Genomic DNA, 54,467 nt, shown 5'->3' with positions numbered 1-54,467 from the left:
TGGATCATCACGCACACCGACCCCTGCCGCAGGCCGCCCATCCGCGCCGCCGTGCCCGCGTCGTACACCTGGTCGACGACCTGGACCTCGAGGAAGTGGTTGCCCGAGCCGAGGCTGCCGACCTGGCCCAGCCCGCGCTCGAGGGCCCGATCGCCGACCGCGGCCCCGTCCGCCCCGGCCAGCACCCCGCGGTCCTCGCACCGGTCCAGGTCGCGGGGGACGCCGTGCCCCTGCTCCACCGCGTACCGGGCCCCGCCCTCGAGCACCCGCCGCAACGACGCCCGGTCCAGCAGCCGCCACACCCCTTTCTGGCCCATGCCGCGGGGGATGGCGTGGTCGAGCCGGTCCATCACCGCCTGGAGCCGGGGCATCAGTCCCACACGGTCGAGGTCCGGGGCCACGAGAAGCCGCACCCCGCACGAGATGTCGAAGCCGACCCCGCCGGGCGAGACCACCCCTCCCGCCTCCACGTCCGTGGCCGCCACCCCGCCGATCGGGAAGCCGTAGCCCCAGTGCACGTCGGGCATGGCGAAGGAGGCCCGGACGATCCCGGGCAGCGTGGCCACGTTCGCCACCTGCACCAGCGCCTTGTCGCCGTGCACGTCGGGCAGCAGGCCGTGCGACGCGAACACGATGCCCGGCACCCGCATCGCGCCCTCCCGCTCGATCCGGAACCGGTACGGCGTCTCCTCGACGACCTTCATGAGGCCGCGGATCCGGGTCTCAAGCCTCTGGTCCCGGCCAGGCCGGCCGTGCTCCGCTGTCCGCACCAGGAGGGAGCAGGCCGATGGACGAGACCGAGCCCGGACACCGGACCGTGCCGCACACGGCGGACCTCCGGGTGGAGGCGTGGGCACCGACGCGCGAGGGCTGTATCGCCCAGGCGGTGCTCGGCACCGTCGACAGCTTCCTCGACACCTCGTCGGTGCATCCCGAGCGCAGCCGCCGGTGCCGGCTGACCGGGCACAGCGACGAAGACCTGCTGGTGGCGGTGCTCGACGAGGTGGTCTACCTCCTGGACACGACCGGGGAGGCGCCCCTGGACGTCGAGCTGGAGCCCGATGACGGGGGCGTCGACGTCCGGTTCGCGATGTGCGACGCGACGGCCCTTCCCCAGACCGGTGCCGTTCCCAAGGCGGTGTCGCTGCATGAGCTCTACTTCGCTCCTGGACCGGGCGGTTGGCGTTGCTCCGTCACGCTCGACGTGTGAACCCGCACGGGCACGTGCATGGACCTGCGAGGCGATTTCCCTTCGCCGGTATTGTCCGGATCAGGTGATGGGGGTCGCTGTCCGATCTCTCGATCGTCCAGCCTCTCAGCCGTCTTGCTTCTCAGCCTTCCGGCTCCCTCGCCCGTCTCGCAGGCCACGTCCCACGATGCCGGGCGCGGGCACCTCCCGCCAGGGTCCAAAGACAGGGTTCCAGACCGCCGGACGGGCTATCGGCGCCCCCGCCCGTCGGTGCTACGGCCGGCCGTCGAGGAACATCCGCAGCCGGGTGAACGTGTGGTCGTGGTCGCTCGGCACGTGTCCGTTCACCGCGCGGCAGGCCCAGCCGAGCCGCATGGCCACCTCGGTCGCGGCCACGAGGTCGCCGTCGAAGCGCTCGGCGTACGGCGCGAGGTAGGCGTCGCGGAACGGCGCCACGTCGACCGAGTCCTGGACGTCCTCGAGCCCCCACGCCAGGACACCCTGGAGGGTGACCGAGAGCGTGAAGAACGGGTGCGAGATACAGACGTCGCCCCAGTCCATCAGCAGGGGACGGTCGTCGCGGACGAACACCTGGCCGTCGTGCAGGTCGTCGTGCTGGAGCAGCTCGGGCAGCCCGAACGCCGCGAGCTCGTCGCACAGGTCGGCCACCAGCGGCGCCGCGTCGCGGAAGCGCCGGTCGGCACCGATCTCGTCCATCAGCCGCTCGTAGCCCTTCGGCAGCGTGGCCAGCCGCATGTCCGGTACGCCGAGGGCCAGCAGCTCGTCCACGTCGTCGGCGAGGTCGAGCTGGACGCCGGCGTAGAGCGGCAGGACGTCGTACCAGCGGTCGAGGCTCTGCTCGCGCGGCACCACCGTGCGCAGCGACTCGCCGGCGTCGGTCATCAGCATCCAGCCGGCCGTGGTGTCGGCGGCCAGCAGGGGCGGGACGGCGTCGGGACGGCGGGCCGCGATCCGTGCGGTGACGGCGGCCTCGTGCCGCAGTCCGTCACCGCTGGCCTTGAACCAGACGTCGCCCTGCCGGGTCGGGACGCGCAGCACGGTCGACCACGGGTAGACGTGCGGCTGCTCGAGCTCACCGGTCCGCACCACACCCAGCTCGTCGAGCCGGTCGTCGACCCAGGCGTGCACCCCGGCCAGCCAGTCGGGATCACGCCAGCGCATGTCGTCCATGGCCGGAACGGTAGTGAGCGGCGGCGCCCGGCGACACCTGTTTATCCAGCGCGGGGGAGCACCCCGACGCGCGCGGCGTCGTACTCGAGCCCGCGCAGGTCTCCCGCTCCGGCCGCAGCCGGGTCCGGACTAGCCGGGGACGGTCAGCGCCTGCGGGCTGAACGGGCGGATCTCGTCCTGGCCCGGGCGCACGATGCCGCAGGACGACTCGGGCAGCTCGTTCCAGGCCCCGCTGAGGTCACGCAGCGGCTCGGACACGACGAAGCGTGTCTCGTCGCTGAGGCGGCCCAGCACCTCGACCTCGGGGTGGAGCTCACGCACCCGGTCCAGCTTCGTGGAGTAGAACAGTGACCGCGACCGGCCCACGCTGGAGTAGCGGAAGGCCCAGATCGACTCGCCGTCCGTGGTCGCCACGGTCATCTGCACCGGGTGCTCCACACCGTGCTTGCGTGCGGTTGCCTCGACGAGGCCGACCGCCCGCGCGACCGCGTCGACCGGGTCGTCGGTTAGCCCGCAGGTCAGCGCCAGGAAGAACAGGGTCTCGGAGTCCGTCGAGCCCTCGATGTCCGGGAACAGCGACGGGTCCACCGCCATCAGCAGGTCCCGCTTCAGGTCGTGGAACCCCGCGATGGAGCCGTTGTGCATCCACAGCCAGCGTCCGTGCCGGAACGGGTGGCAGTTGCTGCGCTGCACCGGGGTCCCGGTCGACGCGCGGACGTGCGCGAACAGCAGCGGCGTCTCGACCTGGGCCGCGATCTCGCGCAGGTTCCGGTCGTTCCACGCGGGGTCGACGCTCTTGAACACCGCGGGTGTCTCGCCCGTGCCGTACCAGCCGATCCCGAAGCCGTCGCCGTTCGTGGTGGTCGCGCCCATCCGGGAGTGCAGGCTCTGGTCGATCAGCGAGTGGACCGGCCGGAACAGGAGCTCCTCGGCCAGGACCGGGTCCCCCGAGTACGCCATCCATCTGCACATGGGACCACCGAAGCAGGGGCCGCCCGGCCCGGACATCCCCCGTCCGGGATGAGCCCTCCACCGGGCGCGGGTGGCTAGCGTGGGGTGCCGGACGGAGGAGAGCCATGACCGCCACCACGCACCCGACGCCTGCGCCGTTCACGACCGAGGACTACACGGCCCGGATGGCGCGGGTGGTCGACGAGGCCCTGGAGGTGGGCCTGGACGGGGTGATCGTCACGCCCGGCCCGGACCTGGTCTGGCTCACCGGGTACCGGCCCACGGCGGTCACCGAACGCCTCACCATGCTGGTGCTCTCCCCCGGCATCCGGCCCACGCTCCTCGTGCCGACGCTCGAGCGGCCCGACGCGGAGGCCGCCGAGGGAGCCCCCGGCGTCGGCATCGTCGACTGGGCCGACGGGAACGACCCGTACCAGGTCGCCAGCGGCCTGCTGCAGACGGACGGGCGCTTCGGCATCTCCGACTCGGCGTGGTCCCTGCACCTGCTCGGCCTGCAGCGAGCCCTGCCCGAGACGCACTACCGCGCGCTCAGCACGAGCCTGCCCATGCTTCGGGCGGTCAAGGACGCGAACGAGCTGTCCCGGCTGGCGGCGGCGGGCGCGGCCGCCGACGCGGCGTACGCCGAGATCGTCCGGCTGCGCTTCTCGGGCCGGCGCGAGACCGAGGTGGCGGCCGACCTGGCCCGCCTGCTCCGGGAGTTCGGGCACGAGCAGGTGGACTTCACCCTGGTCGGGTCGGGCCCCAACGGCGCGAACCCGCACCACCAGCCCGGGGAGCGGCTGATCCAGCCAGGCGACGCGGTCGTGCTGGACTTCGGCGGGCTGATGCTCGGCTACGGGTCGGACACCACGCGCACCGTGTGCGTCGGCGAGCCGAGCCCGGAGGTGCAGCAGGTGCACGACGTCGTACGGGCGGCCCAGCAGGCGGCGTTCGAGGCGGTGCGGCCGGGCACGACCTGCCAGGAGATCGACCGGGCGGCCCGGTCGGTGATCACCGAGGCCGGGTACGGCGAGCGGTTCATCCACCGCACCGGGCATGGGATCGGCGTCACCACGCACGAGCCGCCGTACCTGGTCGAGGGCGAGGAGCAGCCGCTGCAGCCGGGCATGTGCTTCTCCATCGAGCCCGGGATCTACCTGTCCGGCCGGTTCGGGGTCCGGATCGAGGACATCGTGACCGTCACCGGGGACGGGGGCCGCCGGCTCAACAACACCGACCGCCACCTCCGCGTGGTCGAGTAGGTCGAGACTAGGAGTGGTGCCGTGCTCATCCTCGCCGTCATCGTCGTCGGCCTCGCGGCCGGCTGGGTGGCCGGCCTGCTCGTCGGCAGGGGCCGGTTCAGCTGGGGCCAGCTCTTCGTGGTCGGGCTCGCCGGCTCGTTCGTGGGCGGGATGCTGGGAAGCCTGCTCTTCGGCGACGGGCTCGAGCTCCGCCCCAGCGGACTCGTCGGCTCCGTCGTCGGCGCCACCCTGGTGCTGCTCGTCGTCCGCACGGTGCTGGAGAGGCAGGCGGGCAAGTCACCGAAGTGACCGCGCCTGGGTTTCCGGTGGAAGCCGGAAAGGCTTCCTGATCAGGCGACGGAGGCCACGGTGCGGACCACCAGGAACGCCCCGGCGGCGATGCAGGCGAGCGCGACGATCCGGCGGAGCAGCTCGACCGGGATCCGGGTCGCGACGACGGCGCCCAGGGCGGTCCCCACGGCGGCGACGATCCCGAGCACGGTGCCGAGCCGGACGTCGGTGAGCCCCGCCTCCAGGTAACCGAGCGACCCCGAGACGACCACGGGCAGCTGCACGACCTGGCTCACCGCGACCGCCCGGAGCGGCGCCACGCCGAGCATCAACAGGATCGGGACGAGCAGCACCGGCCCGCCGGTGCCGGTCAGCGCGGAGCCGAACCCGACGACCGCGCCGATGACCACGAGCGCCGCCGTCCCCAGCTCACGGTCGCCACCCCGACCGCCGCGCGACCACAGCTGGTGCACACCGACCGACAGGGTCAGCGCGGCCACCGCCAGCACGATCACGGGCGCGGGCAGCAGGGCGTTGGCGCGGGCGCCGAGGAAGGCGGCGGGTACGACGCCCAGGCACAGCCGCGCAAGCATCGACCACGGGACGACACCCCGCCAGCCATAGGCCAGGGTCCCGACCACCCCGGTGAACAGGAACGCCCAGGTGCTGGTCGCCGTCGCCTCGTGCGGGCTCAGGCCGCCGGCCACGACGAGACCGGGCGGCAGCAGCACGCCACCGACGCCGGCCATGCCGATGAGCAGGCCGACCACCGCGGCCAGGGCGAGAAGCACCAACCCCATGGCACACACCCTTCCCGGTCAGCGGTGACGACTGCCGAAGGCTAGCCGAGCGGCACCCACCCGCATGCGATCCCACAGGGGACCTTCAGCCCTGCCTGTTCCGCCGCACGCTCCGGAGCATGGTCTCGGGCCTTTCGCCCGCACCGACGCCCACGAGGAGGGTTCATGAAGGTCAACGAGGTCCTCAGCAACGCCAGGGACGCGATCACGGTCAAGCGGGTGTACGGCGAGCCCTACGAGAAGGACGGGCTCACCGTCATCCCCGCCGCGATCGTGGGCGGAGGCGCCGGCGGCGGCACGGGCCACGACGACAAGGGCCAGGAGGGTGAGGGCGGCGGGTTCGGCGTCAGCGGCCGCCCGGCCGGCGCCTACGTCATCCAGGACGGCCAGGTCAGCTGGCGGCCGGCGGTCGACCCGAACCGGATCGTCGTGATGGCGGGGCTGGCGGTCATCGCCTTCCTGCTCAGCCGGCCGCGGCTGGCTCGTGCCCGCGCCCTGTCCAAGGACTAGCAGCGACCCGGGGCCGCCGGCCGGACCCACTCCCCGGAGGTGGGCCCGGCCGACGGCGGGGTGGTCAGGCGCTGCGCACCGCCGGATCCGCGTTCTCGGCGCGACCGTAGATGCCCTTGGCCCGCAGGAGAGGCATGACGCCCTCCGCGAACCAGTACGCCTCCTCCACGTGGGGGTAGCCGGACAGGATGAACTCGTCGATCCCGAGGCGGTGGTACTCCTCCAGACGGGTGGCCACCTCCTCGTGGCTCCCCACGAGCGCCGTACCGGCTCCACCGCGGACCAGGCCGACGCCCGACCAGAGGTTGGGCGCGATCTCGAGGTCGTGGGCGGAGGCGAACGTGCTCCGGCCGCCGTGCAGCGAGCGCATCCGCTGCTGACCCACCGACTCGCTGCGGGCCAGGACCTCCTGGGCCTTCTCGATCTCGGCCGGGTCGAGCCCGTCGAGCAGCCACTGCGCCTGCCGCCAGGCCTGCTCGCTGGTGTCCCGGGACAGCGTGTGGATCCGGAGTCCGAAGCGCATCTCCCGCCCCTGGGCGCGGGCCAGCCCGCGGATCCAGGCGATCTTCTCCGCGACCTGCTCCGGCGGCTCACCCCAGGTCAGGTAGACGTCGGCGTGCCGTGCGGCCACCGGCCCGGCCGGCGCCGAGGAGCCGCCGAAGTAGATGTCCGGCAGCGGGTCGATCTCGCCGCGGATCTGGGCGCCCTCCACCTGGTAGTGCTCGCCGTCGAAGTCGTACGGCGCCTGGGTCCACGCGCCGCGCACGACGGAGAGGAACTCGTCGGTGCGGGCATACCGCTCGGCGTGGCTCAGGTGGTCGCCGAAGCGGCGCTGCTCGCTCTGCTCACCGCCGGTGACCACGTTCAGCAGAAGCCGGCCGCCGGAGATGCGCTGGAAGGCCGCGGCCATCTGCGCGGACAGGGTGGGGCTGGTGACCCCGGGCCGGAACGCGACCAGGAACTTGAGCCGGCGCGTCTCCCGGATCAGCGCGGAGGTGACCAGCCAGGCGTCCTCGCACCAGGTCCCGGTGGGGGTGAGCACCCCCTCGAACCCGAGCTGGTCGGCGGTGCGGGCGACGCTGGCGAGGTAGTCGATGTTCGCCTCGCGGAACACCGCGGCGGTCCCCGGCTCGCCGACCGGGAGGCCCACCCCCTGGGGGACGCTGTGCCCGCCCCCGACCAGGCCCCGGGAGTCCCCGGTCGTCGGCAGGAACCAGTGCAGCTTGATGCTCATCGTGCTACTCCTTCTCGCTCGTCTCGGCACTGCCGAGGACCGCCTCGTTGAAGCGGTCGGTGAAGAACGGCTCGACGTCGAACTTCTCCGGCAGCAGCCCGGCGTCGACGAAGGCGTCGGCCATCTCCTGCTCGGAGGCGAGGACCTCGTCGTCGAGGGCGACGGGCGTGGCGACCCGCCGGTCCACGGCGCGGCCGGTCACCTCGACCGGCAGCCCGGTCTCCTCGGCCCACACCTCCGCCCAGATCTCGCGGTGCGTGTTGCTCCACACCTTGGCCTCGGCCAGCCGGGCCACGTAGTCCTCGATCGCGGCCGCGGTCGCCTTGTCGTCGAGGGCGTCCGGGGCCGCGGCCTGGAAGGTCATCCCGTTCACCAGGCCACTGCCGTCGACCAGGACGCGGGCGCCCTCCTCGAGCTCGGCCTGGGCGGTGTACGGGTCCCAGATCGCCCAGGCGTCGACGTGCCCCGCGCTGAACGCGGCCAGCGCGTCGGCCGGCTGGAGGTACTGCACCTCGACCTCGTCGAACCCGACGCCGGCCTCGGCGAGCTGGGCGAGCAGGTTGTAGTTGGCCGAGCTGCCCTTGGCGACCGCGACGTCCTTGCCCTCGAGGTCGGCGACGTCCTGGACGTCGGAGCCCTCGGGTACGACGATCGCGTCGCCCTTGGCGCCCATCGTGTCGCCGGCGACCACGACCAGGTCGCTGCTCGCCGCGGCGGCGAACAGCGGGGGTGTGTTGCCCACGCCGCCGATGTCGATCGCGCCGGCGTTGAGCGCCTCGAGCAGCGGCGGGCCGGAGGTGAACTCCTTCCACTCCACGTCGTACGGCAGCTCGTCGAGCGCGCCTGAGGCCCGGAGGAGGGCCTTGGAGCCGCCCTTCTGGTCGCCGACGGTGAGCGTCACCTTGGACAGGTCGACGGTGCCGTCGTCGCGGACCGCGTCGGCGTTCTGCCCCGAGGCGCTCGCGCACGCGCTCAGCGCGGTGAGGGCGAGGGCTCCGCTGGCGAGGCCGGTCGCTCGGCGGATGCGGTGTGCGGTTCTCATGCTGCTCCACTTTCGGTAGGTCGTTCGGTGCGGGGGTTCCGGGTGCCGGCGTCGACACCCAGGGCCTCCAGGACGTGGGTCCTGATGGCAGAGATCTGCGGGTCGCCGTTCCTCCGGCCACGGGGCACGGCGAGCGACCACTGGGCGGCGACCTGGCCCTGGTCGAGGACGAGGACGCGGTCGGCGAGGGCGAGGGCCTCGTCGACGTCGTGCGTGACGAGCAGGACGCCGGGCCGGTGCCGCTTCCAGAGCGCGACGACGAGCCGGTGCATCTCGATGCGGGTCAGCGCGTCGAGGGCGCTGAACGGCTCGTCGAGCAGGAGCAGGTTGGGCTTGCTCACGAGGGCGCGGGCCAGCGACACGCGCTGAGCCTGGCCTCCCGACAGCGAGAGCGGCCAGGCGTCGCGCTTCTCGGTGAGGCCGACCTCGTCGAGGGACCGGCGGGCGTGCTCGCGGCGGATCCGCCGCAGGGGCCCGTTGGCCAGGGCGAGGGCCACGTTGTCCTCCACCGTCCGCCAGGGCAGGAGCCGTGGCTCCTGGAAGGCGACGGAGACCGCGCCGTGGACGGTCAGCTCGCGCGGGGACGCCGGGTCGAGGCCGGCCAGGCTCCGCAGCAGGGTGGACTTGCCGGAGCCGCTGCGGCCCAGCAGGGCGACGAACTCGCCTCCGCGGATCTCGAGGTCGAGGCCGCGCAGGACGTGCGTCGTGCCGAACGAGCGGTGCAGCTCGGTGACGGTGGCGACGGAACGGCCGGTCCCGTCCTCGGTGGCGTCCGTGCGGTTCGGGCGAGGGGTCTGGTGACGGGGGTTCCTGGTCATGAGCGCCATGCCAGAGCCTTCCTTTCGATGAGTCGGACGAGGGTGTCGGTGAGCAGGCCGAGCAGGCTGTAGACGGCCAGCCCGACCACGATCACGTCGGTCTTGAGGAACTCGCGGGCGTCGTTGATGAGGTAGCCCAGCCCGGCGTCGGCACTGACCGTCTCGGCGACGATCAGCGACAGCCAGGCGACGCCGAGGCTCTGCCGGAGCCCGACGAGGGCCTGCGGGAGGGCACCGGGGGCGATCACGTGCCGCAGGCGCTGCCGGCGGGTCAGGTTCAGCGTGTGCGCAGCCTCGAGGAACTTGCGGTCCACGCTGCGGATCCCGGCGAACGTGTTGAGGTACAGCGGGAAGGCAACGCCCATCGCGATCAGCGCGATCTTGGGGGTCTCCCCGATGCCCATCCACACGATGAACAGCGGGATCAGCCCGAAATGCGGCAGCGTGCGCAGCATCTGCATGGGCGGGTCCACCGCGTCCTCGCCGATGCGGGAGAGGCCGGCCACCACGGCCAGCACCAGGCCGGCCGTGGCCCCGATCAGGAAGCCGGAGAGCACCCGGCCGATCGACGTCGCGGTGGCGGACTGGAGGGTGCCGTCGGCGAGCAGCTCGGTCGCGGTGGCGAGGATCTGCAGCGGTGAGGCGAGCACGTCCTCGGTGAGGATCCCGGCGCTGCTCAGCACCTGCCACGCCGCCAGGATGAGCAGCGGACTCACCCAGCGGCGGAGCCAGCCGAGGCCCGCACGGCGGCGGCGCCGGGGCCGGCGCTCGCGTCGGCGGACGGCCGGCTCCGCGGTCACCTCCGCCAGCTCCTGCGGGGGTACGAGTGTGGTCATCGTCTGCGGCTCCTGCTCGTGATCGGGGTCGGGGACTCGTCGGCTGCGGCGCCGACGGAGGCGTAGGCGCCGTCGTGGTAGACCAGCGGCGAGCCGGACCTGCTGATCCGCGCCTCGGTGACGCGGGCGAGCACGATCACGTGGTCGCCCGCCGTCACGTGCTGGACCACCCGGCAGCACAGGTAGGCGGCGCACCCGTCGATCAGGGGCTCTCCCCCGGGTGCGGGACGCCAGCTCACCTCGGCGAAGCGGTCGATGCCGGAGGTGGCGAAGGTCGTGGCCAGCCCCTCCTGGTCGCGGGCCAGCAGGTGCACCCCGATCCGGCTCGACCGCGACACGGTCCTCCAGGCCGAGGCGGAGCGGGCGACGGCCAGGGACACCATCGGCGGGTCGAGGGAGACCGAGGCCAGCGACGTGGCGGTGAAACCGACCGGAGCAGGCCGGCCGGCGGCCGTGACGACGACCACCCGGGCGGCGTGGTCCCGGAACACCGACCTGAAGAGGTCGGCGGTGACCGGCTCGGGCGCCTCCTCGACCTCGCTGAGACGCAGGGTGCTCATCGGACCCCCACCTCCTCGAGGCGAACCGCCGAGGCCACCGCGGACACCACGCGCCCGTGGCTCTGCTGCCACGCGTCGACGGAGTCCGGCAGCCGGTCGAGGCGGTGCTCCTCGAGCACGAACGACGGCACGGGCAGGTGGGCGCCGACCGCCTGGAGCACGAGCCGCAGCTGGAGGTCGGCCGTGACCCCGTGAGCGCTCGACGCGGTCAGGACGACGGGGACCGCGACGGTCGACGCCAGTGCGGTCGGCTCGAGGCCGTCGAGGAAGAGCTTGAGGACGCCGGTGTAGCCGGCCTTGTAGACGGGGGTCGCCACGACCAGCACCCGGGCGTGCCGTACGACGTCGCGGGCCCGTGCGACACGGCCGTCCTCGGGCGAGCACAGCGCGGAGCCGAGGTCGGCGAGCTCGATGACGACGGGGGCGGCGGGCCGGTCCGCGACGAGACCGGTCGCCACGGCGCGGGCGACCGCGCCGGTGCGCGAGCCGGCCGCCGGGTTCCCGACCAGCACCACCACGTCTCCCGCCGGATTCTCAGGTGACACAGACATGTAGCCACTCCTCTGAACTAGTCAATGTCTAGTAAGTTAGTGGTGATACTAGACAGAACGACGGCGTTCCATGCAAGGCGCGCCGACATGTGGACCGACAGATGGAGGATCGATGCGGAATCTCGTTGCCGACGGAGAGGTCGAGGTCCGGCCGACCAGGGTGGTGGTCGTGGGCGGAGGCGCCGCGGGGGTGATCACCGCGGCGCACCTCCTCCGCGCGGCCGACCCGGCGCACCCGGTGGACGTCCGTGTCGTCGAGAAGGACGCCGCGATGGGTCCGGGGCTGGCCTACCGGACGCGCCACCCGCTGCACACGCTCAACAACTTCGCCGGCCGGCTCAGCGCCGTCGAGGGCGACCCGGACCACCTGCTCCGCTGGTGCGCCGAGCGCGGCCTGCCGGTCGAGCCCACGACGTTCCTGCAGCGCGAGGTCTACGGCCGCTACCTCGCCGGGGTGCTCGACGACGCGCCGACACCCGCGGGCAGCATGCTGCGGCGCGACCGCGGCGAGGTGGTCGACGTACGCCAGGACGAGGACGGGCTCACCGTGCTCCTCGCCGACGGCCGGGAGCTGCCGGGGGACACGGTCGTCCTCGCGCTCGGGAACCCGCCCCCGCGCCGGCAGGCCGAGTACGAGCGCTGGGGCGACCGCTACCAGCCCGACCCGTGGGCCGAGAGCCCGACCGGGAGCGGCGAACCCGCCCGCGAGGTGCTGCTGGTGGGCACCGGGCTGACGATGGTCGACGTCGTCGCGCGGATGCACGAGGCGTCACCCGGCACCCGGTTCACCGCGGTCTCCCGGCACGGCCTGCTGCCCACGGCCCACAAGCGGGGCAGCGCCCGGCTGCACGACACCTTCCACCCGGGGGTGGGCTCGCTCGACACGCTGATCGAGCGCGTGCGCACCCGGGTCCGCGAGGTGGAGGACGTCGGCGGCGACTGGCGCGACGTGGTCGACTCCGTACGCGCCTGCGCCAACGACCTGTGGGCCGGCCTGTCCCGCGCGGACCAGGACTGGTTCGTGCGCAACGTCGCCCGGCACTGGGAGGTGGCCCGGCACCGCATGTCGCCGGAGATGGCGGCGTACGTCGACCGGCTGCGGGAGTCCGGCACGCTGCGCGTCGCCCAGGTCGGCGAGGTCGACCCCGCGGCGTTCGACCGGATCGTCAACTGCACCGGCCCGGCCCCGGTCCCGACCCGGGGCTGGAGCCGGCTCGTGGACACCCTGCTCGACCGCGGCGCGCTGCGCGGTCACCGGCTCGGTCTCGGGCTGGCCCTCGACCCGCTCGGGAGGGTGGTCGACGCGGAGGGCCGCACGAACCCGCGCCTCTACGCGGTGGGCGCGGCACGTCGCGGCACCGAGTGGGAGGTCGCCGCCGTCCCCGACCTGCGGCAGCAGGCCGCCCGGCTGGCGACGCATCTGCGCGCGACGCAGGGACTGACCGGTCGCGGCACCCGGTCCGACCAGGTCCGCCCCGCCTGACTCCACGCAGGACGCCGGTCCCGCCAGTTGTGGCAGGGGCCGGCGCCTCGCAGGTCCGGGACGCGCGCCCGTGCGCGCCGGGGGTCAGCGGTCCCGGCGGCGCCGTACGCCGTGCCGGATCGCGAGCCAGGCCAGGAGGACCGCGACCAGGACCTCGGCCACCCACAGCCCGACGTTCCAGGGCGACCGCGAGTAGAACGGCGGGTGCAGGTCGAGGACCAGCACCCGCCGCAGCACCCAGGAGTGGACGCCGAGGAGCAGGATCCCGGCCTCGACGACCGGCACCGCGGCGCAGGCCAGCACCGCGCGGGCGCTCCCCCGACGCCACCACCGGTGGCCGAGGTAGCCGAACACGACGCCGGCGGCGATCTCGAGGGGCAGCCAGGGGTTCCGTGGGGTGAGCAGGACGGTCCAGGGCACGCCCCGGTCGTCGAGGAGGTCGGCGTAGTAGCCGAAGAAGCCGGCGAACACGACGGTCAGCCCGGCCAGCACGGCACCGGCACGCCCCGGGAAGACCCAGGCGCCGGCCACGAAGGGCAGCACCACGTACGGCGCCCCGAGGCTCCCGGGCCACATCCGGGCGACCGTCTCCGGCGCCGGCAGCTGGTTGGCGGCGTAGCCGAAGGCGAACCCGACGACCGCGACCACCACCCAGCGGACCCACGGCACCAGCCACCGGCCCGCGCCGGCCGAGGCGCGACGCAGGCTCGGAGCTCCCCGTCGGCCGGGTCCCTCGCCCGATGGCACATCTCGAGTCTCACATCAGCCACCAAGGGCGAGAAGGTGCCCGACGCCTGCCGGTCACCGAGCCGACGTACGCCGGCGGCAGCCCCCGGTCCCTGGCCGACGGCCCGCGCGGGGAGGTATGTCAGGGTTGAGGCATGGCAGAGCAGGGCGTCCCGTGAGGCGCATCTTCAGCGTGGTGGCGGTCCTGGCCGTGCTCGTCCTCGCCGCCGACCGCGGCGCCGCGTGGGCGGCCGAGCGGGTGCTCTCGAAGCAGATCGAGCAGCGCGCGGAGCTGACCAGCGCGCCCGGCGTGGACATCGGGGGCTTCCCGTTCCTCACCCAGGTGCTCCAGGGCCGCTACACCCGGGTGCAGGTGGACGTGGGCGACGCGTTCGTGGTCCGCGGCCTGCGGGTGGACCGCTCCACCGGCGTCGCGGAGGGCCTGCGGGCGCCGTTCCAGGACCTGGTGAACCGCGACCTGGACGCCCTGCGCGTCGAGGACGCCACCGTCGAGGTCCACATGCCGTTCAAGGAGTTCGAGCGGCTGGTCGACGACGAGGTCGGCGCGAGCGGTCTGGAACTGCGCTTCTCCGAGGGCGACGAGGGCCGTCTCGCGATGGCCGGGGAGCTGGCCACCCCGCTCGGCGCGGTCAGGCTGCGGGCCCCGGTGGACGCGGTCGTGAACGACGGCGCGATGCGCCTGAAGCTCCGCGGGAACGCGCTGGGCAGGCTGCCCGACGCCGCCCGTGACCTCGTCGAGCAGGGGCTCGACCGGTCCTTCGCGCTGCCCGACCTGCCGATGGGTTTCGAGGTGACCTCCACCGAGGTGGACGGCACCGGCGTGAGCCTGGTGGCGCAGTCGCGGAACACCCGCCTCACCGTCCCCTGACGCAGCCGGCACCCACCGCCGTACGACGGGCCCCGGCGGGTCAGCCTCCCGCCCGCCGGGCGACGCGTTCCGCGAGGTCCGGGCTGCCGAACGTCGCCACCTCGATCCCCGGGTGGGCCGCGTAGTCGCGCGCGGCCAGCATCTCCGCCGCCGTACGCGGGTGGTCCCAGCGCGCGAGCCAGGGCAGGCCGACCTCGGTCAGCGCGTGTACGACGGAAGCCATCCGTCCCTCGAGTCCCGGCTCGTCCAGCCGCACCGGCCAGTGGCCGCGCTCCGGCCCGACCAGGCGGGCCAGGACGTCGAACCGCGCCACCGGCGGCATCTCCGCGGCCGGGAGCACCTCCAGCTGCGGGGCGGTGAGGTCGGTGGCGAGCCAGACGGCGAGCGTGACCACCGCGGCGGTGTCCGCGACGCCCAGCCGGACCCCCAACACCGACCTCGCGCCCCGGCGCCAGAACGACTGGCCCGGCCCCGCGGTGAAGCCGGCGGCGAGCAGCGCGGGCCTGACCTGCGTCCGCGTCACCCGGCCCAGCGCGGACTGCGCCCGTCGGGGCGCCCGCGAGGCCTGGGCGGCCTGGACCTGGTCCTTGGCCCTGCCGACCTCGCGCGCGCGGCGGCGCAGCTCGTCCTCGGGAGTGCCGAGCGCGGCCGCGACCCGCTTCAGCAGCTCGCGGCGGGTCAGCTCCCCGAACAGCTGCTCCAGCTGCTCGCGCGCCGCCGCCTCACCGGCCCGGCTCCGGGCCTCCAGCGCGTCGACCGCGCCGGCCGCGGCCTTGGCGCACAGGGCCACGGTGACGAACCGCTGCGGATGGCTCGCGGCGCCCCGCAGCACGACCTGCCCGAGCAGCGGCGTCACCCACGCCGCGTCGACGTACCGGCTGGCCAGGGCGGCCCCGCGGACCACGACCGCGTTGGCCCGGCTCACCAGCCACGTGGACCCACCCGAGTCCACCTCGTCGGGCGGGACGGGTGCCAGGTCCGCGGCGACCAGCGCCTCCAGCATCGTCCGGAGCAGCTCCGCGGCCGGTGGTGACCCGGCGACCAGCTCCCGCACCTCGCGCTGCCACCGGGCGGTGGGCCGGGCCTGGGTCGCGGCCGCGAGGCGGGCCAGGAGCGGCTGAGCGCCGTCCCAGTCCTCCGCGATCCGTTCGGCGGCCGCGCGGACCACCGGACCCCAGTGGTCGGTGACCTCCACCGCCGACAGGTCCAGCAGGCCGGCCGGGGCGTGCGCGGCGATCATCGCGCGGACCTTCTGCCGCAGCCCCGGGATCAGGTACCGGTGCACCGGCTGCTCGCGGAGCACCCGCTCGGCCCGGGTCAGCCCCTCGACGACCAGCAGGTCCGCGGGGTCGTGTCGCAGCACGGCACCGGCCGCCGCGACGGCGAAGTCGAAGGCGCCGACCTCGAACGGGGAGCAGGCCAGCTCGAGCAGCAGCCGCGCGTCCTGCGCGGAGTAGGGCAGCCGGCGCCGGCGCAGGCTCTCCAGCACCGTGCTCGCGAACAGGTCCGACGCGGCCACCCGGTACAGGTCCTCGGTCACGAACCGCTCCGGCAGCGGTTGCGCCTGCACCGCCCCCGCGACGACGTACACCGCGACCGAGACCAGCCGCTCCGGGGCGAGCGCCAGGAGGCCGCGGCCCTCCGCGGTGTCCGCGAGCGGGCCGCCGTCGTACGTCGACGCGGCCACCAGGACCACGTCGATCGCCCGCTCCCGGTGCCGCTCGAGCAGCGCCCGGAGCCCGTCGTCCAGGTCGGGTCCTCGCATCCTCCGATGATCCCGGTCGGACGGGACGTGCGGGTGGAAACCGCGCAAAGCCCCCCCGGGGGTGCTGCGCCGGGAAGGGCGGCGTGCCCCGGACCCGGCCACCCCGGGCCTCAGGCGCTCCAGCGGATGGCTTCCTCCAGGTAGTCCGCGGGCGCGTAGGCGCCGCGCAGGTCGGCGCGCTGGTCGAGCAGCTCCGACAGCCCCTCGAGCTTGCGGCGCGGCTTGCGCGGCATCCGGAGGACTGCACCGCCCTCGACGACGACGTCCGCGTCGGGGGCGGTGCGGCTGGGGGCGGTGCGGCTGGGGGCGGTGCGGCTGGGGGCGGTGCGGCTGGGGGCGGTGTGCGGCATGGCGGTCATGGTGTTCTCCCTCGTGCGTGCGGTGTGCGACGAGATCCATCGTGACCAGCGAAAAGCTCCGCGAAGTAACGAGACGTTACGGGCACGAAAACACCTGGCCCGCTGGGTTACAGCCGGCGAAAAACTGGCCCGGGACGCCCGGTTCCGCCGCTCCGGCGCGGGGTCGGGCCCGGGGCGCGGGCGCTACAGCCGGCCGGGGACGACGGTCAGCCGGACCGTCCTGCGCTCCCCGTCGGGCCAGCGGCACTCGACGACGTGGTCGCCCTCGACGAGCTCCGGGTTGCTGGTCGCGCCGTCCCCGTCGGCCACCGCCGACTCGAGGATCACCGCGCCGTCGGGGTCGAACAGCCGGATCGTGGCGGGACCGCCCTCGGCGAGCAGGAAGGTCTGGTGCACGCCGGCCGCGACGTCCGCCCGGTTCAGCAGGCACGCCGGCTCCCCGGTGTCGCGCGCGACCACCTCGATCGGCGCCACCTCCGGCGGGGATCCCGGGTCGCCGAGACAGCCGCCGCACGCGGCCAGGACGGAGAGGACGGCGCCCAGGCGCAGGGCGCGCGGCGCCGTACGGGGTCGAGGTCGGTGCACGGCACCCAACCTACGCAGCCGGGTGCGGTCGGGTCCGGCAGAGCCCCGGCGCGACGCGCATTCTCGACGCAGAATGGGAGACCTGTGCTGCACCCGACCGGAGAGGAACCGCCATGGCCGACGAGCCGCTTCCCGAGCACCAGCCGCCCCCGGGTGTCGACACCCGCACGATCGAGGCCGTGGGCCTGGTCACCGAGGCGCTCGAGACCACCGAGCGGGCGCGCGGGTACCTGTACTCCTTCCACCAGCTCACCGGGTCCGCGGACCTCAAGCTCGGCGAGGCCGTCGACAAGCTCCACGACGCCGGCCACCACGACCTGGCCGAGGAGATCGAGCGGGAGATCGTCGGGCGCAACGTGATACCGGGGCGGTGGACGTTCCAGATCATGGAGGCGTACGACGACACCTACTGGGGGCCGTTCCGCGAGATGGAGCAGCGGGTGCGCGACAAGCTGACCGAGGGGCGGCGGCACCTGTACGAGGCGCAGATGAAGGAGGACCGCCGTACGCACGGGCACCGGCACCACACCGCGGTGCCCGACTGAGGTCGTGGCCGCGGCCCGCCCCGGCTGTGTTCCGCCGCACACCGCCGCACACCGCCGCGCGATCGTGCAGAACCTGTTCTAGGCTCGCCGGATGGACGCTGACTCGTACACCCGGACGACGCTGAGCACCGCGGACCTCGCCGAGCAGGACCGGGTCCTCGGCGCGCTCGCCCAGCGCACCCGCGAGCTGGTCGACGCCACGATGCGCACCGAGGTGGACCACGCCGAGGTCGAGGAGATCACCGCACTGATCGAGGCGCTCACCACCCGCCTCGGCAAGCAGCAGCGACCCGGCTCGCTCGGCGTCGAGATCGGCCCGGACGGCACCATGCGCAACCCCGGGAACGCCGTGGTCGGGCTGCGGAACCCGGTCGCGCCGCCGCTCCGGGTCGAGCGCACCCCGGACGGGACCGCGGCGGCGTCGTTCCACCTCGGCGCGATGTACGAGGGCCCGCCCGGGCTGGTGCACGGCGGGGTCAGCGCGCTGATCCTCGACCAGATGCTCGGCGAGGCCGCCGCGGCCGGAGGCGCCCCCGGGATGACCGGCCGGCTCGCCCTGAGCTACCGCCGCCCCACCCCGCTCGGCGACCTGCGGGCGGAGGCGGCGATCCACGAGGTGAACGGCTACAAGACCACCGTCCACGGCCGGATCCTCGACCCCGAGGGCAACCCCACCGTCGAGGCCGAGGGGCTGTTCGTCCTGCCTCGCTGGGCCCGCGATGCGATGGCCGACGCGCGACGCCCGGACTCCTTCGAGTAGCCCGGCCGGCCGACGGGCGGGCCGGTGCCGTACGGCGGTCCGCCGCGGTCGTCGGGGCCGCCGTACCGGGTGCGAGACTGGCCGCATGGGACTGGATGTGAACGCGGAACGGGTCATCGCGATGCCCCCGGTGCAGGTGGCCGGCTACGCCATGGACTGGCGGCACGACCACGAGTGGACGCAGGGCATCAAGGAGGCCTCGCTGACCCGGGAGGCACCCGGAGGCGGCTTCGGTCTCGGCGCGCAGGTCACCCGCACGGCGTACTTCCTGGGCAAGCGGATCGACTACGTGCTCGAGGTGACCGGCTACGACCCGCCGGCGCTGCTCGACATGCGCTCGGTGTCCGGGCCGATGCCGATGCACGTCACCTACCGGTTCGAGCCGCACGAGCGGGGCACCAGGGCGGAGATCCGGGTCCGCGGCGACGCGAGCACCTACTACAAGGTGGCCGGTCCCGTGATGGGCGCGATGGTGCGCCGCAACATCGGCAAGGACCTGCGCGACCTGGAGACCCGGCTCACCTGACCGCGGCACATGCCGGGGCCCCGATCGGGCACTGGCCCCGCCCGAACGAACGTGACACGAGGGCATCGGCCCGAGACGACCTGGAGGGTAGGACATGAGCGAGAACACCCCCGAGAACGGCGAGATCTACGGCGAGTACAGCGTCGACGACGAGACGCAGCTGCAGGCCGAGGACACCCTGGTCGACCGCGGCGTCGAGGACACGCTCGACGAGGGGTACACCGCGCCGGAGAGGTGGTCGGCCGGCGAGGGGTTCGGCAACACGCCGTACGAGGAGCTGGTCGGCGAGACGCTCGACCAGCGGATCGCCCAGGAGGAGCCCGAACCGGACCCGTACGAGCTGGCGGCCACCGAGGGCGAGAACGTCGGCGGCGAGGTCGGGGACGCCCGGTCCGGGAGGCTCGTCGCGGAGGACGAGGGGCTCACGGAGGACACGGAGGCGGACCTCGTCGCGGAGGACGTGGGCATCGACGGCGCCGGCGCGAGCGCCGAGGAGGCCGCCGTACACGTCATCGACGAGGAGTAGCCCCCGCGTTCAGACGTCACCCGTGCGGTGTTGAGAGGTCAGTCGTACCGCGTTCAGACGTCAGTCGTACGGCGCGAGAGGTCACTCGTTCGGCCCACCCTGGGGACAACCCGGAACGACTGACGTCTCGACGCCGACGGACTGACGCGTCAACGCCGAACGAGTGACCTCTCAACGAGAGGGTCAGGAGGAGGTGCGGCCGGCCTCGGCTCGTTCGGCCTCCGCCGCCCTCCTCCGCTCTGCCTGGGAGAGCTCGGCGTTGGCGCGCTCGTCCTCCGCCTTCTTCGTCAGCTCGATCATCGCGCGGGCCGCGTCGAACGCCCCGGGCGGCGTGACCAGGTCGGCCGCCCCGCGTTCGAGCCGGTTCAGCGCCGCGCGGGCGAAGATCTGCTGCTCGGTGGTGGTCCGCTCGGACCGGCCGCGGCCGATGAAGCTCACGAACCAGTGCAGCAGCGCCGTCACGCGGTTCTTGAACCCGGTGATGTAGACCAGGTGCACCGCGAGCCACATGAACCACGCGATCACGCCGGTCAGCCGCAGCTTGCCCACCATCGCGACCGCCCGGAAGCGGGAGATGATCGCCATGCTGCCCTTGTCGAAGTACTCGAACGGACCCTGCGGACTCCTGCCGTTGATCCGGTTGTCGATCTCCTTGGCGGCGTACTTGGCGCCCTGGATCGCCACCTGCGCGACACCGGGCAGCCGGTCGAGGCTGATCATGTCGCCCACCACGAACACCTCGGGGTGCCCGGGCAGGGTGAGGTCGGGGTTGACCGAGATCCGGCCGGCCCGGTCGAGGGCGGCCCCGGTCTGCTCCGAGAGCGTCCTGCCCAGCGGGCTGGCCGAGACGCCGGCCGCCCAGATCTTGGTGACCGCGTCGATCCGGCGACGGGTGCCGTCCTTGTCCTGCACCTCGAGCCCGCGCTCGTCGACGTCGACGACCATCGCGCCGAGCTGGACCTCGATGCCGAGCTTCTCGAGCTCGCGCTGCGCCTTGCCGCCGAGCTTCTCCCCGAACGGCGGCAGCACCTGCGGCGCGGCGTCGAGGAGCACGACCCGGGCCTCGCGGGTGTTGATCCGCCGGAAGTCCTTGCGCAGCGTGCGGTGCGCGAGCTCGGCGATCTGGCCGGCCATCTCCACGCCGGTCGGGCCGGCGCCGACGACCACGAACGTGAGCAGGTGGTCGATCTCCTCGTCCTCGTCGGCGAGCTCGGCGAGCTCGAACGCGCCGAAGATCCGGCCGCGGAGCTCGAGCGCGTCGTCGATGCTCTTCATGCCCGGCGCGTACTCGGCGAAGTGGTCGTTGCCGAAGTAGGACTGGCCGGCACCCGCGGCGACGATCAGCGAGTCGTACGGCGTCACGGTCTCGCGGCCGAGGACGTGGTGGGTGACCGTCTTCGCGGTCAGGTCGACCTCGGTGACCTCGCCCAGGAGCACCCGGGCGTTCTCCTGCGACGCGAGCACCTCACGGGTCGGCGGGGCGATCTCGCCCTCGGAGAGGATGCCGGTGGCCACCTGGTAGAGCAGCGGCTGGAAGAGGTGGTGCGTGGTCTTCGCGATCATCGTCACGTCCACGTCGGAGCGACGGAGCGCCTTGGTGCCGAACAGACCACCGAAGCCTGAGCCGATCACCACAACCTTGTGCCGGTCCGGGACGACCTCTGTCATCGTGCTTACCTCTCCACGTAGCTTGCTGCGGGGCGTACGCCCACTCTTCCCATTGTCGTGCCTCCCTAGACACAACACACCCCGCGTCTCGCGCATGCCCCTCCAGGAATGACCTGGCTCACAACGGGTCCGGCAGGATGGGTCGCGTGACCCACTACGACCTCGCGATCATCGGCAGCGGCTCGGGCAACTCCATCGTCGACGAAGCGTTCGCCGACCGGAAGGTCGCGATCCTCGAGAAGGGCACGTTCGGCGGCACCTGCCTCAACGTGGGCTGCATCCCGACCAAGATGTTCGTCTACCCCGCCGACCTCGCCGCCGAGGTCACCCATGCCCGCGACCTCGGCGTCGACCTGCGGCTCGAGGGGGTCCGCTGGCGGGAGATCCGCGACCGCATCTTCCGCCGGATCGACCCGATCTCCGTCGCCGGCCGCAGCTACCGCGCGGACCGTCAGGAGCACGTCACCCTCTACGAGGGCCACGCCCGGTTCACCGGCGACCGGACGATCGACACCGGGACCGGCGCGACGATCACCGCCGACCAGGTGGTGCTCGCCGCCGGCAGCCGGGCCGTCGTCCCCGAGATCGAGGGCCTCGACACGGTCGAGCACCACACCAGCGACACGATCATGCGCATCGACGACGTCCCCGGCCGGATCGCGATCATCGGCGGCGGCTTCGTGGCCGCGGAGTTCGCGCACATCTTCGGCTCCTTCGGCAGCGAGGTCACCCTCGTCAACCGCTCCGAGGCGCTGCTGCGCGCGGAGGACGCCGACGTCTCGCACCGGTTCACCGAGCTCGCGCAGCGCCGCTGGGACGTCCGGCTCGACACCACCACCGAGAAGGTCGAGGCGTACGACGGGGGCATCCGGCTGCACCTGCGCACCGACGGCGCGACCTCGGTCCTCGACGTGGACACCCTGCTCGTCGCCACCGGCCGGACCTCCAACGCCGACGGTCTCGACCTGCACCGCACCGGCGTGGAGGTCGACGCCACCGGCCTGGTCGTCGTCGACGAGCACCAGCGCACCACCGCGCGCGGGATCTGGGCGCTCGGCGACATCTCCAACCGTTACCAGCTCAAGCACGTCTCCAACCAGGAGGCGCGGGTGGTGCGGCACAACCTGCTGCACCCCGACGACCTCATCCGCGCCGACCGCGACGTGGTGCCCAGCGCGGTCTTCACCTCACCGCAGGTGGCCAGCGTCGGGATCACCGAGGAGGAGGCCCGCGAGCGTGGCGTCCGCTACGTCACCGCGCGCCGGGCGTACGGCGACACCGCCTACGGCTGGGCGATGGAGGACCACGCGAGCTTCGCGAAGGTGCTCGTCGACCCCGACACCGGGCTGCTGCTCGGCGCGCACATCCTCGGCGCGCAGGCGTCGAACCTGATCCAGCCGCTGATCCAGGCGATGAGCTTCGGCCAGACCGCCGCGGACGTCGCCCGCGGGCAGTACTGGATCCATCCCGCGCTCAGCGAGGTCGTAGAGAACGTGCTGCTCGGAACCGCCGAAGCCGCCCCTTCACCCTCGACGCGCGGCTGAGCCGCCGCGGCCGCCCGGGCCGGATCAGCACCGAGGCCACCTCGTCGAGCTCGGGGTTCAGGTGGTCGCCGCCGGTGACCACGCCGGTGTACCAGGCCATCGCGAGGCCCTTCGGCGTCTCCTCGAGCACCGCGAGGTTGTTGTCGAACCACGGCCCCTGCACCGAGCGCCACCGGAACGGCGGGTCCGGCACGTGCGCCGAGCGGGCAGCCACGGTGCCCATCGGCCCGGCAAGCCCGTAGGACAGGATCGCGGTCGCGAAGCGCATGTAGCGGGGCAGCGGGTTGCGGATCGGGGAGCACACCGCCTGCACGATCCGGCTCCGCCGTCCGGTACGGCGCCGGGCCGGCTCGACCCCGCCGACCGCGCCGCCCCCGTCGCCCCCGTCGCCCTCCGCACGACCGCGCCGGCGGCCGCCGACCTTGTGCACCTCCGAGACGTAGGAGTGGTGCACGTCCCCGGACAGGAACGTCACCGTCTCCGGGGCGGGCCCGCGCTCGCCGTACGCCACCGACAGCGCCATCTCCGCGACCTCCGCGAAGCCGCGCTGGAACGCCGCCCAGTGCTCGAGGTCCACGACCTGCCGGATGTGCTCGCCGACCCAGGACCCGAACCGGCCCCAGGCGCCGTTGACCAGCGCCTCGTTCCACGCCTCGAGGTGGTGCAGGCCCGGCGAGAGCAGGAACGGCAGCGACGTGCCGACCAGCAGGTGCCGGAACCCGCCCTGCATCTGCTCGTCGAGCCAGGCCATCTCGGTGTCGTCGAGGATCGACCGGTGCCCCGGGGTCAGCACCCGCGCCGCGCGGGAGTCGACCACCACGAGCCGGACGTCGTCGAAGTCGCGGGCGTAGCTCCAGCGGTAGGTCTCCGGCTCCTGGTCGACCCGCTCGGCGAACTTGTCGAGCGTCTCGGTGATGTCGAGCTCGTCGGTGCCGTCCCAGGCGGCGATCCGCTGCCACAGCTCGTCCTGCGCGCGCTCGGCCGGGGAGAGGTTCCCGAGGTGCTGGTAGACCCAGTACGAGCCGAGCCCCGAGACGATCCGCTCGTGCCACCAGGAGGTGGCCTCCATCTTCTCCCGCCACGACCGGGAGGTGTTCCAGTCGTCCCGGATGTCGTGGTCGTCGAAGATCATCAGGCTCGGCAGCGTGGACAGCAGCCACCGGTTCGCCGGGTCGGTCCAGGCCAGCCTGTAGAGGTGGGCGTACTCCTCGTAGTCCTTGAGCTCCTCCCACGGCGGCTCGCCGGTGTCGCGACGGGACTCGATGAACTCCTTCATCTCCGCGGTGGTCTCGTCGGCGTACACCTGGTCGCCGAGGAACAGCACGAGGTCGGGCCACCGCTCGTGGTCCGGTCCGCTCTCGCCGCGGGCCATCCGCAGCGCGTAGCTGCGCATCGCGTCGACGCCGTGGGTCTTGTTGCCCTTCGCGTCGTGGGACACGCTCGTGCGGCAGGACCCGAACGCCATCCGCAGCGGCTTGCCCGGCCGCATCGTGGCGATCACGCTCGCGGGGTTGTCCGACCCGGCGTCCGGCCACACCGGCGTACCGTCCACCTCCACCGTGTAGGCCTCGATGCTGCCCGGCTGGAGCCCGACCACCTCCACCAGCGCGTAGTGGTGGCCGTGGGCGGCGAAGGTCCGGGCCTCCCAGGAGCGGCCGGCGGCCCGTACGACGACCCGGGCGGCGTCACGGGTCTCCACCCAGACCGCGGCGGAGGTCGCGTCGACGTACCTGAGCAGCGGACCGAGGACGAGTGGTGGCTGAGTCACAGGGACTGTTGTACGCCCTCGCGCCGGGCGGCGCATACTTACCGCCATGAGCGACCCCGCCGCAGCCCTCCAGGAATGGCACGACGCCGTCAACGCCGGAGACGTCGACGCGGCGGTGGCGTGCTGCACCGAGGACGTCGCGATCGCCGGGCCCCGCGGCATCGGGCACGGCCACGACCTGGTGCGCGGCTGGCTCACCCGCTCGGGCATCCGGCTGGAGCCGCAGGAGCCGCTGGTGGAGGCCGACGGCCGGTTCGTGGTCCGCGAGGTCGCCCGGTGGACCACCGCCGGAGCACCCCAGGGGGCCCCGCTCGAGCCGACCGAGACCTGGTGCGTGTTCACCGTCACGGACGGCAAGGTCGCCTCCATCGCGAGATTTGAATCTCCCGCGGACATCCCCGCGCCCGCGAACGGGTAGAAGGGACTCGGCCCCAGGTCGGGGCCCGTCTGACGAAAGGCACACCCCATGAACGCCGCTGACGTGGCTGCGAAGAAGTCTGCGTTCGGCCGGAAGGCCGACGACAGCAACCTGCTCGACCACGCGGTGCGGGTGGGGCTGGTCGCGTACGGGGTCGTGCACCTGCTGATCGCCTGGGTCGCGATCCAGCTCGCCCTCGGCAGCGAGGAGGGCTCCGCCTCCAGCGACGGCGCGCTGAGCCAGCTCGCCCAGAGCCCGTTCGGGGACCTGCTGCTCTACGTCGTCGCCGGCGGCTTCGGCGCCCTCGTGGTCTGGCAGCTGATCGAGGTCGTCGCCGGGCACCGCGAGCACGACGGCGGCAAGCTGGTCGCCAAGCGGGCCGGCTCCGCGCTCAAGGTGGTGCTCTACGGCTCGCTGGGCGTCAACGCCCTGAAGATCGCGATCGGTGGCGGCTCCGACGGCGGCGGCACGGACACGACGACCGCGAAGATCATGGCGATGCCGTTCGGCCCGGTCCTGGTCGGCCTGGTCGGCCTGGGCGTGCTGGCCTACGGCGGCCGGCTCATCTACCGCGGGCTGAGCGAGGGCTTCAAGAAGCACCTCGAGGTCGAGGGCCACACCGGGTACGACGGGCGCGCGTTCCTCCTGTTCGGCAAGGTCGGCTACGTGTCCAAGGGGCTGGCTCTGCTCGTCGTCGCCGGCCTGTTCCTGTGGGCGGCGTGGTCGCACGACCCGCAGAAGTCCGGCGGCCTGGACCAGGCCCTGCACGAGGTGCTGCAGCAGCCGTTCGGCGTGCCCGTGCTCATCGCGATGGGGATCGGCATCGGCTGCTACGGGCTGTTCTGCTTCGCCTGGGCGCGACACCTTGACCGCTGACGCGGACCCGGCCGGCCGGGCGGAGCTGGAGACCGGGCGCTGCCTGCTCCGGAGCTGGACGCCCGCCGACGAGACCCGGGTGCTCGACATCTACTCCCGCTGGACGGTCGCGAGGTGGCTCGGCAGCACGCCGCAGCCGATGGAGGACCCAGCGGAGGCGGCCCGGCTCGTGGCCCGCTGGGACGAGCTGAACCGCTCCGAGCCGGTCGCGCGCCGCTGGGCGGTGGAGCGGAGGGACGACGGCCTGCTCCTCGGCGCGGTGATCCTGGTCCCGCTGCCGGACGGCGACGGCGAGTTCGAGGTGGGCTGGCACTTCCACCCCGACGCGTGGGGGCACGGCTACGCCACGGAGGCCGCCCGGGCCGCGATCGCCTGGGGCTTCGCACGTGGTCTGGACGAGATCTGGGCCGTCGTACGCCCCGACAACACGCCCTCGCTCGCGGTGTGCGCCCGGGCCGGGATGACCCCGCACGGCCGCACCACGCGCTACTACCAGGCCGAGCTCGAGCTGTTCCACGTCCGGCGACCCGAGCGCGGATGACCCCCTCCCCGGGGACCGTGACGCGGGCCACCACCGGGCGGGTGCGCCCCCGGCCCGGGCCGTGGGGCTAACCTCCTGCTATGCGTGTCGTGGCGGCGGTGAGGCAGACCCCCTGCGGGTTGCTGCTCCTGGCGCAGCTCCTCGGCGTCCTGCTCTACCCCTTCATGGAGACCTCGTCGGCCGGACGGGCCGCCTTCGCGGTCTTCGGCATCCTGGTGCTCGCTCTCGCGGTCCTGGCGATCCGGGCGACGCCGTTCCTGTCCTGGGTCAGCGTGCTGATCGCCGCCCCGGCGATGGTGCTGCTCGGCGTCCAGGTGTTCACCTCGCAGGGCGACCTGTTCGCGTGGTCGGCCGGCTTCGAGGCGGTGCTGTACTTCTACGCCGCGTTCAGCATGCTCGCGTACATGCTCGAGGACACCCGGGTCACCACCGACGAGCTGTTCGCGATCGGTGCGGTGTTCACGCTGATGGCCTGGGGGTTCGCCTACGTGTACGTCGTCCTCCAGGCGCTCCAGCCGGGCAGCTTCGCGCCCACCGATGGCGGCCCGCAGACCTGGATGGACCTGCTGTTCCTGTCGTTCACCACCCTGTCGAGCACCGGACTCTCCGACATCTACCCGGTGACCGGGCACGCCCGCAGCGTGATGATGCTCGAGCAGGTCGCCGGCGTGTTCTACATCGCGATGGTGGTCACCCGGCTGGTCGGGCTCAACGCCGCACGAGCGAGGGTGTGAGCGATGCCGCTCAACCGTGAGGCGATCCCGCTCGATGCCGACCCGGCCTCGGTCAAGAAGGCGCGCGACTGGGTCTGCGACGTGCTCAACGGTCTGCACCGGGAGGACCTCGTGGACGCCGCCGAGCTCGGCGTCTCGGAGCTGGTCACGAACGCGATCCTGCACGGCGAGCCGCCGATCACGGTCCGGGTCCGGGGCACGCGCAACCACCCGCGGGTGGAGGTCGGCGACCGGTCCTCGCACCCGCCGGCGGTCAACGTGGGCATGACCTACGACGAGAACCTGCTCTCCACCATCGGCCGCGGGCTCGGCATCGTCGCGCTCTACTCCTCGGCCTGGGGCGCCGAGGTGGTCCCCGACGGCAAGACGGTCTGGTTCGAGCCGAGCAGCGAGCCCCGCCTCGAGGGCGACCTCACCGGGGACGTCTTCGACCTCGAGCGGTCCATCGCCGAGCGGCTCGCCGACACCGACACGGTCGACCTGGTCCCGGTACGACTGCTGGGCATGCCCGCGGTGCTCTTCGGACAGTTCCGCCGCCGCTACAGCGAGATGCGACGCGAGCTACGGCTGCTGGCCCTCGCGCACGGCGAGGACTACCCGGTCGCCAGCGAGCTCACCGAGGTGTTCCTCGAGGTGGAGCGGGAGCGGCGCCTGGCCCGCGGCGTGGACAGCCTCGACGCCGCGATCGAGCAGGGGCTCGAGCGGGTCGACCTCGACTACATGGTCCCGCTGTCCGCGGGCGAGACGATGGCCCGGTTGCAGGTCCTCCTGGAGCGGGCCGACGCGTTCTGCCGCGAGCAGCGCCTGCTCGTGCTCGCCGCCTCCCCGCTGCAGCTGGAGTTCCAGCGCTGGTACCTCGGCGAGTTCGTCCGGCAGATCGCCGGGGAGCCGCCCACGCCCTGGACCGGACCCACGTCGGAAGACCGCGCACCGGTCGTGTCGTGACCCCGCGCCACCCCCTGCACCTGACCGTCCTGCTCGCCGTGGCCGTCGGTGGCGCGCTCGGCGCCTGCGCACGCTACGGGCTGACCACGTGGTTCGAGCAGGGGCCCGGCTTCCCCTGGACCACGTTCGCGGTCAACGTCTCGGGCTCGTTCCTGCTCGCCCTGCTCCCCGGGATCCCCGCGGTACGCCGACAGCCGCTGCTGCCGCCGCTGCTCGGCACCGGTGTGCTCGGCGGCTACACCACCCTCTCGGCGTGGTCCGAGGAGACCCGCGCCCTCGTCGCGGACGGGTCGGCCGGGCTCGCCGCCCTCTACGCCGTGGGCACGCTGGCGGCCTGCCTGGGGGCGGTGGCGCTCGCCGACCGGTGGAGCACGCCGGACGCGCGGCACGAGTTCGAGGACGAGGAGGGCGACCTGTGACGCTGCTCCTCGTCGCGCTCGGCGCCGCGGTCGGCGCCCCGCTTCGCTACGTGGCCGCGCACCTGCTCGACGGGCGGCTGCACCACGGCACGATCCTGGTCAACGTCGTGGGCTCGCTGCTGCTCGGGATCTTCAGCGGCCTCGCCCTCGGCGACCACGCCATGGCGCTGCTCGGCGTCGGGTTCTGCGGCGCGCTCACCACCTACTCCGCGTTCGCGGTGCAGGTGCACGACCGCGGGCCCCGCCTGGGCGCGGCCACGGTCCTGCTGACCGCCGTACCGGCGCTCGGGCTGTGCGCACTCGGGTTCTGGCTGGGCGCTCAGCTGTAGCCGAGCTCGTGCAGCCGGTCGTCGTCGATGCCGAAGTGGTGGGCGATCTCGTGCACGACGGTGATCCGGACCTCCTCGACCACGTGGTCCTCGTCCTCGCAGAAGCGCAGCGTGGGGTTGCGGTAGATCGTGATCCGGTCGGGCATCACGCCGGCGTAGTGGGTGTCCCGCTCGGTCAGCGGCGTCCCGTCGTACAGCCCGAGCAGGTCGGGGTCCTCGGCCGGGGCGTCGTCCTCGACGAGCACGACGACGTTGTCGACCAGCGCGGCGAGCTCGTCGGGCACCTCGTCCAGGGCGTCGCTGACCAGCTCCTCGAAGCGCTCGCGGCTCATCTCGATCACGCCGCCATTGTGTCGCGGCGGTGTTCGCGGCGGCGCGGTGGTGTGATTTGGGGCCGTCCGGGGTGTGCCCTATGCTGTACCGGTCCCTGACGGTAGTCATGCCCGACGGCCATCTGGGTGTCCCAGCCCCCATCGTCTAGTGGCCTAGGACGTCGCCCTTTCACGGCGGTAGCACGGGTTCGAATCCCGTTGGGGGTGCGCAGTCCGCGCAGGCCACGGCCGATTCGGACGAATGGCGGTTGATGCGTTAGCATTCCACCGCTCGAGCAACACGGAAGAGCAGCAGCAAACGAGGCCCCGTAGCGCAGTTGGTTAGCGCGCCGCCCTGTCACGGCGGAGGCCGCGGGTTCGAGTCCCGTCGGGGTCGCAGATGAGGCGCCCTGGACTTAAGGTCCAGGGCGCCTCGCCCTTTCCCGGGCACGTCGTACGGCGGCCGCGACCCGCTGACCTGACGCAGCGATGTGCGACGGAACACAGCGACGTCCGGAATGATTGAACCGTCAACGACTGTTGAGGTGGCCATGACCGAGAACCTGGAACTCTCCGCCGAAGCCCAGAACCTGCTCTTCCGCGACGCCCGTACCGCCAACACCTTCTCCGACGAGCCGGTGACCGACGAGCAGATCGCCGCCATCTACGACCTGGTGAAGTACGCGCCGACCGCGATGAACACCCAGCCGCTGCGCATCGTGCTGGTCCGCGACGGCGAGCCCCGCGAGCGCCTTCTCAAGCACATGGCCGACGGCAACCGCGACAAGACCGCGAACGCTCCGCTGGTCGCGATCCTGGCCGCCGACACCGACTTCCACGAGCACCTCGGCCGCACCTTCCCGCACTTCCCCGGCGCCAAGGACCTCTTCGCAGACGACGCCGCGCGCGAACAGGCCGCGAAGTTCAACGCCACCCTCCAGGCCGGCTACTTCTTCCTCGGCGTCCGCGCCGCGGGCCTCGCCGCCGGTCCGATGGGCGGCTTCGACGCCGCCGGGATCGACGCGGACTTCTTCGACGGCACCACGCTGAAGTCGCTGATCGTCGTGAACATCGGCAAGCCCGGCGACAACCCGTGGTACGACCGCCTCCCCCGCCTCGCGCACGACGAGGTCGTCCTCGAGGCCTGAGCTCACCGCTCCCCCGACCGCCGGGTCCGCTGCCCTGTCCCCGTAGGGCCGGCGGGCCCGGCTTCTCTTTCGCCGGCGTACGACGACCACTCCGACGTGCACTCAAGGGCGACTCCGCCCTCCCGCAGGCTCAGCCCCGGCCGAGCCCGGGCCGACTGCACGTCGGACGGGTCGGCCCCGGACTCGATTCCTCGCTCCGTAGGCGACTGTTGTATCGTTTCCTGCGCTTGGGCAGGTAGCTCAGTTGGTACGAGCGTCCGCCTGAAAAGTGGAAGGTCGGCGGTTCGACCCCGCCCCTGCCCACAAGCAAAGCCGCAGGTCGGGCAACATGCCCGGCCTGCGGCTTCTTGTTGCCCGGACGGCTGACCGCCACTTCTGACCGCAACCGCCTCAGGCAAGACGCTCGCCGAGCCCGTGTCCTCGACCCTGAGGGCGCGAGTGGCGCGTCGGAACGTCCCCCCCAACAAGACCCTGGACATCCGCGCCTGCGTCTTGGTCTCGTAGAGGTGCGTGCTCACCACGGCGAGGGAGCTCACCATGACCGCGAACCCGACCCGGACGCCCCTGGGGATCGAGGATGCCCGGATCCTCGCGCTCGAGTCCGGCCCGATCCGCGGCCACACCCTGAAGGTGCTGGTACTCCGGGCCGCAGACAGCGAGCTGTCCGTGGCAGAGCTCCGCGCCCAGATGGCCGACCGGCTCCAGGGTCAGCGTCACTGGACAGAGCGGCTCGTCCCGGCACCCGAGGCGCCCTCGAGGCTGGCCTGGCAGGAGGACCCGGAGTTCGACATCGGCCGACAGGTTGGTGTCTGGCCGACCCAGGGACCGGTCGATGACGTCGCGTTGGCGGGCTGCGTTGCCGAGATCATGATGGCGCCGCTCGACCGAGGTGGGCCGCTGTGGAGGGTCGACGTCATCCCGAGGCTCGCGGACGGCGGCGCGGCCCTGGTCTGGAAGGTCCACCATTGCCTCGCCGACGGGCTCACCATCATGCGCGCCGGACCACGGCTGGTGTGGACTGAGCAGGGCGGGCCCCCTCCGGTTCCCAGGCAGCGACGTCCTCCGGCGCCGGGAGCACCCGCGCAACTCACCGCGGGGGCGCGGCTCGCGCGCGTGTTCGGCTACCGCGGGTTGATGATCCGCGAGTTCCGTCGGGTCTGGGGGTTGTCCCCGCTCGCCGGTGAGGTCGGTCCCGACCGCGTCACTGCCTTCGCGCAGTGCCGGCTGGACGAGCTCCACGCGCTCGGCAAGGCCGTCGGACCGGAGGTGACCGTCAATGACGTGCTTCTCTCCATCGTCACCGGTGCCCTCAGGAGGTGGTTGGAGGACCGGGGCGGCGCAGCCACGCGGGCACTGAAGGTGCAGGTGCCGGTCAGCATGCACGCCGAGGACGGCTTGGGCGATACCGCGGGGAACCGCGACTCGTTCCTGCTCTTCCGTCTCCCCGTCGGGGAGAGGGACCCCGTCGCGCGGGTGCGGGCGGTCGCCCGCGCCACCGGCCGGCGGAAGAACCGCCATGACGCCCGGGCGATCTACGCGCTTCGCGAGTCGCTGTCACACGCACCACCCCGGGTTCGGCACCATCTGCAGCACGTCGTCCAGGGCTCCCATGAGTACTCCTTGAGCATCTCCAACGTCCCAGGTCCGCGCGGACCGATCCAGGTGCTCGACCGGCACGTCGAAGCCCTGTACTCCTTCGCCGAGCTCGCGCCTCATCACGGCTTGCGGATCGCCGCCGTGTCCCTCGAAGGATCGCTGTTCATCGGGTTTCTCGCGGACCGACACCTGTTTCCCGACCTCGACGGCCTCGCCGCGGGCGTCCCGGTAGAGGTCGGTGAGCTGCGCACGCGACTGCGGGTCGCCTGAGACATCGCGTCGTCCACGCCCCGTTGCCCGCACTCACGCACCAGCCGCAGGTCAGGCCCCTTGCGGGAAGCTGTCGATCCGTCCCGCTCCCTCACGCGCGCGCCACCCCTAGACTCGAACGGGTCGGGGGCAAGCGGCGCGGCCGGCCCGGGGTCGGGTGCGAGGGAGGGGTACGTGCATGCGCGCCATGCTCGAGCGCAGCGGGGAGATCGGTCGCGACCTCCTCGCCGTGGACTGGGCGGCGACGCCGCTCGGCCCGCCCGACGGGTGGCCGCGCAGCCTCCAGACGGTGGTCCGCATGCTCATCACCTCGCGCTTCTCCATGTGGATGGCCTGGGGCCCGGAGCTCACCTTCTTCTGCAACGAGGCCTACCGCCGCGACACCCTCGGCAAGAAGTACCCGTGGGCGCTCGGCAAGCCCGCCTCGGTGGTGTGGTCCGAGGTCTGGCACGACGCCGGCTCGCGCATCCAGCACGTGCTGAGCACGGGTGAGGCGACCTGGGACAAGTCGCTGCAGCTGTTCCTGGAGCGCAGCGGCTACGTGGAGGAGACGTACCACACCTTCTCCTACAGCCCGCTCGCCGACGACCAGGGCACGGTCGCGGGCATGCTCTGCGTGGTCACCGAGGACACGCAGGAGGTCATCGGGCACCGGCGGATGGGCGCGCTGCGCGACCTCGGTGCCAGGACGGCCACCAAGCTCGGCGCGGACGAGGCGGTGGCCCAGGCCTGCCGCCAGCTCGCGGCCTCCCCCGAGGACCTGCCGTTCACGCTGGTCTACCTCCTCGACGGGGAGTCCGGCGCCGCCCACCTGGCCGGCAGCACGGGCTTCAAGGGCGACCACATGGCGGCCCCGGCCGACCTGGTGCCGGACAGCCCCGACGCGGTCTGGCCCGCCCTACCCACGCTCGACGGCCGGACCGTCGTGGTCGACGACCTCGAGCGCCGGTTCGCCGACCTGCCCACCGGCTGCTGGCCGGAGCCGCCGCTGAGCGCCGTCCTCCTGCCCCTGGCGCAGAGCAGCCAGGCGCCGCCGTACGGCTTCCTGGTCGCCGGCATCAACCGGTACCGGCCGCTCGACGACGGCTACCGCGACTTCCTCGAGCTGCTGGCAGGCCAGCTCGCCGGCACCATCAACGACGCCCGCGCCTTCGACTTCGAGCGGCAGCGCGCCGAGACGCTCGCCCAGCTCGACCGGGCCAAGACCGACTTCTTCACCAACATCAGCCACGAGTTCCGGACCCCGCTCACGCTCCTGCTGGGGCCGGCCGAGGACGCGCTCTCCGACGCCGACCAGCCGCTGCCGGACCGTCAGCGCGGCCGGGTGGACGTGATCCTGCGCAACGGCCAGCGTCTGCTGAAGCTCGTCAACACCCTGTTGGACTTCTCGCGGCTGGAGTCCGGACGCCTCGAGGCCCACTTCGAGCCACTCGACCTGGCCGCCTACACGCGGGAGCTGGCGGCGATGTTCGACGCCGCGGCCGAGCGGCTCGGGCTGACCCTGACCGTCGACTGCCCTCCGCTCCCCGAGGAGGTGTACGTCGACCGTGACCTCTGGGCGAAGATCGTGCTGAACCTGCTGTCGAACGCGCTGAAGTTCACCTTCACCGGAGGCATCAGTGTCCGCCTGCACGCGGAGGGCCACGAGGCGGTCCTCACGGTCACCGACACCGGCACCGGCATTCCTCCCGGCGAGCTGCCGCACCTCTTCGAGCGCTTCCACCGCGTGCACGGCGCAGCCTCCCGGACCCACGAGGGCTCCGGCATCGGCCTGGCCCTGGTGTCCGAGCTCACCGGGCTGCACGGCGGCCACGTCGCCGCGGAGAGCAGGCTGGGTGTCGGCAGCACCCTGACGGTGCGGATCCCCTTCGGTACGGCCCACCTCGACGCGGGGTCGGTGGCACGGCGCAGCGGCGACGGCACCGCCTCCGCGCTGCGCGACGCCCAGGGCTTCCTCGAGGAGGTGACGCACCTGGCCGACGGCGCCCGCGGGGAGTCCGTGCCCGTGCCGCGAGCCACGCCGCGCGGAGACGTCCCGCGGATCCTCGTGGTCGACGACAACGCCGACATCCGGGACTACGTGGTGAACCTGCTGGCGGAGGACTACCGGGTGGACACGGCAGTGGACGGCGCCGACGGCCTGGCCAAGGCCCGGGACAGCGTGCCCGACCTGGTCCTCACCGACGTGATGATGCCGCGGATGGACGGTTTCGAGCTGCTCGCGGCGCTGCAGGAGGACCCGCTCACCCTCGGTGTCCCGGTGGTCATGCTCTCCGCGCGGGCCGGCGAGGAGGGAATGCTCCAGGGCCTCGACGCGGGAGCCGACGACTACCTGATCAAGCCGTTCACCGGCCGGGAGCTGCTGGCCAGGGTGCGCGCCAACCTCGAGCTGGACCGGGCCCGTCGGGTGCGGCGCCAGCTCGAGCGCAGCCGGTCCCTGCTCGACCAGGCCCAGCGGCTGGCCCAGGTCGGCAGCTGGGAGATCGATCTGCGCACCGGCGGGCTGGAGGTCTCGGACGAGTTCCTGCGGATCGCCGGGCGGAGCCGGGAGGTCCTGGCCGAGATGGTCTACCCCGATGTCGTGCTCGAGCTGGTGCACCCCGAGGACCGACAGCCGGTGCGGGACGCGCTGGACGCCGGTCTCGCCGGAGCGGACATCTCCTACGAGGCTCGGATGCTGCTCCCCGACGGACGCAGCGTGCTGGTCGCCGTGCACGCCGAGGTGGTCCACGACGGCGAGGGTCACCCGGAGCTGATCCGCGGGTCGGTGCAGGACATCACCGAGCGCCGGGCCGCCGAGGAGGCGCTCTCGCTCGCGGCCGCGAACGCCGAGGCGGCCGCCCGCGAGCACGCGATCGCCGACCAGCTGCAGCGCAGCCTGCTTCCCCGGCTCACCGTCGACCTCGAGCACCTCGAGGTCGCGACCTACTACCGCGCCGGCGTCGAGGGAACCCAGGTCGGCGGCGACTGGTACGACGTGATCGAGCTCGGCGCGGGCCGGACCGCCCTCGTGGTCGGCGACGTCATGGGCCGCGGGGTGCAGGCCGCGGCGGTGATGGGTCAGCTGCGTGCGGCGATCCGGGCCTACGCGCGGCTCGACCTGCCGCCCGCCGACGTCCTCGAGTTCCTCGACGGCATCGTCCGCGAGCTCGGGGAGAACCAGATCGTCACCTGCCTGTACGCCGTCTTCGACCCGGCCGACCGGACGCTCCGGATGGCCAACGCCGGCCACCTGCCTCCGATCCTGGTGGGGCCGGACCGGGTGTCGCAGATCCTGTGGGGCGCCGAGGACCCGCCGCTCGGCGCGGGACCGTTCACGCTCACCCAGCAGGACGTCAAGCTCGACGCGGACTCGCTGGCGGTGCTCTACACCGACGGCCTCGTGGAGCGGCGCGGGGAGGACCTCGAGCACGGCGTGCACGCGCTCGCTCGCCTCGCCAGCGAGATGGAAGAGCCCACCGCGGGGATGCCCGAGCGTCTGGTGCAGGCGCTGCTGCCCGACGGACCGGACGACGACGTGGCCGTACTGGTGGCCCGCGTCGACCCGCCGGAGGGCGAGCACGGCCTCGTCCAACGGTTCGAGGCGACCGAGAGCTCAGTCCTCGAGGCGCGTCACCTGGTCGCGCGCCACCTCGCCGAGAGGGCGGTGCCGCGCACGCTCATCGACGAGGCCGTGCTGACCACGAGCGAGCTGCTGACGAACGCCATCGTGCACGGGGTCGGTCCCATCGACGTACGACTGCGCACCAACGACCGGGAGGTGCTCATCGAGGTGCAGGACCGCGCCACCTTCCAGCCCCGCAAGCTCCGGCCGACCTCGGAGGACGAGCACGGACGCGGCCTGCAGATCGTCGCCGCGCTCGCGAAGCGGTGGGGCACCCGCGCCACCGAGGACGGCAAGTCGGTGTGGTGCCTCCTGGCCGCCGACACCAGCCAGGAGCCGGACGCCGACTGAGGGCGACGTCCGCCGACCTCGGCTGCTCCGGGAACGGGTAGGGTCAGCCGCTCGACACCCGCCCCAGCCCACGAGGAGGCTGCTCCGATGGGTCTGCGTTTCGAGGAGCTCGACTGGCAGGAGACCCCGATGGGGCCGATCAGCCTGCGCCGTCGCGTGGAGCCGTCGCTCCGGGTCGACGTCTACGAGGTCAAGCTCGGCGAGGAGTTCCTCATGTCGAGCCTGTTCACCGTCGCCGAGGTCGAGCTGGCCCGCCTCGGGCTGGCCGAGACCTCCGGGACGGGCCTCGACGTCCTCGTCGGCGGCCTGGGCCTGGGGTACACCGCGGCGACGACGCTGGAGGACTCCCGGGTCGCGTCGCTCACCGTCGTCGAGGCGCTCCCCCAGGTGATCGACTGGCACGAGCGCCGGCTGCTCCCCGACACGGCCGGCCTCACGGCGGACCCGCGGACCCGACTGGTGCAGGGGGACTTCTTCGCCCTGGCGCGCGGAGCCACCGGCTTCGGCACCGGTACGCCGGAGCGTTTCCACGCCATCCTGCTGGACGTCGACCACACCCCCGACCACGTCCTGCACCCGAGCCACGCGCACTTCTACACGGCCGAGGGCCTGCGGGAGCTGCAGCGCTACCTGCAGCCGGGCGGTGTCTTCGCGCTCTGGTCCGACGACCCGCCGGACGACGCGTTCATGGCCGTGCTCCGGGAGGTCTTTCCCTCCGGCGAGGCGCACCTGGTCTCGTTCCCGAACCCGCTCACGGGCGGGGAGTCGTCGAACAGTGTCTACGTCGCCGCGTCGTAAGCAGGGCCGCCCGGACCGCGACGGTGCTCGGGTTCAGCCGTGGACCCTGACGCAGCAGAACCCGGCCTGCGGCGCGAGCTCGGCGGTGACCTCGCGGACACCGAGCCCTTCGAGGACCGAGCCGATGAGCGCGAGGTTCATCCCGCAGACCAGCTCGGTGTGCTCGGCGGCCAGCCGGTCGAACGGGCAGTTCGCCAGGCAGATCTCGCCGTGGGAGATCCGGGGTTCGTAGCCGTGGCCGGCCAACACGGCCGCCGCGCGCTCCAGGTCACCACCCGTTCCACCCGCGGCGTCGGTGGCGATACGCCGACCCTCGTTCCGCGCCGCGTCGCGCACCGCCTCCGTGATGGGCACGTCTTCACCTGCCGACCTGTCGATCGCGGCGGCCAGGACCTGCCCGGCCAGGTCGTAGCGGCGCTCGGGCAGGGAGACGGAGAGCTGCCGGGACGAACGCAGGTAGAGCTTCGACGGTCGGCCCGCGCCCGGACCGGTCCTACCGGACAGACGACGGAACGTCACCTCCAGCAGACCCTCGTCGACGAGCCGGTCGAGGTGGAACTTCACCGAGTGAAGCGGCAGATCGACCGCGGTCGCCGCCTGCTCGCGGCTCACGGCGTCGGGCTGGGCCGCGACGTACAGGTAGAGAGCCCGGCGCGCGGGCTCCACCAGCGCGCCGACCCCGGCCACCTGTTCGGCCAGCTCGTCCGACACGATGACATACTTTCTAAAAGAGAAGTCTATTGACGAAACAGCGAGAGCGTTCTAACGTCAACAGCATATCTTTTTAGAGACCGGGAGACCACCATGACCCACCTCCGCTTCCTCCACTCGCCGGCAACCCCCGCCGTCATGGCCGGCAACGTTCGCCAGGCGTTCCTGCTTCTCCGCACCGTCTTCACGGTCGCACCCATCGTGTTCGGCCTCGACAAGTTCCTCGGCCGGCTGACCGACTGGGAGCAGTACCTTGCCCCCTGGGTGAACGGGATCGTCCCGGGTGACGCTCACCAGGCGATGCTCGCCGTGGGGGTCGTCGAGGTCCTGGCCGGCGTCCTGGTCGCCGTACGACCCGCGATCGGCGGCTACGTGGTGGCCGCCTGGCTGCTGGGCATCATCGTCAACCTCGTCACGATGGGCGCCTACCTCGACGTGGCCCTGCGTGACGTCGGCCTCCTGGCCGGTGCGCTCGCGCTGGCGCGGCTGGCCTCGCCCACCCTCACGGCGCCCCCGACTGCTCGGGACGCCCGGTGACTCCGCGCACCGACGCCGTTGCCGCCCGCGAGTCGGACGGTCCCGCCGTCGTCTCGTGGCGGCCCCGGGTGGTGCACGATGCAGCGCCAGTGGACCTCGCCCTGGCCGAGAAGGCGGCCGCCGACCTGCTCGCCGCCCTCGGCCAGCCCGTCGACGGCCCCGACATGGCCGAGACGCCTCGGCGGATGGCACACGCCTACGCCGAGATGCTCACAGCCGGCGCCTTCGACTTCACCACCTTCGCCAACTCCGAGGGGTACGACGAGCTGGTGCTCGTCGAGGACATCCCGGTGCGGTCGGTGTGCGAGCACCACATGCTGCCGTTCGTAGGCGTGGCACATGTCGGCTACCTGCCCGCCGAACGGATCCTCGGCCTGTCGAAGTTCGCACGGGTGGTGGACCACTTCAGCCACCGCGCGCAGACGCAGGAGCGGTTGACCAAGCAGATCGCGGAGCACCTCGAGCGCCAGCTCGCACCACGCGGTGTCGGTGTCGTGATCGAGGCCCAGCACACCTGCATGAGCCTGCGGGGAGTCCGCGCGGTCGGCGCCCGGACGGTCACCTCGGCTCTCTTCGGCGCCCTCCGGGACAACCCCTCCTCACGCGCGGAGTTCCTCTCGCTGACCCGCAGGCGCTGAGGAGGCGAGACGCCCGGAGCCTTTCGAGCGGCTACCGACCGATGGCGAACGCGTCGATGACCTCCCCGGACTGGTCGATCGCCTTCCCGACGATGCGCTTCTCGTGGAAGACCAGCTCGAGGAAGTGCAGCGTGGAGGTGCTGACCGCGGTGAAGTCCTCCTCGCCCGCGGGACGCAGCTTGGCGCCGCCGCCGGAGACGACGTAGACCACGTCGTCGATCGGCTCCGAGCGCTGGTAGTCGTGGTCGTGCCCGGCCAGGACCAGCGGCACGTCGTACTCCTCGAAGAGCGGCACCCAGTGCTCCTGGACCGACTCGTCGGAGCCGTGCTCGCCGGCGGAGTACGCCGGTCGGTGCATCGCAGCGACGGTCCACGTCCCCGGCGGCTGTGGCTCCGCGAGCGTGTCCTCGAGCCACTCGAGCTGTTCCGGGTCGTCGATGCGTTCGGAGTCCAGGGCGACGACGCGCACCGTTCCGATCTGCTCGACGTACCACGAGCGGTCCCGGCCGAGCGCGGCCAGGATCTCGTCCTGCTCGTCGCTCTCGTAGTCGTGGTTGCCGAGCACGGGCACCAGCTCGGTACCGTCCTCGACCAGCGGCGCGAACGGTTCCGTGACCCGATCGTCGACAAGCTCCGCGTCACCGTCCTCATAGACGAGGTCGCCAAGGAGGACGAGAGCCTCGTACGGCTCACCGTCGCGAGTCTGGTCCACCATCTCCTGCACCGTGGCGAGCTGGGCGTCGTCGCCGGTCCCGGTGTCCCCGACGGCGGCGATCCGGGTCACGGGTGGCCTGGTGGGGGTCGGCGACTCTCCGCCGTCCGGCGAGGGTGAGCCCGTCGGCGAGGACGGCGACTCGCTCGGCAGGGAGGGCGAGGGCGAGGGCTTGGGCAGGGAGGACACGGACGGCCTGTCCCCGCCGGCGGGCCTGGACGGGGGCGCCGAGGACGGCGGGGTCAGGCGACCCGCCAGCAACGCGAAGACGGTCACGGCGACGAACAGCGCCAGCACGACGCCGAGGACGATGGCCCGGTTCCCGTTCACCCGCTCAGTCTGCGGCAGACGTGGCGGGCTTGTGGCCGGAATGCCGGCCGCCAGTCACCGGGCCGCGCCGGTCGCCGGGCCGGGCCCGGCCGGTCACGCAGTGCCGGCGACCGCGTGGGAGGCGCAACGCTCGCGCTCCTGCTCGGTCAGCGCACGCGGCTCCCCCGTGGCGCGGTCCCGCAGCACCACGACCACCCGGGCCTGTGCGACGGTCCGTCCGCCCCGGGCCAGCATCGTCTCGCGCAGGGTGAGGCTGGTCCGTCCCGTCCGCTCGACCGCGTGCCGCACGGTCACCCCCTCGTCGTCGAGCGCGAGCGAGCTCCGGTAGTCGATCTCCACACGGGCCACGACGTACGAGCCCGGGTCGTCGAGCTCGAGCACCCGCCGGAACCACCCGGTGCGCGCCTCGTCGAGGAAGGTGAGGTACTCCGCGTGGTAGACGTGCCCGAAGGCGTCGAGGTCGCGGAACCGGAGGTCGAACCACACGTCCGCGGCGCTCTCGCGCGCAGGCCGGGCAGCCTCCCGAGGAGGCCGCTCGAGCCGGCGTACGACGAGCGTGGTGAGCCCGCTGACCGACGCCGCCAGCGCCGCACCCCACGCCAGGTCGACCGGGACCAGCGACGCCGGGAAGCCGTCAAGCACCGCGAGGTTCGTCAGGTCCCAGGTCGCGTAGGCGACCAGCCCGAAGAACGCCCCCGACCCGACGGCCCGGCGCACCCCGCCCCCGCCGCGCGCCAGCGCCGGCAGGACCACGAAGTGCACCAGGCCGGCCACGAACAGCAGGTAGAACGCCACGGCGGCGCCGGGGCGCGGCGGGTCGGCGAGCAGGACGCCCAGCTCGCGCCGGTACAGGTCGGCGGCGATGTAGCCCAGCCACACCAGGTCGAGCAGGGTGAGCAGGACGGCGGCGACACCGAAGGCGAGGAGGCGGGTGCGCAGCGGGCCGGCCATGCCGCTACTGCTCGGCACCGGTACGGCGCGCGTCGGCGGCGGCCCGGGCCATCACACCGACCCCGCTCGTGGTGGCCCGCCGCCAGGGCAGCGTGCCCTCGATCTCGACCTCGAGGGAGAAGCTGAGGAAGGTCCGGATCAGCACGATCAGGCCGAGCACGCCGACGTTCTCGATGGTGGTGGCCACGGCGACCGTCTTGATCAGGTCCGCGGCGACGAGGATCTCCAGACCCAGCAGGAGCACGCCGCCGAACGCCGACCGCAGCACGCGGTACGCCTCCTGGCCCTGGCGGGAGCGCCGCCAGACCAGGGCCGCGAGCCCGAGCGACCACAGCAGGCCCAGCACGAGGACAGCGGCGCCGAAGGCCTCGAAGCCCTGCGCCGTCACCTCCATGACCTCGACGAAGCTCACGCCTGCTCCTCACGTCCCACCGCTCGACCCTGTCCCGGACAGGCTCCCACGAAGGGCGGACACGCAGGGCACACCAGCGGTACGGCGCGCCCGCACCAACGCCCGCCCGCCCCACGGCCCGGCCGGTGGCCCCGGATGGCTCACCCCTGCCGGGTGATGCCCGGGCACGGCCCGGCCGCGCATCGTGAGGGGCAGGACTCCGAGACACGGACGAGCGTGGGGTGCGGCATGGGTTTTCCGGCTGACGAGCTGGGCGGCGGCGAGCGCGTCATCCGCGAGATGCACGAGCACTGGAAGCACCTGCTGGTGCCGGGTCTGATCTGTCTCGCCGCGCTCGTCGGGCTCGTCGTCGTGCTGGCGGTCACGCCGGAGTCCGGCTTCCTCGCGTGGCTCGACGTCGCCGCCTGGGTGGCCTTCGCCGGGGTGGTCGCGGTGTTCGGGATCTGGCCGTTCATCCGGTGGCAGCGGCGCACCTACACGATCACCGACCAGCGGATCGCGACCCGCAAGGGCGTCCTGCGCCGCACCGGCCGCGACATCCCGCTGAGCCGGGTCAACGACGTCGCCTTCGAGCAGGGGCTGCTCGACCGCGTCGCCCGGGCGGGGACGCTGCGGGTCTCCGCCGCGAGCGAGGAGGGAACGGTCGTGATGCGGGACATCCCGCAGATCCACGAGGTGACCACCCTGCTGCACTCGCTGGTGCGCGAGGCGCGCGGCGAGGCGCGGGCCTGACCCGTCGACGACCAGTCCGTACGGCGGACGCGACCTCAGTCCTCGTCGTCCGGCAGCACGACGTCCTCGCCCGCCGGCGGGTGCAGGGCCAGGAGCAGCTCCAGCACCACCTGCGCGTCGTCGAGCCGGTCGCCGTACAGGTCGCGCAGCTGCCCCATCCGGTAGCGCACGGTCTGCGCGTGCACGTGGAGGTCGGCGGCGACGTCGTCCCGCCTGCCCTGGTGCAGCAACCAGGAGCGCAGCGTCTCCCCGAGCCGCTGTGCGGTGGCCGGCCGGAGCTCGCCCAGCGGCTCGAGGACGCGGGTGCGCAGGTCGGCGAGCGCGTCGGGGTCCGCACCGAGCACCACGTCGACCAGGTGGTCCTCGGTGTCCAGCGGGGCGGGCGGGTCCGGGGCGGGGACGAGGTCCACCACCCGCGCGGCACGCAGGTACGACGCCCGCGCGGCCAGCCACGGGCGGGGCGGGCCCACCACCGCGTGCTTGCCGGCCAGGACCCGCAGCAGCCGCCGCCGGTCGCGGCCCTCCATGTCGGGGACCAGCAGCAGCGAGAGCTCCTCGCTGTCCTCGAGGCCGGGCAGCTCGTCCCCCACGCGCAGCGTCCCCGATCCGAGCAGCGACAGCACGCCCCGCACCTGTGCGGCCGGCAGCAGCACGGCGGTCAGGGTGCGCGGCTCGGGCCAGTCCGCCCGCTCCGCGCTGGCCGCGAGCACGTCGGCACTCGCGCCGGAGAGCAGGTTCCGGGCCAGCCGGTCGAGGTAGCGCTCGCGGACCCGCCCCGTGGTGGACAGCTCGTCGGTGTGCCCCGCGACGCTGGCCGCGGACAGCTCGTCGATGTAGGCGAAGACCAGCTCGGCGAAGCGGGCCATCGTGGACGCGGCGACCCCGGCCTTGGTCGCGGCGTCGGCCATCTCCCGCCAGGCGACCCGGGCACCGACCCGGTAGGCGGCGAGCAGCGCGTCCATGGACCTGCCGCTGCGCGCCTCACCGCGACCGAGGGCGTAGGCGCCCTCCAGCGTGGGGCCGTGCGGCGTGCTCGGGTCGGAGTCGCGGCTGCCGGAGGCGAGCTTGAGGAAGCCGGCCAGCGCCATCTGCACCGCGGCCTCGATGTTGTCGCCCATCGTGCCGCTGAAACCGCCCGCGTAGCTCGGCACCTCCTCGGTGACCGCTGCCACGGTCTGGGCCGCGACCGCGGGCAGCCGGTCCCGCAGGACGGCGCCGATGTCCGCGTCCAGCTGCAGGTCGGCCGCCCCTCGCGGAGCGGGGCTGGAGGGGGATTCGTCCATGATTTGTTCCCTCCGAACAATCGGCTTCCAGAAGTTCACGTTCAGCGGACAGGAGTTTACCCCTGTGCACAGTCATGCTGGGTACATGTCCTTTTCTGTCCGTCCCAGCCGCGCCACCGGTGACCGGTCCCCGTCGACCGTCACCGCGTCGCTGCGCGACCGGGCCCTGAGGCTCGCCGAGCGGGTGACCACTCCCCTCCAGCCCTCGGACTACCTCGACATGTTCCGGCCGCTGCGCCGGGGCGCGGACCTCCGCGCCCGCGTCGTCGAGGTACGCCCCGAGACCGGCGACGCGGTCACCGTGGTGCTGCGCCCCGGCGGCGCCTGGCAGGGGCACGTCCCCGGCCAGTACGTGCGGGTCGGCCTCGACGTCAACGGCGTGCGGCTGTGGCGCTCCTACTCGCTGACCTCGACGCCCGAGGCGCCCGACGGCCTGCTCACCATCACCGCCAAGGCCGTTCCCGACGGCACCGTGAGCCTGCACCTCGCCCAGGAGCTGCGCGCCGGCCAGCTGGTCCATCTCGACCAGGCCCTCGGCGACTTCGTCCTCCCCGACCCGGCCCCGGACAAAGTCCTCTTCGTCACCGGCGGCAGCGGCATCACCCCGGTGATGGGCATGCTGCGCTCCGGCCTCGACCGGCTGCGGGACGTCGTGCTCGTGCACTCCGAGAGGAGCGCCGAGGACGTGATCTTCGGTGACGAGCTGCGGGCGCTGGCCACCGACGGTCGGCTGCGCCTGGTGGAGCAGCACACCGACAGCGCCGGTCGCCTCGACGTCGAGGCGCTGGCGGCGCTCGTGCCCGACCTCGCCGAGCGGGAGACCTGGGCCTGCGGGCCGAGCGGCCTGCTCGACGCGATCGAGGAGCACTGGGCCGCGGCCGGGCTCGCCGACCGCCTGCACACCGAGCGGTTCAAGGTCGAGCTCGCCGAGCCCGGCGAGGGCGGCACCGTGACCTTCACCCAGGACGGCACCGTCCTCGAGGTCGACGGCGCCACCCCGATCCTCGACGCCGGCGAGGAGGCCGGCGTCCTGATGCCCTCCGGCTGCCGGATGGGCATCTGCTACTCGTGCGTGCTGCCGCTGCGTCAGGGCGCGGTGCGCGACCTGCGCTCCGGCGACCTGACCACCGCCGTCCCCGGCGACGGCGTGCTCGTCCAGACCTGCGTCTCGGCCCCGGCCGGCGCCTGCGACATCGACCTCTGACCTTCAACGAAGGAGATCCCATGACCACACTGCAGAAGAAGCCCGACAACCCGATCGCCCACCTCACCGACGAGGACATCGAGACCCTCGGCGCCGAGCTCGACGCGATCCGCGCCGAGGTGGTCGCCTCCCGCGGGGAGAGCGACGCGGCGTACATCCGCAAGGTGATCGACGTGCAGCGCAAGCTCGAGCTGTCCAGCCGCGCGGTGCTGCTGTTCTCGCTGTTCCCGCCGGCCTGGCTCGCGGGCACCGCGGGCCTCTCGGTCGCCAAGATCCTCGAGAACATGGAGATCGGCCACAACGTCATGCACGGCCAGTGGGACTGGATGCGGGACCCGAAGATCCACTCGACCACGTGGGAGTGGGACAACGCGTCGCCGTCGGAGCAGTGGAAGCACTCGCACAACGAGGTCCACCACACCTACACCAACGTGATCGGCCGCGACAACGACCTCGGCTACGGCATCATGCGCGTCGACGAGGACCAGCGCTGGTACCCGCTCTACCTGGCCCAGCCGCTGTGGAACTTCATCAACGCCTGCTTCTTCGAGTACGGCATCGCGGCCTACGACCTCGAGCTCGGCAAGAACCTGCGCAGCAAGAAGCGCCGGTCCAGCCCGGAGTTCAAGGCCCGCGGCAAGCAGGTGCTGAAGAAGATCCGCTCGCAGATGACCAAGGACTACGTGCTGCACCCCGTCCTGTCCGGTCCGTCGGCGGCCACGACGCTGTCCGCGAACGCGACCGCCAACCTGGTCCGCAACCTGTGGACCCACTCGGTGATCATGTGCGGCCACTTTCCCGAGGGCGTCGAGACCTTCGAGCGCCGCTCGATCGAGGGCGAGACCCGCGGCGAGTGGTACCTGCGCCAGATGCTCGGCTCGGCCAACATCACGGGCAGCCCGCTGATGCACCTGATGACCGGCAACCTGTCCTTCCAGGTCGAGCACCACCTGTTCCCGGACCTGCCCAGCAACCGGTACCAGGAGATCGCCCCGAAGGTGCAGGAGCTCTTCGAGCGCTACGGCCTGACCTACACGACCGGCTCGCTGCCCAGGCAGGTCGGCTCGGCGTGGAAGAAGGTCTTCCGGCTCTCGCTGCCCAACGACTTCGGCAAGAAGGCCACCGCGAAGGTCGCCTCCATCGCTCCCGGCGGGCTCCTCGGCGGGACCGCGACGGAGGATGGCGCCGCGGCCTGACCGTCCGACATCTCGGACAAAGTTCCTTTACTTTCCTGCGCGAACGGCGGGTGTGCGGTCATCATCTGTGACCATGCGCACCCGCCGTTCCCGTAGCACCCGCAGCACCCGCACCAGCGGCAGGACCGCCCGCTCCCGGTCACGTTCCACGGCCGTACGCCGTTCCGGACGGCGGTCCCGGCTCACCGCCGCCCTCGCGCTGGTCGCCGCGGTCTCGGTCGTGGCCACGACCGCTCCCTCCTGGTGGGCCGGCGAGGCCGAGGCGCACGGCACGCCGCTGCGCAGCCTGGTCGAGCGGGTGCAGCAGGTCGCGGGGGTCCAGCCGGTCGAGGGGGCCCAGCGGCTCGAGCGGGCCCGGCAGTTGGAGCGGGTGGAGCTGACCCGGCGCACGGGCACGGTGACCGGCGACGGCCGGACCGTGTACGTCGCCAACCGCACCGACTTCCGGCCCCGGCGCACCGAGGTCACCCTCCCGCCGCGGGTCCGCGCCCGCTCCTGGGTGGTCGTCGACCTCGACACCGGACGCATCCTCGGCAAGTACCGGCCCCGGGCCCGGCTCCCCCAGGCCTCGACGATGAAGCTGCTCACCGCGGTCACCGCGGCCCGCACCGTGCCCGTCGGCACCGCCCACCGGGTGACCCGCTTCGAGGCCCGCCAGACCTGCTCGTGCGCGGGGCTGCGCCCCGGCTACCGCTACGCCCGGGACACCCTGCTCGCCGGGATGCTGCTGCCCTCCGGCAACGACGCCGCCGAGGCGGTGGCCGGGTCGCACCCGCGGGGCCGCCGCGCCTTCTACGCCGCGATGAACCGGAACGCCGAACGGCTCGGCGCCACGGACACGGTGGCCAGGAACGCCTCCGGGCTGACTGCGGACGGGTCGCACTCGTCGGCCCGCGACCTGGTGCTGCTGCTCCGCGCCGCCCTGCGGCAGCCGGCCGTGGCCGAGGTGCTGGCGATGCCGTCGGCGAGGATCACCTCGGTCCGCGGCCGGGACCCGCACACGGTCTGGCAGGGCACCGACTACGTGACCGAGTACGCCGGCGCGCGCGGGAAGAGCGGCTGGACGACACCGGCCAAGAACACGCTGGTCGTGGCCACCGAGATCGACGACCACCGGATCGCGGTCGCCAGCCTGGGCGCGCCGACCGGCTACTCGACCTCCGGCGCCCGTGCGCTCACCCTCTGGGCGAACCGGAACTTCGCGGGCCTGCGGGCGGTCGGGCAGCTGCCGCACTCCTGACCCGCGGGGTGTTCCCAAGCGGGCCCGTACGGCGCTACGTTGCCGGAGGTCCCACAACGGGACATGGGGGGCGAACCGGTCAAAGGAGACACAGGTTGCGCAGTCAGTCCCAGCGGCGTCGTACCCGGGGCGCCGTCCTCGGCGTCCTCACCGCCCTTCTCACCGCCCTCGGCGGCCTCGCCCTCACCGCCCCGCCGGCCGCCGCGGACGGTCCCGGCGTCGGCACGCCGTGGGTGGTGACGGTCGGCGACTCCTACATCTCGGGCGAGGCCGGCCGTTGGGCCGGGAGCTCGAACGCGTCCACGTCGTATGCCGACGCCCTCGGCCCGACCGCCTACTACGACAACGCCGCCGGCACCGGCGAGCAGATCAACCGCTGCCACCGCAGCCGGTCCGCGGAGGCGTTCGTGGGCGGCGGCGTGAGCGGCCTGAACCTGGCCTGCTCGGGCGCGCGGACGGCCACCTTCACCGACGGCAACGGCTACTTCAAGCCCGGCCTGGACTTCTACGACGACGGGGCCGGCCGGATCGGCCAGGCCAAGGCGCTGCAGCAGTTCGCCGCCGGCCACAACGTGACGATGGTCGTCGTCTCCATCGGCGGCAACGACTTCAATTTCGGCTCGATCGTGCAGACCTGCGTCAGCGACTTCCTCTCCTCGTCGTCGTGGTTCAAGAACTACTGCAACGACGACAGCAGCGTCACCTCGAACTTCACCAGCGCCAACGTCGCCGCCGTGAAAGGCCGGATCGCCACCGCGTACCAGAACGTGCGCACCGCGATGCGCAACGCCGGGTACGCCGACGGCGCGTGGACGATGCTCGTGCAGAACTACCCGTCGCCGCTGCCGCGCTCCACCGGCATCCGGTACGGCGAGAGCGGCTACACGCGGCAGAACACCGGTGGCTGCGGGTTCTGGAACGCCGACCTGAACTGGGCCAACGACACGGCGCTGCCGACCATCAACAGCACCGTCGTCGGCGCGGTGAGCACCGCCGGGATCGCCAACTCCCGCACCCTGGACCTGTCCGCGGCGTTCAACGGGCGCCGGCTCTGCGAGAGCACGGTCGGCCTGTACGAGGAGAAGGGCCTGACCAGCTGGACCCAGGCCGGCGCCGTCGACAAGACCGAGTGGGTCAACCAGATCCGCACCGTCTCCACGGTCTCCGGGCCCTACTTCGTGCAGGAGTCGCTGCACCCGAACTACTGGGCGCAGATGGCCACCCGGTCCTGTGTGCGGCAGGCCTACAACGGCGGCACGCCCCGCAGCGGGGCCTGCTCCATCAGCGCCACCGGCCTGCTGAACGGCGAGCCACGGATGACGCTGCGGTAGACCAGACGTCCGCCCCGGCCCCGGCCGGGGCGGACGCCACCACGGGCGGCTAGCCTCGAAGCACCATGGCACCCAAGATCAAGCCCCGTCACCTGCAGCGCTACCGCGAGATCGCGACCCTCCTCGCCCGGCACGGGCGGAGGGATCTCGTGCGCACCGCCGGGATCGACGCCGTGCTCGCCGACGAGCCGCTCGAGGAGGGCGACCCCAAGGCGGCGGCCCGGCTCGCCGACGACCTCGAGGCGATGGGCCCCACCTTCGTGAAGCTCGGCCAGCTGATGTCCTCCCGCGTCGACCTGCTCGCGCCGGCGTACGTCGAGGCGCTGTCCCGGCTCCAGGACAAGGTCGAGCCGTTCCCGTTCGAGGAGGTCGAGGAGATCGTCAGCACCGAGCTCGGCGTCCGGCTCTCCAAGGTCTTCCCGACCTTCGACCACCGCCCGCTCGCCGCGGCCTCGCTCGGGCAGGTGCACCGGGCCACGCTCCGCGACGGCCGCGAGGTCGTGGTCAAGGTGCAGCGGCCCGGCATCCGCCACCAGGTGCTCGAGGACATGGAGGTGCTCACCGAGATCACCGACCTGCTCGACGCGCACACCGACCTCGGCCGCCGGTACGGCCTCGGCGACCTGCTGCAGGAGTTCCGCCGGTCGCTGATGGACGAGCTCGACTACCGCCGCGAGGCCGAGAACCTGGTCACCGTCCGCGGCATCCTCGGCGCGCACCCCACGATCCTGGTGCCCGAGCCGTACCCCGACCTGTCCACGAGCCGGGTGCTGACCATGGAGTACGTCGAGGGCCGGAAGGTCACCGACCTGGGACCCCTCGGCCAGCTCGAGCTGGACGGCGCCCCGCTGGCCGACGCGCTCTTCGCGGCGTACCTCAAGCAGGTGCTCGTCGAGGGCGTCTTCCACGCCGACCCGCACCCCGGCAACGTGCTGCTCACCCCCGACCACCGGCTGGTGCTGCTCGACATCGGCATGGTCGCCCGGCTGGCCCCGGCCTACCGCGACAAGCTGGTCAAGCTCTTCCTCGCGCTCGCCGACGGCCGTCCCGAGGTGGTCACCCGGGTGGTGCGCACGATGGGCGAGGAGCTCCCCGACTTCGACGCGGCGCTGTTCGAGCGGGCGGTGACCGAGGTGGTCGGCCGGTCCGCCGACGCCTCCCTGTCCGACCTCGACGTCGGAGCCACCGTGCTCCAGCTGACCCGCAAGGCGGGTGAGGCCGGGCTGCGGATGGATCCCGAGCTGGTGATGCTCGGCAAGACCCTGCTCAACCTCGACCAGGTCGCGGCCACCCTGGACCCCGACTTCGAGCCACGCGAGGCGCTGCGCCGCCACACCAGCGAGCTGATGCGCTCCTCGATGCACACCAGCCCGGCCGCGATGATGGCGTCACTGCTGGAGGCCAAGGAGTTCGTGGAGGCGCTGCCCGGCCGGGTGAACCGTGCCTTCGACGCCATCGGCGAGGGCCACTTCGAGCTGCGGGTGAAGGCGTTCGACGAGGACGAGTTCCTGCGCGGGCTGCACAAGCTCGCCAACGTGATCGCGGCCGGGTTGATCCTCGCCTCGATGATCCTGGCCTCCGCGCTGCTGGCGAGGACCTCCGGCGAGGCGCCCACCACGGAGAACCGGATCGCGCTGGTGGTGTTCGTGGTGGCGGTCGTGGTGGCGATGGTGATGCTGGTCCGGATCGCGCTGCAGACCCGCAACGTCCGCTCGCACCGGCGTACCTGAGCGGCTCACGGAGTCCTGGAACGGGGCGGAAAGATGGGCGCTGGTACTCAGTCCGGCTGAGTCGTTGGACCCTGCACATTCCACGGCGACGCGTGGCTAGATGTACCCATGACGCGCTATGCCGACCCTGAACGCTGTCCGGACTGTCTCGGGGCGATGCCGTTCGGCGCCACCACCTGTCCCGCGTGCGGCCTCTCGCTCGACGGTCCGCTCCCCGCGAAGCTGTTCCTGACCCTCAGCGAGGCCGACCGGATCCTGGAGCAGATGCGCGCGGCCGCGCCCGCCGCGGCTCAGCCCGTGGCCACCCCGGCCGGCGCGGCGCCCGCCGCCGTCCCGGTCCAGGCCCTCCCGACCCGGACCGCCCCGGCGACCGGCTTCGCCGGGGTCGCACCGCCGCCCGTGACCGGCCCCGCACACCTCCCGCACGCCCACCTCAGCGCCTCCTCGGTGCCGAAGATCCTGCTGGGCCTGGGAGCGATCTGCGTGCTGATCGCGGCGATGGTCTTCCTCGCGGTGACCTGGTCGGTGATGGGCGTCGCCGGCCGCACCGCGACGCTGGTGGGCTTCACCGTGGTCACCGGCGGCCTCGCGACCTGGGTGGCCCGGCGTGGCCTGCGGGCCGCCGCCGAGTCCCTGACCGTGGTCGCCCTGGGCCTGCTCGCCTTCGACCTCTTCGGCGCCCGGGACTCCGGCTGGTTCGGGGAGATGACCGACGCCGGCTTCCTGGTGCTGCTCGGCGCCGCGCTCGCGGCGGCGGGCACCTCGGCGGCGGTCGCCGTACGACGGACGAAGACCCCCGCACTGGTGGGCGCCGAGCTCGTCGCCGCGCTCGGCCTGCTCTCGGTCGCCGGGGGCATCACGCAGGCGGCGTGGGTCACCGACGCCGCGGGCCTGACCGTGTCCGTGGTGCTGTTCGCCGGCGCCACCCGTGCTGCCTACTCGGTGCGTCTCCCGGCCCTCACGACCGCCGCCGCCGCACTGGGCGGCGGCGCCTGGGTGCTGCTCGTGCTCACCGGGTGGGACCGGGCGCTCACCCACCCGAGCGTCCGCGAGCTGTGGCTCGAGCTCGAGGTCTGGCCCCTGGTGGCCGGGGCGCTCCTCGTCAGCACCCTCGCCCTGGCGCGGGCGCTGCCGGTCCTCGCCCGGGTGACCGCCCTGGCCATCGGCGAGGCGCTGCTGGCCACCGCCGTGCTGGCACCCGTCAGCGACGAGACGGTCACGGCGGCATCGCTCGTCGTCGTCGCGGTCCTCGTCGTCACGGGCGCGCTGGCCTGGTTCGTCCCCGCGCCGTGGGACCGGGGGGTCGCCGTGACCGTCGCCCTGGCGGGGGTCTGGACCACCGTGCTGGCGATGGCCCTCGCGACGACCGCCCTGGACCGTCTGGTCAGCAGCGGCAGCATGGTCTGGCAGGGTGCGGCCGGCGACCTGCTGCCCCGCGCCGCGGACACGTTGCCGGGTGCTCCCGCGAGCTGGCTGCTGCTCGTGGCCGCGGCCGCCTCGGTCGCCGCGCTGGTCGTGCTGGCCCGGGCCTACCCCGGTGCGGGCCGGCTGTCCGCGCCGCTCCTGAACCCGGACCTGCTGGCAGGCGTGGCGGCCGCCGCCGGCATCGCCACCCTGGCGTTGTACGCCGTTTCGGTGTGGCTGGTCCTGGCCCTCCTGCTCTCGGTCGCCTGCGGCTTCGCCGTCCGGGCGCTGAGCGGGCAGCACGCGCTGGCGCTGGCGCTGGCCATCGGCTACCTCGCCCTCGGGGTTGTGCTCTCCCTGCACGCGGAGACGCTCACCCTGGCCGCCCTTCTCGTCGGCCTGGTCCTGACCACCGCCGTACACCTGCGCTGGGCCGGGCTCGACGTCAGCGCCACCGCCGGAGCGCTGCTCGCCGCCTCCGTCGCCGGGCTCACCTGGACGGTAGGCGCCCTCGCGGACGCGGCCTGGAGCTGGACGGCGCTGACCGGCCTGCTGCTGCTCGCGGTCCTGGTGCTCGCGACGCCGTACGTCGACACCCGGTTGCGCGTCGCCGGACCCGCCACCTACGCCCGGCTGGGCATCGAGCTCGGCGCCCTGGCCGCGGCTCTCGGGCTGTCGGCCGGGGGGCTCGACATGGCTGCGGCCGCCCGTACCGCCACATGGGCGGCGGTCTACCTGACCATCACCGGTGCAGCGGTCTCGGCGATGGCACTGCTCCGCCCCGACCGCCGGATGGCCGGCTGGCTCGGCGGCGGGCTGCTCGCGGCCGCGAGCTGGGTCCGGCTGTGGGACATCGGTGTGGAGGCCCCCGAGGCCTACACGCTGCCCACCGCGGTCGCGCTGGCCGTGGTCGGGGTCGTGCACCTGCGCCGCGACCCCGAGGCCACGACGATGACCGCGCTCTCGCCGGCGCTCAGCCTGGCGCTGGTGCCCAGCCTGCTGTGGGTGCTCGCCGACCCGGTGACCCTGCGCTCGCTGCTGCTCGGCCTCGCCTGCCTGGCCCTGGTCCTCGTCGGCGTGAAGCTGCGGTGGACCGCCCCGGTCGTCTTCGCCTCGACCGTCGGCGCCCTCCTGGTCCTGCGGCACGCCACCCCGATGGCCGAGGCGGTCCCCCGCTGGATGCTGATCGGTCTCGCCGGCGCCCTCCTGATCAGCATGGGCATCACCTGGGAGAACCGCCTCCGCGAGGCCCGCGCCATGCTCGGCTACGTCCGCCACCTCCGCTGACGCGCCTGCCCGCAGCGAGCCGGGCCAGGCGCGGCTGCCGAGTCGCACCGTCCGCCAGACACGGCCCGAAGGCCCCGAAGACATGAGAAGACCTAGCACACTGGGTGCTAGGTCTTCGAACGCTCAAACTCCGATGCAGGCGGCCCCCCTCGGCCCCATAACCGCAGAAATTACGTCCCCCAAATGGGCGCCTGTCCCTCTCAGTCCAGGTCTTCCCCACGACGCTGCTCAGGGACCATCCCCGTGAGCAGATCGCGCACTTCGGACTCGCGGTAGCGGCGATGTCCTCCGAGAGTCCTGATCGAACTCAGCTTGCCGGCCTTGGCCCAGCGGGTGACCGTCTTCGGGTCCACCCGAAACATGGCCGCGACCTCAGCAGGCGTGAGCAGTGGTTCGGACTCAGGTGGTCGCGTATTCATAAGCGAGCCTCCCTCACTGTTGGTGCCAACCCCATAACCAGGAAATTCCCGGTCATGCTCGCTCCATCTTGACACCTGGAGCGTAAGCAGATCCCCAAATAGTGACAATGGTCCATATGCGCGGCCAAGTGGTCTGGACGAGTCATAAGTGCTGCATCCAGGGGGGCTCCCCGATCCCACCCAACATGAGGATTGGGGATGCTTTCCACCGGTTGCAGCCACCGACGACGTCCCGAGAACGGCACCGGGCGGGCACGGGATGCCCCCCAAACGCCCCACTTCGACCTGTGAGCCCGGTCGCACACGGGCCGGGATGTTCGTAGTCTAGGACCAGCATCGGCACCACCCCCGCCGAACGCACCCACACCGCCCGCACCATCCCTCGCGGGCCCGAACGGAAGGGTCACCACCGTGACCGCACGCGACGCCGCCGGCGTCTTCGACCGGGGCACCGGCCACGAGCAGGTCGTCTTCTGCCACGACGAGCCGACCGGCCTCAAGGCGATCATCGCCATCTACTCCACCGCCCTCGGCCCCGCGCTCGGCGGGACCCGTTTCTACCCCTATGCAAGCGAGAACGACGCCCTCGAGGACGTCTTGAACCTCTCCAAGGGGATGGCCTACAAGGCGGCTCTCGCCGGGCTCGACCTCGGCGGCGGCAAGGCGGTCATCATCGGCGACCCGACCCAGCTGAAGACCGAGGCGCTGCTGCGCGCGTACGGCCGTTTCGTGGAGTCCCTCCACGGCCGTTACTACACCGCCTGCGACGTCGGCACGTTCAGCGAGGACATGGACCACATCGCCCGCGAGTGCTCCTACGTCACCGGCCGCACGGTGGCCCACGGCGGGGCCGGGGACTCGTCGGTGCTCACGGCGTACGGCGTCTTCCAGGGGATGCGCGCCGCGGCCGAGGTCACCTGGGGGGCACCGACCCTCCACGGCCGCACGGTGGGGGTCGCCGGGGTCGGAAAAGTCGGCCGTCATCTGGTCACCCATCTGGTCGACGACGGGGCGGATGTGGTCATCACGGACGTCGACCCGGCGGCCGTGGCGCGGGTCCAGGGCGAGCACCCCGACGTGCGTGAGGTGGCCACGGCCGCGGACCTCGTCGCGACCGAGCTCGACGTCTACGCGCCGTGCGCCCTGGGCGGGGCCCTCGACGACGAGGTGGTCGCGACGCTGAGCGCGAAGATCGTGTGCGGCGCCGCCAACAACCAGCTGGCGCACGAAGGCATCGAGAAGACCCTGCAGGACCGCGGGATCCTCTACGCGCCCGACTACATGGTCAACGCGGGTGGCCTGATCCAGGTCGCGGACGAGCTCGAGGGCTTCTCGTTCGAGCGCGCCAAGCAGCGCGCGGAGAAGATCTTCGACACGACCAAGCGGGTGTTCGCACTGGCCGGCGACGAGGGCGTGCCCCCGGCCGCGGCCGCGGACCGGCTCGCCGAGCGGCGGATGACCGAGGTCGGACGCCTGCGCGGGATCTGGCTGGGCTGACCGGCCCGGGGTGGACCCGAACGGGTCGACCCCACGGTCATGGGTCCGGGGACTCCCTGCGGAGTCCCCGGACCCACGGCCGGACGGAGATCAGTCCCGGCGACCGGGCTCTGAGTAGTCAGCCCACTCGTCGTACTCGTCGGCTTCGACGGCAT

The 54,467-nt window shown here is 72.7% G+C and carries 55 protein-coding genes and 3 tRNA genes (1 of these 58 running past the window's edge); 35 read left to right on the top strand and 23 right to left on the bottom strand.

What is annotated here, in order from left to right:
* Window positions 1-704, bottom strand: the 5' end (the start) of a protein-coding gene (locus K1X13_RS08705; RefSeq protein ID WP_221024711.1) for an RtcB family protein. Its footprint begins 721 nt before the window's first position; 704 of the gene's 1,425 nt are visible here — the first part of the coding sequence; it begins with the start codon at window positions 702-704; its stop codon lies beyond the left edge, outside the window.
* A gap of 83 nt (window positions 705-787) precedes the next feature.
* Between K1X13_RS08705 and K1X13_RS08700 the strand changes: the two genes are divergently transcribed.
* Window positions 788-1,210 (top strand): archease, encoded by a 423-nt coding sequence (locus tag K1X13_RS08700; protein WP_221024710.1) that lies wholly within the window; start codon window positions 788-790, stop codon window positions 1,208-1,210.
* 252 nt (window positions 1,211-1,462) lie between these two features.
* On the opposite strand, the gene K1X13_RS08695 is transcribed toward K1X13_RS08700, so the two are convergent.
* Together K1X13_RS08695 and K1X13_RS08690 are read right to left on the bottom strand one after the other, a co-directional pair.
* A complete protein-coding gene (locus K1X13_RS08695) occupies window positions 1,463-2,380 on the bottom strand; it encodes a phosphotransferase family protein (RefSeq protein ID WP_221024709.1) in 918 nt (305 codons plus the stop codon).
* Between the two features lie 129 nt (window positions 2,381-2,509).
* Window positions 2,510-3,352 (bottom strand): class II glutamine amidotransferase, encoded by an 843-nt coding sequence (locus K1X13_RS08690; RefSeq protein ID WP_221024708.1) that lies wholly within the window; start codon window positions 3,350-3,352, stop codon window positions 2,510-2,512.
* A 104-nt stretch (window positions 3,353-3,456) separates the two neighbouring features.
* On the opposite strand from K1X13_RS08690, the gene K1X13_RS08685 reads away from it, so the two are divergent.
* Together K1X13_RS08685 and K1X13_RS08680 are read left to right on the top strand one after the other, a co-directional pair.
* A complete protein-coding gene (locus K1X13_RS08685) occupies window positions 3,457-4,593 on the top strand; it encodes an aminopeptidase P family protein (RefSeq protein WP_221024707.1) in 1,137 nt (378 codons plus the stop codon).
* Window positions 4,594-4,614: 21 nt separating this feature from the next.
* On the top strand, window positions 4,615-4,881 hold the full coding sequence (locus tag K1X13_RS08680) for a GlsB/YeaQ/YmgE family stress response membrane protein (RefSeq protein ID WP_221024706.1): 267 nt from the start codon (window positions 4,615-4,617) through the stop codon (window positions 4,879-4,881).
* 41 nt (window positions 4,882-4,922) lie between these two features.
* Here the strand turns inward: K1X13_RS08680 and K1X13_RS08675 are convergent, their stop codons facing one another.
* Window positions 4,923-5,663, bottom strand: a complete 741-nt coding sequence (locus K1X13_RS08675) for a sulfite exporter TauE/SafE family protein (RefSeq protein ID WP_221024705.1) — start codon at window positions 5,661-5,663, stop codon at window positions 4,923-4,925.
* A 165-nt stretch (window positions 5,664-5,828) separates the two neighbouring features.
* Here K1X13_RS08675 and K1X13_RS08670 point away from each other — a divergent pair, with 165 nt between their 5' ends.
* Complete coding sequence (locus K1X13_RS08670; protein WP_221024704.1) at window positions 5,829-6,173, top strand: spore germination protein GerW family protein; 345 nt, start codon at window positions 5,829-5,831, stop codon at window positions 6,171-6,173.
* A gap of 64 nt (window positions 6,174-6,237) precedes the next feature.
* Here the strand turns inward: K1X13_RS08670 and K1X13_RS08665 are convergent, their stop codons facing one another.
* The 6 genes from K1X13_RS08665 to K1X13_RS08640 are packed head-to-tail and all read right to left on the bottom strand — an operon-like array spanning window position 6,238 to window position 11,214.
* Window positions 6,238-7,407: an LLM class flavin-dependent oxidoreductase gene (locus K1X13_RS08665; protein ID WP_221024703.1), complete on the bottom strand. Its 1,170-nt coding sequence runs from the start codon at window positions 7,405-7,407 to the stop codon at window positions 6,238-6,240.
* A gap of 4 nt (window positions 7,408-7,411) precedes the next feature.
* Window positions 7,412-8,449 carry an ABC transporter substrate-binding protein gene (locus tag K1X13_RS08660; RefSeq protein WP_221024702.1) on the bottom strand — a complete coding sequence of 346 codons (1,038 nt, stop codon included), beginning with the start codon at window positions 8,447-8,449 and terminating at the stop codon, window positions 7,412-7,414.
* Window positions 8,446-9,267 carry an ABC transporter ATP-binding protein gene (locus tag K1X13_RS08655; RefSeq protein WP_221024701.1) on the bottom strand — a complete coding sequence of 274 codons (822 nt, stop codon included), beginning with the start codon at window positions 9,265-9,267 and terminating at the stop codon, window positions 8,446-8,448. The genes K1X13_RS08660 and K1X13_RS08655 overlap by 4 nt, the downstream gene beginning before the upstream one ends.
* Window positions 9,264-10,103: an ABC transporter permease gene (locus K1X13_RS08650; RefSeq protein ID WP_221024700.1), complete on the bottom strand. Its 840-nt coding sequence runs from the start codon at window positions 10,101-10,103 to the stop codon at window positions 9,264-9,266. The genes K1X13_RS08655 and K1X13_RS08650 overlap by 4 nt, the downstream gene beginning before the upstream one ends.
* Window positions 10,100-10,663, bottom strand: a complete 564-nt coding sequence (locus tag K1X13_RS08645) for a flavin reductase family protein (RefSeq protein ID WP_221024699.1) — start codon at window positions 10,661-10,663, stop codon at window positions 10,100-10,102. Before K1X13_RS08645 ends, K1X13_RS08650 begins: the two co-directional genes overlap by 4 nt.
* Window positions 10,660-11,214 carry an NADPH-dependent FMN reductase gene (locus K1X13_RS08640; protein ID WP_221024698.1) on the bottom strand — a complete coding sequence of 185 codons (555 nt, stop codon included), beginning with the start codon at window positions 11,212-11,214 and terminating at the stop codon, window positions 10,660-10,662. The genes K1X13_RS08645 and K1X13_RS08640 overlap by 4 nt, the downstream gene beginning before the upstream one ends.
* 112 nt (window positions 11,215-11,326) lie before the next feature.
* Between K1X13_RS08640 and K1X13_RS08635 the strand changes: the two genes are divergently transcribed.
* A complete protein-coding gene (locus tag K1X13_RS08635; RefSeq protein WP_221024697.1) occupies window positions 11,327-12,697 on the top strand; it encodes an FAD/NAD(P)-binding protein in 1,371 nt (456 codons plus the stop codon).
* Between the two features lie 84 nt (window positions 12,698-12,781).
* Here K1X13_RS08635 and K1X13_RS08630 read toward each other — a convergent pair whose 3' ends face one another.
* A complete protein-coding gene (locus K1X13_RS08630; protein ID WP_221024696.1) occupies window positions 12,782-13,444 on the bottom strand; it encodes a hypothetical protein in 663 nt (220 codons plus the stop codon).
* Between the two features lie 154 nt (window positions 13,445-13,598).
* Here K1X13_RS08630 and K1X13_RS08625 point away from each other — a divergent pair, with 154 nt between their 5' ends.
* On the top strand, window positions 13,599-14,312 hold the full coding sequence (locus K1X13_RS08625; RefSeq protein WP_221024695.1) for an LmeA family phospholipid-binding protein: 714 nt from the start codon (window positions 13,599-13,601) through the stop codon (window positions 14,310-14,312).
* A 40-nt stretch (window positions 14,313-14,352) separates the two neighbouring features.
* Here K1X13_RS08625 and K1X13_RS08620 read toward each other — a convergent pair whose 3' ends face one another.
* From K1X13_RS08620 to K1X13_RS08610, 3 genes are all read right to left on the bottom strand, one after another.
* Window positions 14,353-16,077 (bottom strand): hypothetical protein, encoded by a 1,725-nt coding sequence (locus K1X13_RS08620; RefSeq protein ID WP_221024694.1) that lies wholly within the window; start codon window positions 16,075-16,077, stop codon window positions 14,353-14,355.
* Window positions 16,078-16,187: 110 nt separating this feature from the next.
* Window positions 16,188-16,436: a hypothetical protein gene (locus tag K1X13_RS08615; protein ID WP_221024693.1), complete on the bottom strand. Its 249-nt coding sequence runs from the start codon at window positions 16,434-16,436 to the stop codon at window positions 16,188-16,190.
* A gap of 183 nt (window positions 16,437-16,619) precedes the next feature.
* Window positions 16,620-17,021, bottom strand: a complete 402-nt coding sequence (locus K1X13_RS08610; RefSeq protein WP_221024692.1) for a hypothetical protein — start codon at window positions 17,019-17,021, stop codon at window positions 16,620-16,622.
* Window positions 17,022-17,134: 113 nt separating this feature from the next.
* Here K1X13_RS08610 and K1X13_RS08605 point away from each other — a divergent pair, with 113 nt between their 5' ends.
* The 4 genes from K1X13_RS08605 (at window position 17,135) to K1X13_RS08590 (ending at window position 19,378) form a co-directional block, all read left to right on the top strand.
* Window positions 17,135-17,566, top strand: coding sequence for a hypothetical protein (locus K1X13_RS08605; RefSeq protein WP_221024691.1), 432 nt, complete (start codon window positions 17,135-17,137; stop codon window positions 17,564-17,566).
* A gap of 91 nt (window positions 17,567-17,657) precedes the next feature.
* Window positions 17,658-18,326 carry a PaaI family thioesterase gene (locus K1X13_RS08600; RefSeq protein ID WP_221024690.1) on the top strand — a complete coding sequence of 223 codons (669 nt, stop codon included), beginning with the start codon at window positions 17,658-17,660 and terminating at the stop codon, window positions 18,324-18,326.
* Window positions 18,327-18,411: 85 nt separating this feature from the next.
* Window positions 18,412-18,852, top strand: coding sequence for an SRPBCC family protein (locus K1X13_RS08595; protein WP_221024689.1), 441 nt, complete (start codon window positions 18,412-18,414; stop codon window positions 18,850-18,852).
* Window positions 18,853-18,946: 94 nt separating this feature from the next.
* The gene (locus tag K1X13_RS08590) at window positions 18,947-19,378 is read left to right on the top strand and encodes a DUF5709 domain-containing protein (protein WP_221024688.1); all 432 of its coding nucleotides are present in this window, start codon (window positions 18,947-18,949) and stop codon (window positions 19,376-19,378) included.
* A gap of 183 nt (window positions 19,379-19,561) precedes the next feature.
* On the opposite strand, the gene K1X13_RS08585 is transcribed toward K1X13_RS08590, so the two are convergent.
* Complete coding sequence (locus tag K1X13_RS08585; RefSeq protein WP_221024687.1) at window positions 19,562-21,046, bottom strand: NAD(P)/FAD-dependent oxidoreductase; 1,485 nt, start codon at window positions 21,044-21,046, stop codon at window positions 19,562-19,564.
* Between the two features lie 146 nt (window positions 21,047-21,192).
* Here K1X13_RS08585 and K1X13_RS08580 point away from each other — a divergent pair, with 146 nt between their 5' ends.
* On the top strand, window positions 21,193-22,590 hold the full coding sequence (locus K1X13_RS08580) for a mycothione reductase (RefSeq protein ID WP_221024686.1): 1,398 nt from the start codon (window positions 21,193-21,195) through the stop codon (window positions 22,588-22,590).
* Here K1X13_RS08580 and K1X13_RS08575 read toward each other — a convergent pair.
* On the bottom strand, window positions 22,520-24,358 hold the full coding sequence (locus K1X13_RS08575) for an alkaline phosphatase D family protein (RefSeq protein ID WP_308249464.1): 1,839 nt from the start codon (window positions 24,356-24,358) through the stop codon (window positions 22,520-22,522). The genes K1X13_RS08580 and K1X13_RS08575 overlap by 71 nt on opposite strands.
* A 46-nt stretch (window positions 24,359-24,404) precedes the next feature.
* On the opposite strand from K1X13_RS08575, the gene K1X13_RS08570 reads away from it, so the two are divergent.
* From K1X13_RS08570 to K1X13_RS08540, 7 genes are all read left to right on the top strand, one after another.
* Window positions 24,405-24,776 carry a nuclear transport factor 2 family protein gene (locus K1X13_RS08570; protein ID WP_221024685.1) on the top strand — a complete coding sequence of 124 codons (372 nt, stop codon included), beginning with the start codon at window positions 24,405-24,407 and terminating at the stop codon, window positions 24,774-24,776.
* Window positions 24,777-24,824: 48 nt separating this feature from the next.
* Complete coding sequence (locus K1X13_RS08565) at window positions 24,825-25,652, top strand: DUF1206 domain-containing protein (protein ID WP_221024684.1); 828 nt, start codon at window positions 24,825-24,827, stop codon at window positions 25,650-25,652.
* Complete coding sequence (locus K1X13_RS08560; RefSeq protein WP_221024683.1) at window positions 25,642-26,193, top strand: GNAT family N-acetyltransferase; 552 nt, start codon at window positions 25,642-25,644, stop codon at window positions 26,191-26,193. Before K1X13_RS08565 ends, K1X13_RS08560 begins: the two co-directional genes overlap by 11 nt.
* An 80-nt stretch (window positions 26,194-26,273) precedes the next feature.
* On the top strand, window positions 26,274-26,927 hold the full coding sequence (locus K1X13_RS08555) for an ion channel (protein WP_221024682.1): 654 nt from the start codon (window positions 26,274-26,276) through the stop codon (window positions 26,925-26,927).
* 3 nt (window positions 26,928-26,930) lie between these two features.
* A complete protein-coding gene (locus tag K1X13_RS08550) occupies window positions 26,931-27,872 on the top strand; it encodes an ATP-binding protein (RefSeq protein WP_221024681.1) in 942 nt (313 codons plus the stop codon).
* Window positions 27,869-28,291, top strand: a complete 423-nt coding sequence (locus K1X13_RS08545) for a fluoride efflux transporter FluC (RefSeq protein ID WP_221024680.1) — start codon at window positions 27,869-27,871, stop codon at window positions 28,289-28,291. The genes K1X13_RS08550 and K1X13_RS08545 overlap by 4 nt, the downstream gene beginning before the upstream one ends.
* Window positions 28,288-28,620 carry a fluoride efflux transporter FluC gene (locus tag K1X13_RS08540; protein ID WP_221024679.1) on the top strand — a complete coding sequence of 111 codons (333 nt, stop codon included), beginning with the start codon at window positions 28,288-28,290 and terminating at the stop codon, window positions 28,618-28,620. Before K1X13_RS08545 ends, K1X13_RS08540 begins: the two co-directional genes overlap by 4 nt.
* Here the strand turns inward: K1X13_RS08540 and K1X13_RS08535 are convergent.
* On the bottom strand, window positions 28,611-28,952 hold the full coding sequence (locus K1X13_RS08535; protein WP_221025965.1) for a metallopeptidase family protein: 342 nt from the start codon (window positions 28,950-28,952) through the stop codon (window positions 28,611-28,613). The two genes, K1X13_RS08540 and K1X13_RS08535, sit on opposite strands and share 10 nt — an antisense overlap.
* A gap of 134 nt (window positions 28,953-29,086) precedes the next feature.
* Between K1X13_RS08535 and K1X13_RS08530 the strand changes: the two genes are divergently transcribed.
* The 7 genes from K1X13_RS08530 (at window position 29,087) to K1X13_RS08500 (ending at window position 36,698) form a co-directional block, all read left to right on the top strand.
* A tRNA-Glu gene (locus tag K1X13_RS08530) sits at window positions 29,087-29,159 on the top strand.
* Window positions 29,160-29,254: 95 nt separating this feature from the next.
* Window positions 29,255-29,328 (top strand) — tRNA-Asp (locus tag K1X13_RS08525).
* A gap of 154 nt (window positions 29,329-29,482) precedes the next feature.
* A complete protein-coding gene (locus tag K1X13_RS08520) occupies window positions 29,483-30,079 on the top strand; it encodes a malonic semialdehyde reductase (protein WP_221024678.1) in 597 nt (198 codons plus the stop codon).
* Between the two features lie 229 nt (window positions 30,080-30,308).
* A tRNA-Phe gene (locus K1X13_RS08515) sits at window positions 30,309-30,382 on the top strand.
* Between the two features lie 234 nt (window positions 30,383-30,616).
* Window positions 30,617-31,945 carry a wax ester/triacylglycerol synthase domain-containing protein gene (locus tag K1X13_RS08510; protein WP_221024677.1) on the top strand — a complete coding sequence of 443 codons (1,329 nt, stop codon included), beginning with the start codon at window positions 30,617-30,619 and terminating at the stop codon, window positions 31,943-31,945.
* A gap of 178 nt (window positions 31,946-32,123) precedes the next feature.
* Window positions 32,124-35,900 (top strand): SpoIIE family protein phosphatase, encoded by a 3,777-nt coding sequence (locus K1X13_RS08505; RefSeq protein WP_221024676.1) that lies wholly within the window; start codon window positions 32,124-32,126, stop codon window positions 35,898-35,900.
* An 87-nt stretch (window positions 35,901-35,987) separates the two neighbouring features.
* The gene (locus K1X13_RS08500; RefSeq protein ID WP_221024675.1) at window positions 35,988-36,698 is read left to right on the top strand and encodes a spermidine synthase; all 711 of its coding nucleotides are present in this window, start codon (window positions 35,988-35,990) and stop codon (window positions 36,696-36,698) included.
* A 33-nt stretch (window positions 36,699-36,731) separates the two neighbouring features.
* Here the strand turns inward: K1X13_RS08500 and K1X13_RS08495 are convergent, their stop codons facing one another.
* Window positions 36,732-37,409 (bottom strand): helix-turn-helix transcriptional regulator, encoded by a 678-nt coding sequence (locus K1X13_RS08495; protein WP_221024674.1) that lies wholly within the window; start codon window positions 37,407-37,409, stop codon window positions 36,732-36,734.
* 93 nt (window positions 37,410-37,502) lie between these two features.
* Between K1X13_RS08495 and K1X13_RS08490 the strand changes: the two genes are divergently transcribed.
* Both K1X13_RS08490 and folE read left to right on the top strand, forming a co-directional pair.
* Window positions 37,503-37,946 carry a hypothetical protein gene (locus K1X13_RS08490; protein WP_221024673.1) on the top strand — a complete coding sequence of 148 codons (444 nt, stop codon included), beginning with the start codon at window positions 37,503-37,505 and terminating at the stop codon, window positions 37,944-37,946.
* A complete protein-coding gene (gene folE, locus K1X13_RS08485) occupies window positions 37,943-38,584 on the top strand; it encodes a GTP cyclohydrolase I (protein ID WP_221024672.1) in 642 nt (213 codons plus the stop codon). The genes K1X13_RS08490 and folE overlap by 4 nt, the downstream gene beginning before the upstream one ends.
* Window positions 38,585-38,615: 31 nt before the next feature.
* Here folE and K1X13_RS08480 read toward each other — a convergent pair whose 3' ends face one another.
* From K1X13_RS08480 to K1X13_RS08470, 3 genes are all read right to left on the bottom strand, one after another.
* The gene (locus K1X13_RS08480; RefSeq protein WP_221024671.1) at window positions 38,616-39,626 is read right to left on the bottom strand and encodes a metallophosphoesterase family protein; all 1,011 of its coding nucleotides are present in this window, start codon (window positions 39,624-39,626) and stop codon (window positions 38,616-38,618) included.
* A 93-nt stretch (window positions 39,627-39,719) separates the two neighbouring features.
* Complete coding sequence (locus K1X13_RS08475; RefSeq protein WP_221024670.1) at window positions 39,720-40,577, bottom strand: DUF2177 family protein; 858 nt, start codon at window positions 40,575-40,577, stop codon at window positions 39,720-39,722.
* Between the two features lie 4 nt (window positions 40,578-40,581).
* A complete protein-coding gene (locus K1X13_RS08470; protein WP_221024669.1) occupies window positions 40,582-40,989 on the bottom strand; it encodes a DUF1622 domain-containing protein in 408 nt (135 codons plus the stop codon).
* 228 nt (window positions 40,990-41,217) lie between these two features.
* On the opposite strand from K1X13_RS08470, the gene K1X13_RS08465 reads away from it, so the two are divergent.
* Window positions 41,218-41,721, top strand: coding sequence for a PH domain-containing protein (locus K1X13_RS08465; RefSeq protein ID WP_221024668.1), 504 nt, complete (start codon window positions 41,218-41,220; stop codon window positions 41,719-41,721).
* A 35-nt stretch (window positions 41,722-41,756) separates the two neighbouring features.
* Here the strand turns inward: K1X13_RS08465 and K1X13_RS08460 are convergent, their stop codons facing one another.
* Complete coding sequence (locus tag K1X13_RS08460) at window positions 41,757-43,004, bottom strand: PucR family transcriptional regulator (protein WP_221024667.1); 1,248 nt, start codon at window positions 43,002-43,004, stop codon at window positions 41,757-41,759.
* A gap of 85 nt (window positions 43,005-43,089) precedes the next feature.
* On the opposite strand from K1X13_RS08460, the gene K1X13_RS08455 reads away from it, so the two are divergent.
* From K1X13_RS08455 to K1X13_RS08430, 6 genes are all read left to right on the top strand, one after another.
* Window positions 43,090-44,208 (top strand): ferredoxin reductase, encoded by a 1,119-nt coding sequence (locus K1X13_RS08455; protein WP_221024666.1) that lies wholly within the window; start codon window positions 43,090-43,092, stop codon window positions 44,206-44,208.
* Window positions 44,209-44,228: 20 nt separating this feature from the next.
* On the top strand, window positions 44,229-45,404 hold the full coding sequence (locus tag K1X13_RS08450; protein WP_221024665.1) for a fatty acid desaturase family protein: 1,176 nt from the start codon (window positions 44,229-44,231) through the stop codon (window positions 45,402-45,404).
* A 73-nt stretch (window positions 45,405-45,477) separates the two neighbouring features.
* Window positions 45,478-46,644 carry a D-alanyl-D-alanine carboxypeptidase family protein gene (locus K1X13_RS08445; protein WP_221024664.1) on the top strand — a complete coding sequence of 389 codons (1,167 nt, stop codon included), beginning with the start codon at window positions 45,478-45,480 and terminating at the stop codon, window positions 46,642-46,644.
* Window positions 46,645-46,739: 95 nt separating this feature from the next.
* The gene (locus K1X13_RS08440) at window positions 46,740-47,975 is read left to right on the top strand and encodes an SGNH/GDSL hydrolase family protein (protein WP_221024663.1); all 1,236 of its coding nucleotides are present in this window, start codon (window positions 46,740-46,742) and stop codon (window positions 47,973-47,975) included.
* 65 nt (window positions 47,976-48,040) lie between these two features.
* The gene (locus tag K1X13_RS08435) at window positions 48,041-49,705 is read left to right on the top strand and encodes an ABC1 kinase family protein (protein WP_221024662.1); all 1,665 of its coding nucleotides are present in this window, start codon (window positions 48,041-48,043) and stop codon (window positions 49,703-49,705) included.
* Window positions 49,706-49,813: 108 nt separating this feature from the next.
* Entirely contained in the window at window positions 49,814-52,396 is a 2,583-nt protein-coding gene (locus K1X13_RS08430) for an SCO7613 C-terminal domain-containing membrane protein (RefSeq protein ID WP_221024661.1), read from the top strand.
* Window positions 52,397-52,596: 200 nt separating this feature from the next.
* On the opposite strand, the gene K1X13_RS08425 is transcribed toward K1X13_RS08430, so the two are convergent.
* The gene (locus tag K1X13_RS08425) at window positions 52,597-52,815 is read right to left on the bottom strand and encodes a BldC family transcriptional regulator (RefSeq protein ID WP_221024660.1); all 219 of its coding nucleotides are present in this window, start codon (window positions 52,813-52,815) and stop codon (window positions 52,597-52,599) included.
* A 411-nt stretch (window positions 52,816-53,226) separates the two neighbouring features.
* Between K1X13_RS08425 and K1X13_RS19645 the strand changes: the two genes are divergently transcribed.
* On the top strand, window positions 53,227-54,312 hold the full coding sequence (locus K1X13_RS19645; RefSeq protein WP_221024659.1) for a Glu/Leu/Phe/Val dehydrogenase dimerization domain-containing protein: 1,086 nt from the start codon (window positions 53,227-53,229) through the stop codon (window positions 54,310-54,312).
* Window positions 54,313-54,467 lie beyond the last annotated feature (155 nt).

Source organism: Nocardioides jiangsuensis (assembly GCF_019679455.1).
In the GTDB taxonomy this organism is placed as follows: Bacteria; Actinomycetota; Actinomycetes; order Propionibacteriales; family Nocardioidaceae; genus Nocardioides_C; species Nocardioides_C jiangsuensis.
This window is presented reverse-complemented; position numbering and strand designations above follow the sequence as displayed.

Excerpts from the sequence above, each read along its gene's own strand:
- K1X13_RS08640 (WP_221024698.1), bottom strand. The coding sequence starts at position 11,214 with ATGTCTGTGTCACCTGAGAATCCGGCGGGAGACGTGGTGGTGCTGGTC.
- K1X13_RS08570 (WP_221024685.1), top strand. The coding sequence starts at position 24,405 with ATGAGCGACCCCGCCGCAGCCCTCCAGGAATGGCACGACGCCGTCAAC.
- K1X13_RS08685 (WP_221024707.1), top strand. The coding sequence starts at position 3,457 with ATGACCGCCACCACGCACCCGACGCCTGCGCCGTTCACGACCGAGGAC.
- K1X13_RS08690 (WP_221024708.1), bottom strand. The coding sequence starts at position 3,352 with ATGTGCAGATGGATGGCGTACTCGGGGGACCCGGTCCTGGCCGAGGAG.
- K1X13_RS08460 (WP_221024667.1), bottom strand. The coding sequence starts at position 43,004 with ATGGACGAATCCCCCTCCAGCCCCGCTCCGCGAGGGGCGGCCGACCTG.
- K1X13_RS08550 (WP_221024681.1), top strand. The coding sequence starts at position 26,931 with ATGCCGCTCAACCGTGAGGCGATCCCGCTCGATGCCGACCCGGCCTCG.
- K1X13_RS08585 (WP_221024687.1), bottom strand. The coding sequence starts at position 21,046 with ATGACAGAGGTCGTCCCGGACCGGCACAAGGTTGTGGTGATCGGCTCA.
- K1X13_RS08520 (WP_221024678.1), top strand. The coding sequence starts at position 29,483 with ATGACCGAGAACCTGGAACTCTCCGCCGAAGCCCAGAACCTGCTCTTC.
- K1X13_RS08565 (WP_221024684.1), top strand. The coding sequence starts at position 24,825 with ATGAACGCCGCTGACGTGGCTGCGAAGAAGTCTGCGTTCGGCCGGAAG.
- K1X13_RS08425 (WP_221024660.1), bottom strand. The coding sequence starts at position 52,815 with ATGAATACGCGACCACCTGAGTCCGAACCACTGCTCACGCCTGCTGAG.
- K1X13_RS08600 (WP_221024690.1), top strand. The coding sequence starts at position 17,658 with ATGGACGCTGACTCGTACACCCGGACGACGCTGAGCACCGCGGACCTC.
- K1X13_RS08620 (WP_221024694.1), bottom strand. The coding sequence starts at position 16,077 with ATGCGAGGACCCGACCTGGACGACGGGCTCCGGGCGCTGCTCGAGCGG.
- K1X13_RS08465 (WP_221024668.1), top strand. The coding sequence starts at position 41,218 with ATGGGTTTTCCGGCTGACGAGCTGGGCGGCGGCGAGCGCGTCATCCGC.
- K1X13_RS08695 (WP_221024709.1), bottom strand. The coding sequence starts at position 2,380 with ATGGACGACATGCGCTGGCGTGATCCCGACTGGCTGGCCGGGGTGCAC.
- K1X13_RS08655 (WP_221024701.1), bottom strand. The coding sequence starts at position 9,267 with ATGACCAGGAACCCCCGTCACCAGACCCCTCGCCCGAACCGCACGGAC.
- K1X13_RS08700 (WP_221024710.1), top strand. The coding sequence starts at position 788 with ATGGACGAGACCGAGCCCGGACACCGGACCGTGCCGCACACGGCGGAC.
- K1X13_RS08590 (WP_221024688.1), top strand. The coding sequence starts at position 18,947 with ATGAGCGAGAACACCCCCGAGAACGGCGAGATCTACGGCGAGTACAGC.
- K1X13_RS08450 (WP_221024665.1), top strand. The coding sequence starts at position 44,229 with ATGACCACACTGCAGAAGAAGCCCGACAACCCGATCGCCCACCTCACC.
- K1X13_RS08435 (WP_221024662.1), top strand. The coding sequence starts at position 48,041 with ATGGCACCCAAGATCAAGCCCCGTCACCTGCAGCGCTACCGCGAGATC.
- K1X13_RS08650 (WP_221024700.1), bottom strand. The coding sequence starts at position 10,103 with ATGACCACACTCGTACCCCCGCAGGAGCTGGCGGAGGTGACCGCGGAG.
- K1X13_RS08475 (WP_221024670.1), bottom strand. The coding sequence starts at position 40,577 with ATGGCCGGCCCGCTGCGCACCCGCCTCCTCGCCTTCGGTGTCGCCGCC.
- K1X13_RS08535 (WP_221025965.1), bottom strand. The coding sequence starts at position 28,952 with ATGAGCCGCGAGCGCTTCGAGGAGCTGGTCAGCGACGCCCTGGACGAG.
- K1X13_RS08555 (WP_221024682.1), top strand. The coding sequence starts at position 26,274 with ATGCGTGTCGTGGCGGCGGTGAGGCAGACCCCCTGCGGGTTGCTGCTC.
- K1X13_RS08660 (WP_221024702.1), bottom strand. The coding sequence starts at position 8,449 with ATGAGAACCGCACACCGCATCCGCCGAGCGACCGGCCTCGCCAGCGGA.
- K1X13_RS08615 (WP_221024693.1), bottom strand. The coding sequence starts at position 16,436 with ATGACCGCCATGCCGCACACCGCCCCCAGCCGCACCGCCCCCAGCCGC.
- K1X13_RS08490 (WP_221024673.1), top strand. The coding sequence starts at position 37,503 with ATGACCCACCTCCGCTTCCTCCACTCGCCGGCAACCCCCGCCGTCATG.
- K1X13_RS08445 (WP_221024664.1), top strand. The coding sequence starts at position 45,478 with ATGCGCACCCGCCGTTCCCGTAGCACCCGCAGCACCCGCACCAGCGGC.
- K1X13_RS08595 (WP_221024689.1), top strand. The coding sequence starts at position 18,412 with ATGGGACTGGATGTGAACGCGGAACGGGTCATCGCGATGCCCCCGGTG.
- K1X13_RS08510 (WP_221024677.1), top strand. The coding sequence starts at position 30,617 with ATGACCGCGAACCCGACCCGGACGCCCCTGGGGATCGAGGATGCCCGG.
- K1X13_RS08430 (WP_221024661.1), top strand. The coding sequence starts at position 49,814 with ATGACGCGCTATGCCGACCCTGAACGCTGTCCGGACTGTCTCGGGGCG.
- K1X13_RS08505 (WP_221024676.1), top strand. The coding sequence starts at position 32,124 with ATGCGCGCCATGCTCGAGCGCAGCGGGGAGATCGGTCGCGACCTCCTC.
- K1X13_RS08635 (WP_221024697.1), top strand. The coding sequence starts at position 11,327 with ATGCGGAATCTCGTTGCCGACGGAGAGGTCGAGGTCCGGCCGACCAGG.
- K1X13_RS08670 (WP_221024704.1), top strand. The coding sequence starts at position 5,829 with ATGAAGGTCAACGAGGTCCTCAGCAACGCCAGGGACGCGATCACGGTC.
- K1X13_RS08500 (WP_221024675.1), top strand. The coding sequence starts at position 35,988 with ATGGGTCTGCGTTTCGAGGAGCTCGACTGGCAGGAGACCCCGATGGGG.
- K1X13_RS08645 (WP_221024699.1), bottom strand. The coding sequence starts at position 10,663 with ATGAGCACCCTGCGTCTCAGCGAGGTCGAGGAGGCGCCCGAGCCGGTC.
- K1X13_RS08605 (WP_221024691.1), top strand. The coding sequence starts at position 17,135 with ATGGCCGACGAGCCGCTTCCCGAGCACCAGCCGCCCCCGGGTGTCGAC.
- K1X13_RS08455 (WP_221024666.1), top strand. The coding sequence starts at position 43,090 with ATGTCCTTTTCTGTCCGTCCCAGCCGCGCCACCGGTGACCGGTCCCCG.
- K1X13_RS08665 (WP_221024703.1), bottom strand. The coding sequence starts at position 7,407 with ATGAGCATCAAGCTGCACTGGTTCCTGCCGACGACCGGGGACTCCCGG.
- K1X13_RS08675 (WP_221024705.1), bottom strand. The coding sequence starts at position 5,663 with ATGGGGTTGGTGCTTCTCGCCCTGGCCGCGGTGGTCGGCCTGCTCATC.